The following is a 57671-nucleotide window of genomic DNA, read 5'->3' on the forward strand; positions in this document are numbered from 1 at the left end:
GGGTAGGGGGCGCATATGACCGAAAAACCTCCTGACCGGTTCGGCTTCAGTGACGAACAGGCGATCGAGTTCGAGGAGTGGACCGAGGATCTCGGTTTCTACCACGAGGTCAAGGAAGACGACCCCCAGCATCGGGACACCCTCGACGAACGCCTCCGCCGCGAGGCCAGGGACCGGCTCCACGAGCCCCGGCCCAAGCACCGGCTGACCCAGCCGGACGAAGGGCTGGCGCCCGACACGGAAGGCGAGGAGATCGCCCTCGAGTGGGGCGACGACGACGGGAACGACCTGTCGGCGGAAGAGCGTGCCATCCGCATCGACCCCGACGAGAACCTCACGTGATCCGTGCCCGCGCCGCCGTCACCGCCCGCGCGGCGTCCCGGCGCGGGCGCTCAGCCCAGGCGTCCCAGCACGGGCGGCGTTCAGCCGGGGCGTCCCAGCACCGGCAGCGTTCAGCCGAGGCGTTCCAGCACCGGCAGCAGGGCGTGCAGGTCGTCGACGATCGCGTCGGCGGCCTGCGCCTGCGGGCGCTCGGCGTGCAGGTACCCCCACGGGCCGCGGCGCAGCAGCGCCGTGCGCATGCCCGCCGCGGCGGCCGGGAGCACGTCGTTGTCGAGCCGGTCGCCGACGTAGAGGATCTCACCGGGCTCCCGCCCCGCGACCGCCGCCACCTTGGCGAAGAACCCGGATTCCGGCTTGGACACCCCCCACCCCTCGGAGGTGTGCACGGAGTCGGCGGGCAGGTCCATGGCGACCAGCGCCCCGTAGGCCCGCGCCGGCTGGTTGCCCGCGATGATCACCTGGTACCCGGCCGCCCTGATGGCCGCCAGGGCGTCGCGCACGTCGGGGTAGAGGTCGTCGGCGTCGAAGTGGTTGCGCAGGCCGTCGGGCTCGTCGCGCTCCCAGGCGGCCTCCTCCGCGCCCGCGTCGAAGCCGGGACGGATGAGCTCGAAGGCGTCGAGGTGGGGCCGGTCCAGCGCCGCCATCCCGCCGAGCGCGCCCATCAGCACGAACTCGCTCACGCCCAGCCGCGCCGCCCAGCGCGTCCAGATGCGCGCCTCGCTGATCAGCGTCTCCCCGACGTCGAACACCACGGCCTTGATCATCAATCCCCCCGTTTCAACCGATCCGCACGGGCACCTAGATAAAACGCCCGACAAATCCTATAAGGGGGATTTCTTCATGCAGCCAGAGCGCGACGCCAAGCAGCGGCAGCTCGACGCCGATCGCGTCCCACTCGACGATCGCACCATGACCACGGATCAGGGCGTCCCGGTCGATCACACGGACGACTCGCTGCGGGCGGGCACCCGCGGGCCGACGCTCATGGAGGACTTCCACTTCCGCGAGAAGCTCACCCGTTTCGACCACGAACGCATCCCCGAGCGCGTGGTCCACGCCAGGGGGGCGGGCGCGTACGGGGTCTTCCAGCTCTACGAGCCGCTCGGCGACCTGACCACGGCGGCCTTCCTGAACGACACCTCGACGCCGACGCCGACGTTCGTGCGCTTCTCGACCGTCGCGGGCTCGCGCGGCTCGGCCGACACCGTGCGCGACGTACGCGGGTTCGCCACGAAGTTCTACACCCCTGAGGGCAACTTCGACCTCGTGGGCAACAACTTCCCGGTCTTCTTCATCCAGGACGGCATCAAGTTCCCCGACTTCGTGCACGCGGTCAAGCCGGAGCCGCACAACGAGATCCCGCAGGCGCAGTCGGCGCACGACACGTTCTGGGACTTCATTCAGCTCCAGCCGGAGTCGCTGCACATGGTCATGTGGCTGATGTCCGACCGGGCGATCCCGCGCAGCTTCCGGATGATGCAGGGATTCGGGGTGCACACGTTCCGGCTGGTGAACGCCTCCGGGCAGGGGACGTTCGTCAAGTGGCACTGGCGGCCGGTGCTGGGGACGTACTCGCTGGTGTGGGAGGAGGTGCTGCGCATCCAGGGCAACGACCCCGACTACAACCGCCGGGACCTGTGGGAGGCCATCGAGCGCGGCGCCTACCCCGAGTACGAGCTGTGCGTGCAGCTCGTGCCCGAGTCGCGGGAGCACGACTTCGACTTCGACCTGCTCGATCCCACGAAGATCATCCCTGAGGAGCAGGTGCCGCTGCGGCCCGTCGGCAGGATGACGCTCAACCGCAATCCGCACAACTTCTTCGCCGAGACCGAGCAGGTCGCCTTCCACACCGCCAACGTCGTGCCCGGCATCGACTTCTCCAACGACCCGCTGCTGCAGGCCCGCAACTTCTCCTACCTCGACACCCAGCTCCTGCGCCTGGGCGGGCCGAACTTCCCGCAGATCCCGATCAACCGGCCGGTGAACGAGGTGCGCAACGACCAGCGTGACGGCTTCCACCAGCACCGGATCCACGAGTCGCGCACCAGCTACGCGCCCAACTCCATCAGCGGCAACCGCCCCGCGGCCACCGACGGCTACCGGCACTACCAGGAGCGGGTGGACGGCGTGAAGATCCGTCAGCGCAGCCCCAGCTTCGAGGACCACTACAGCCAGGCCACCCTGTTCTGGAACAGCATGGCGGACTGGGAGAAGCGGCACATCGTGGCCGCGTTCCTGTTCGAGCTCGGGCACGTGGAGCGCCCCCACATCAAGGAGGCCATGGTCCGGCACCTGGGCCGGATCCACCCCGACCTGGCCGCCCCGGTGGCCCAGGGGCTCGGCCTGCCCGAGCCGCCCAGGACCGAGGTCCACGCCAACGCCTCACCCGCGCTCAGCATGACCGGCCAGCCGCAGAGCGTCGCCACCCGCAAGATCGCCATCCTCATGGCGGACGGGACGGACGCCGCCGAGGTGACCGCCCTGCGCGAGTCCCTGGAGGGCAAGGGCGCCATCTGCGAGGTGCTGGCCCCGGCGGAGGGCGCCGTGGCCGGCATCCCGGTGGACCGGCAGCTCGGCGCGGCCAGCTCGGTCCTGTACGACGCGGTGGTGGCCGCCGACGGCGCGGCCCTGGCCTCGCTGGGGCGGGCCCGGTTCTTCGTCATGGAGGCGTTCAAGCACGGCAAGGCCATCGGGGCCGTGGGGTCGGGGCGGGAGCTCCTGGAGGCCGCCCGGCTGCCCAGTGACGTGGGGGTGGTTATGGGGGACGGGATCGCGGAGAAGTTCGCGACCGCGGTGGCCAGCCACCGCTTCTACGAGCGGGACGTGAGCGCCGTCCCGGCGTGACCGGTACGCGAATCGGCCGTCCTTCGGGGCGGCCGATTTTCGTGGCATCGACCCGTCAGAGGTGGAATACTTAGCGTGCCCGTTCGAATACGAAGGGAGAGAATCCATGGTCGCCATGGTGGAAGAAGAGCTCCACACGGACGCAGTGGAAGAGGAGGAGCACACCGACGCGGTGGAGCAAGAGCACGACTCCGGCTCCGCTGACGAGGAAGGCCACGCGGATGAGGCCAAGCAGGAGCCGACCCGGGTGCGTCTCCCCCGGACGCCAAGCACCGCCCGCGAATTGTTCGATGCCCTACCCCCCCTCCCCGGCTTCCGGGTCGAGGTCATCGAAGGGAAACTGATCGTGAGTCCTATGGGCACCCCAGAACACACCTGGATGGCCGTAGACCTGAACAACGCCCTCTCTCCATTGTGCAAGGAGCGCGGATGGCGAGGAGCACCCGGCGGCCTGAACGTCTGCATCGAAGGCCCCCGAGACTCGCTCATACCCGACTACGTCCTGACGCATCCCCTCTGCCCTCGCTGGGGCCCGGGAGAGCTGTTGTCGTCCGGGGTGATGATGGTCGCCGAGATCGTCTCGCCCAGCAGCGTCCACACCGACCGCGAGGAGAAGAGGCGTCTCTACGCACTGGGCCGGGTGCCGGTCTACCTGCTGATCGATCCGATCGCCGATGAGCCGAGTGTGACCGCGTTCAGCGATATCAAAGATGGCGTCTATCAGCGAATGACCAGAGTGATCATCGGCACCCCGATCGCGCTACCCTCCCCCGTCGACTTCAAGCTCGACACCTCGATCTTCATGGCGTGAGCTTCTCCATCGCCTTGGTGATGCGCTTCTCCGAGACCGGCGTCGGCGTGCCCAAGGTCTGAGCGAAGAAGCTCACCCGGAGCTCCTCGATCATCCACCGGATCTCCACCACGTCCGGATCCCCCCTCCGCGCCGGGGGAAGCTTCTGGAGCACGTCGTGGTAGTCGTCCTCGACCTTGTGCACCTTGTCCATCCACTCCTGGTCCCGCCAGGGCTCCTCCGGGAGCTTGGTGAGGCGGCGGTCGATCGCCCGGATATAGCGCAGGATGTCGGACAAACGTCGATAACCGGTCGCCGTGACGAAACCCCGATAGACGAGCTTGCCGAGCTGGTCGCGGATGTCGTCCGTCGACGCGCTCGCCCGCATGGCGTCCAACTGACCGCCCGCCGCGTGCCAGACGCTCAGGATCTGCTCCACCTTCGACAGCACGTCGGCCGCCGTGTCGTGCAGGTGAGCCCGTACGTGCTGGTAGAGGCGGTCGAAGGCCACCGGGTCCCACGCCGCGCCCCCGGCGTCGAGCATCAGCTTGTCGACGGCCGCGTTGACCACGTCCTCGAACAGCGCCACCGCCCCGCCGTGCGGGCTGCGTGACAGCGCCAGCTTGGCCTGGTTGGACAGGCCGCCCAGCAGGGATTTGGCCGGGTTGGTGACGTTGAGGAGGAGCAGGCGGCGCACGCCGGGCCAGTGGGAGCGGCGCTGCTCGGCCGCCGTGTCGAAGATCTTGATCGAGACGGAGTCGCCCGCGTCCACCAGCGCCGGATAGCCCTTCATCCGGCCCTGCTCGAACACCTTCGGCAGCGTCCCGAAGCTCCACGTGCGCAGGCCGGTCTGCTCCAGGTCGTCGCCGGCCTGCGAGAGCGTCTCCCGCAGGCGCGGCGCGAGGCGGCGCTTCAGCGCGTCGAGGTCCTTGTCCTCGGCCACCGTGCGCCTGCGCTCGTCGATCACCCGGTACGTGATGCGCAGATGGTCGGGCACCTGGTCGAGCTGCCAGGCCTCGCGCGGCACGCGTACGCCGGTCAGGCGCAGCAGCTCGCGCTCCACGGCCGCCAGCAGCGGCTCGCCGCCCTGCTTGACCCCCGCCAGCACCTGCTTGGCGTAGTTGGGGGCGGGCACGAAGTTGCGGCGCAGGGCCTTGGGCAGGGAGCGGATCAGCGCGGTGATCAGCTCCTCGCGCAGGCCGGGGATCTGCCAGTCGAAGCCGTCGGAGCTGACCTGGTTGAGCACCTGGAGCGGCACGTGGACGGTCACGCCGTCGGCGTCCGCGCCCGGCTCGAACTGGTAGGTCAGCTTCATCCGCTGGCCGAGCTGTTTCCAGGTGTCGGGGTAGTCGCGGGCGCTGACGTCGGCGCCCTCGTTGACCAGCATGTCCGGCGAGAACGTGAGCAGGTCGGGCGTCTGCTGCCTGGCCTGCTTCCACCAGGAGTCGAAGTGGCGGGCCGAGACCACGTCGGCCGGCACCCGCTGGTCGTAGAAGTCGAACAGCGCCTCGTCGTCCACCAGGATGTCGCGGCGGCGCGCCCGGTTCTCCAGCTCCTCGACCTCGCCGAGCAGCCTGCGGTTGTCCTTGAGGAAGCGGTGGTGGGTGTCCCAGTCGCCCTCGACCAGGGCGTGCCTGATGAACAGCTCGCGCGACAGGTCGGGGTCGATGCGGCCGTAGTTGACCTTGCGGCCCACCACGAGCGGCACCCCGTACAGGGTGACCTTCTCCAGGGCGATCACCGCGCCCTGGTTCTTCTCCCAGTGCGGCTCGGAGTAGGTCCGTTTGACCAGGTGCTGGGCGAGCGGCTCGACCCAGTCGGGCTCGATCTTGGCGTTGACCCGCGCCCAGAGCCGGGAGGTCTCGACCAGTTCGGCCGACATGACCCACTGCGGCTGCTTCTTGGCCAGCGCCGAGCCGGGGAAGATGGCGAAGCGGGCGTTGCGGGCGCCGAGGTATTCCTGGATCGGCCGGCGGCCGTCCTGGCCGCGCTGCTTGTCCATGACGTCCTTGACGCCGATGTGCGACAGCAGCCCGACCAGCAGCGAGGCGTGCACGTGGTACGGCTGCGCGGGCTGGCTGTTGGGCTGGGCGCCGAGCGACTGGCGCAGCTGGCTGTAGATGTCCTGCCACTCGCGTACGCGCAGGTAGTTGAGGAACTCGGCCTTGCACAGCCGCCGGAAGGCGCTGGAGGACAGCTCCTTCTGCTTGTCGCGCAGGTAGTTCCACAGGTTGAGGTAGGCCAGGAAGTCGGACTCGGGGTCGGCGAAGCGCCGGTGCTTCTCGTCGGCCTGCTGCTGCTTGTCGGACGGGCGCTCGCGCGGGTCCTGGATGGACAGCGCCGCGGCGATCACCATCACCTCGCGCAGGCAGCCGTTCTTCTCGGCCTCCAGCACCATGCGGCCCAGGCGCGGGTCGACGGGCAGGCCGGCCAGCTTGCGGCCGACGCCGGTGAGCTTGCCGTGGGCGTCGAACGCGCCCAGCTCGTGCAGCAGGTTGACGCCGTCCTTGACCTGGCGGCGGTCCGGCGGCTCCACGAACGGGAACGCCTCGATGTCGCCCAGCCCGATCGAGGTCATCTGGAGGATGACGGAGGCCAGGTTGGTACGCAGGATCTCGGGGTCGGTGAACTCGGGCCGGTTGAGGAAGTCCTCCTCCTCGTACAGCCGGATGCAGATGCCGTCGGAGGTGCGGCCCGAGCGGCCCTTGCGCTGGTTGGCGCTGGCCTGCGAGATGGCCTCGATCGGCAGCCGCTGCACCTTGGTGCGGTGGCTGTAGCGGGAGATGCGGGCGAAACCCGGGTCGACGACGTACTTGATGCCGGGGACCGTGAGCGAGGTCTCGGCGACGTTGGTGGCCAGCACGACGCGGCGGCCGGTATGGCGCTGGAAGACGCGGTGCTGCTCGGCGGCGCTCAGGCGGGCGTAGAGCGGCAGGATCTCGGTGTTGCGGAACTCGGCCTTGCCCAGGGCGTCGGCGGCGTCGCGGATCTCCCGCTCGCCCGACAGGAACACCAGGATGTCGCCGGGCCCCTCCGAGATCAGCTCCCGGCAGGCGTCCACGATGCCCTGGGTCTGGTCGTCGTCCTCGCTGAGCGGCCGGTAACGCACCTCCACCGGGTAGGTGCGGCCGGAGACCTCGATGATCGGCGCGTCGTCGAAGTGGCGGGAGAAGCGCTCGGGGTCGATCGTGGCGCTGGTGATGACGACCTTGAGGTCGGGGCGCTGGGGCAGGAGCTGCTTGAGGTAGCCGAGAATGAAGTCGATGTTGAGGCTGCGCTCGTGGGCCTCGTCGATGATCAGGGTGTCGTACTGGTCGAGCATGCGGTCGTTCTGCAGTTCGGCCAGCAGGATGCCGTCGGTCATCAGCTTGACGAGCGTGCGGTCGCTCGCCTGGTCGGTGAAGCGGACCTTGTAGCCGACGACCTGGCCCAGCTCGGTGTCGAGCTCCTCGGCGATGCGCTCGGCGACCGTGCGGGCGGCGATGCGGCGGGGCTGGGTGTGGCCGATCAGCCCGCGTACGCCGCGGCCCAGCTCCAGGCAGATCTTGGGGATCTGGGTCGTCTTGCCGGAGCCCGTCTCGCCCGCGATGATCACCACCTGGTGGTCGCGGATGGCCTCCAGGATGTCGTCTTTCCGCTGGGAGACCGGCAGGTTTTCCGGATATTTCACCACCGGTACGGCTTCGCGACGCCGGGCCAGCCGCTGCTCGGCGCGCTCGACGTCGGCGAGGATCTCCGCGACGATCTTGTCCCGGGCGTCACGCGACCGGACCCGGCGCATGCCGTCGAGCCTGCGCCGCAGTCGCCGCTGGTCGCGCGGCATGAGCTCGGGCAGGCGGGAGTGGAGCTCGGCGAGTGGAGAGGACAAGGAAGGCGTTCCCATACTGCTTTCAGGATATTTGAGCCCCGCGTCCCCGGAGCCAACCGACCATGCTGCCCGACACCGGCCGGGCGCGCATCCCAATATCTCGCAGGCCCGCGGGCACGGGCACGGCGGGCCCGCGCCGGAGGCGAGGCACGGGCACGGCGGGCACGCGCCACAGGAGGGGCGCCTGCCGGTCAGGCCAGTTCGGCGGCCAGGCGTTCGATCGTGTCGCGGCCCTCCAGGGGATGCAGCCAGGCGACGGGCAGGACACCGGTGCCGTGGAGCGCGCCGAGCAGGTTGCCGCACACCGAGCCGGTGGAGTCGCTGTCCCCCGAGTGGTTGACCGACAGCAGCAGGGCCCGCTCCACGGAGGGCTCGGCCAGGGCGCAGTACACGCCGATCGCCAGCGCCTCCTCGGCCACCCACGCGCCGCCCAGCGACTCGACCCGCTCCGGCGAGTGCGCGCCGCCGTCACCGGCGAGCGCCACGGCGGCGCGCAGGGCCGCGCTGGTCTCCTCGTGCGCCGGGTAGGCCGCCAGCAGGTCGAGGGCGTGGTGGACGGCGGGCTCCAGAGCCTCGCCCGCCACGAGGTGGGCGGTGATCGCGGCGAACGCCCCCGCGGCCAGGTAGCCGGTCGGGTGCCCGTGGGTGATCTGCGCGCACGCCGCCGCCACCTCGAACGCCTCCCGCGGGTCGGGCCGCGCACCCACGGGACCGGAGAGCGCCACCAGGCCGAAGGGGGCCGAGCGCATCACGGTGCCGCAGCCCTTGGAGTTGGGGTTCACCGGGCCCGGCGCACCGAGCGGGGCAGGGCCGGGGAACTGCTGGTGCAGGCCCGACAGGCAGGCGTTGCCCGGGGCCCGGCGCGAGTACAGCCAGGTCTCCTCGCGCAGCCGCCCCGTGCGGTGCGGCCGGTCCGCGGGCGGCGGGGACTGGTGGTTCTGGGTGTCGAACCAGCGCAGGTACGCCTGCCGCACCGGCTCCACCACCGCGGGGTACGGGTACGCCGCCCCCTCCGGCGCTCCTTCAGCGCGGGCCTGGAGCAGCCCTTCCACTGTGAAGAGCGTCATCTGGGTGTCGTCGGTGATGAGGCCGGATTTACCGCGCCACGTCGTGACATATCCGGTAATGCCCTCTGCCCCGTGCTCCCTGCGGATCTCCCGCAACGACTGGAACTCGATCGGCGACCCGAGCGCGTCACCGATCGCGCCACCGAGGAGGCAGCCTCGTACCCGATCCCGTACGTCCATGAGGGAATCTTGTCAGGCTCCGGGCGTTCTGAGAGATTGCGGGTGATTCGGCCCACGTCCCGGAGGTCACGCGTGCCACAATTACGCCCGGCCCTCTTCGCCGTCGTCCTCGTCCTCGCGATCGCGACTCCCGCCCAGGCGGCGGCAGCACCTGCCATCACCGTCCAGAACGGCCGCACCCAGCCGGTCTTCTCCTATGCGGACGCGGTCCGCGAGCACGTGTACGTCGAGTCGAGCGTCGACAGCGACCTCGACGGCAAACTCGACAGAGTACGCGTGGACATCATCAGGCCCAAGGAGTCCGGCCCGGGGCTCAAGGTGCCGGTGATCATCGATGAGAGCCCGTACTACGACAACTCGGGCCGCGGAAACGAGGCAGAGCGCAAAATTTACGACGCCGCCGGAAATGTCGCGAAATTCCCGCTCTTCTACGACAACTACTTCGTCCCCCGCGGCTACGCCGTCCTCAACGTCGACATGCTCGGCACCACCCGATCGGACGGCTGCCCGGACATCGGCGGCAAGGCGGACGTCCTGGGCGGCAAGGCCGTCATCGACTGGCTGAACGGCCGCGCCAGGGCGTTCCGGGCGGACGGCACCCCGGCCGTGGCCGACTGGACGACGGGCAAGGCCGCCATGATCGGCAAGTCGTACGACGGCACCCTGGCCAACGCCGTCGCCGCCACCGGCGTCGAGGGCCTGAAGACCATCGTGCCCATCTCGGCCATCAGCTCCTGGTACAAGTACCAGCGCTCCAACGGCGTCATCTACAACCACGACTACGCCTCCTGGCTGGCCAACTACGTCGACACCGACCCCGAGGCCAAGTGCCAGGCCGTGCGCGACAAGATGGACGCCGAGGACGGCGACGACACGGGCGACTTCAACCCGTTCTGGGCCGAGCGTGACTACATCAAGGGCCTGCTCGGCGACGCCTCCAAGGTCAGGGCCAGCGTGTTCGTCGTCCACACGGTCAACGACCTCAACGTCAAGCCTGACAACTTCTCGGCCTGGTGGAAGGCCCTGGCCGACCGGAACGTGCCGCGCAAGATCTGGGTCGGCCAGACCCAGCACGTGGACCCGTTCGACTTCGAGGGCCGGCGCGCGCTCTGGGTGGACACCCTGCACCGGTGGTTCGACCACTGGCTGCACGGCGTACGCAACGGGATCATGAACGAGCCCCGCGCCGACGTCGAGATCGGCCCGGCCCGCTGGATCACCCAGCGCGACTGGCCGGCGCCGTTCGCGCTCAAGGCATCCCTGCGCCCCGCGCCCGACGGCTCGCTCGGCCTCAAGCCCGCCGCCAGGAACAGCACCGCCTCCTTCACCGACGTCGCCATGACCGAGAGCGACATGGTGGCCGACGTGGGGACGGCGAACCCGGGACGGGTCGCGTTCACCACGGGCGCTCTCCCGCTCGACCTGCGCCTGTCCGGCACGCCCACCGCGGACCTGCGGGTCAAGCTGGACAAGCCCACCTCCAACCTGACCGCCCTGCTCGTCGACTTCGGCGACGGCACCCGCGTCGACTGGCGCCGCGGCCAGGGCATCACCACGCTCACCGAGGAGGACTGCCACGGCGAGAGCACCGCGGCCGACGACGCCTGCTACCGGAAGGTCGTCACGAACGTGGCCACCCGCCCGCTGGAGATCGTCGCCCGCGGCTGGATCGACGTCCAGAACCGCGACTCGCTCAGCCAGGCCGCGCCGCTGCCGCCCGGCACGTACGGGACGGTCAAGTGGCTGACGCTGCCGCAGGACTACACCTTCAGGAAGGGTCACCGGATCGGCCTCGTGGTGGCCGGCACCGACTCCACCTACAGCGACGAGACCGCCACCGGCGCGACCGTGACGCTCGACCTGGCCAGGTCGAGCGTCGTCGTCCCGTTCGTCCTGGGCACGCCGCTGGCGGACGTGCCGAGGGACACGACCACGTTCCGCGGTCCCGACCGGGTCGAGCTGCCCGAGCCGGAGCCAGGGTTCTCGTTCTTCTAAGGAGGCTTCCGAGAGGGTGAGGGGCCCCGCAGGCCCCTCACCCGCAGGAGGGGACGCCGCGCCGGTAGTCGAGCGTCCGTTTGCCCGTGTGCCGGACCGTCCAGGCGACGCTCATGGTCAGGGTGCCGCGCCCGGCGGTGGTGCCGCCGGTGGTCTTACCGTCACCGGTCGCCTTGCCCACCCACTGGACGGTGATCCTCCCCCGCTCCACGCTCGGCCGCCCAGAGCAGTCGGCCCGCGAGAGCGGCGCGGTCACCTTGAAGGTGTTTCCGGACACGGTGATGCCGTCGCTGCCCTTGGCGGAGACGATGTCGCAGCGTCCGTCGCATGACAGCGCGAACGTTCCGGCGCGCCCCGAGCCCAGCCACGCCGTCGCCGGCGACAGCCTGGCCACCGGGGGCGCGGGCTTGGGCAGCTCGGCCTTCCTGGCCATGCTCGTCAGCCCGGCTCCGGCGGCCATCGGGCCCACCCCGGCCACCCAGCGCGACGGCTCGTCCAGCAGGCCGCCCGTCTCTCCCGAGGCCCTGGTGAGCGTCGGAGGGTGCTGGCGGGCGTTCGCGACGGCCCAGACCAGCCCCGCCACCAGCAGGCCCACGCCCACGATCAGCCCGAGCCTGGCCACGGCCCTGATCGGCGGCCCCGCCTCGGGGTCGTCGTCGTCCAGCCGGTCCCGCCAGAACTCCTGGACCTGCCCGTCCCGCAGCTCGGCCAGATCGCCGCCCAGGGAGATCCCGCCGTACCGGATGATGGCGCCCTCGCTGTGGGAGCCGTTGCCCGAGCCCTTGACGGCGGTGCTGAAGACGAGCTTGTCCCCGTACGCGCCGCCGCGGAAGGCCCGCGTACGGCTCGGCGGCGTGAACGGGTGCCGCCCGCGCACAGCGGGCGCCACCGGGGGCGCCACCGGGGGCTCCTGGTCGGCGGCAGCCGCGCCCGCCGCCGACCAGGGCTTTCCCGAGGTCGCCGTCGTGGGGTCGGCGACCGGGACCTGCGGCGTGGCGTCGGCGACCGGAGGAGCCGGGGAAGGACCGGTCTCCACCAGTGTGCGTGCCTGCACGGGAAAGCCGTCCGCCCGCCAGAGAGGGCCCTCGCCGGGCAGCGGCTGCGCCAACGCCAGCCGGTTGGGAAGTGTGCCGGGCAGTGTGGTGATCGGCAGGCGGCGCAGCAGCGCCGCCGCCGACATGGTCCTGGGCGCGGCCCGGCAGGTCGCGCAGGACTGGATGTGACGGCCGATCCTGGCCCTGGCCCGCCGGCCGGGCGCCGCGACCCACGCCGACACGCGTGCCGTCAGGTCGGGGCATCCGTCGCGTCCCCGGGCGGCGATGATCGCGGCGAACCACTCCTCCAGGGACTCGGCCGCCCTGGTGACGATGGTCCGCACCTCGTCCTGGCGCAGCTCGAAGATCACGGCGATCTCCGGGTCGGCCAGGCCGTGCCGCATGGACAGGTCGAGCAGCTCCCGCTGCGGGCGCTCCAGGGAGAGCAGCGCCTCGGGCAGCAGCTCCGACATCCGGCCCGGCCGCGACCACGAGCCGATGCTCGCGGGCTTGGCGACGAACGCCCGGTGCGCGCGGGCCACCGCGTACAACCAGGGCCGCCGCAGGGCCGGATCGACCACGCGATCCGCGTACAGGTGCGCCGTCAGCGCCGCGCCGGCCACCGCCTGCTCGGCGTCGCCCGCGGCGAGCTCCGTGCGGCAGTAGTCGTAGAGGCGGGCTCCGTGCTTGTCGCACAGGTCGCGAATGGCCTGGCGAGCGTCGTCAGACAGGGTTCGCCACATCCGGCGTCACACCTCCTCCAGTCGGTACGCGGAACGGGGGGTCGTCACCTCTTCCCTGGCACGGTGTCCAGTAATGAGGCCTGTGCCAGGTAGGCGCGGGTCGCGTCAGGGTCCCCGGCGATGGCGCGCAGCCCGGCCATGGCGGCCGCCAGCCTGGCGCTGTCGCGTTCCCGCACGCCCGCGAGCCGGGTCTCGCGAGGCGGGATCACCCGCTGCAGCAGCACCGAGCGCCGCCGCCAGGCCCACGCCTCCAGCGCCGCCGGCGGGGCGAAGCCGCCGATCACGGCCGCGATCACCTGGCCCACCTCCGCCGCGTCGTGGATGCCGGCGTTCATGTTGAGCCCGCCGACCGTGGAGGTCAGATGCGCGGCGTCGCCCACGAACAGCACCCGGCCGCACCGGTACGACGTCAGCACGCCCCTGGACAGCCCGAACCGGTCGGCGCCCGTCACGTGGATCGGCCCGCTCGCCCCCGGCAGGGCCCGGCGGACCAGCAGGGACAGGTTCGGCGGCGACAACGGCTCGTGCGTGTCGCAGGGGATCTTGAAGATGATCCGCCAGTGGTCCGGCAGCCCGAGCAGCGTGCACGACTGCTGCACGTCGCGCACGTACGTCAGCGGCGCCAGGCTCGGCAGCAGCCGGTCCAGCGGCGAGTCGGTGAACACCCGCAGCGCCTGCGTCGGGTAGGTGGACCTGGGGAACGGCAGGCCCAGCGAGCCCCTGACCGTGCTGTGCGCGCCGTCGGCGGCGATCATGTACCGGGCCCGCGTCCAGGTGTGGCCGACGCGGACCCGGATCCCTGTGCCGCCTTCGGCCACGCCGTCCACGTGGGTGCCGAACCGCACGTCCACGTCCGGGTAGACGCTGAGGGCGGCCAGCAGCAGCGGGGTGAGCGCGGCCTGGTCGGCGTGGATCCTGAACGGGTGCCTGGTCAGGCCGTTGAGCCGGTTCATGCCCATCTCGGCCAGCACGATGCCGGACCGGTCGCGCCACTGCACCCGGTCGACGACGCGGCCCTTGGCCACGAGCTGGGAGGCCACGCCCAGGTCGTCGAGGAGGTCGAGCGTGGCCGGGTGGAACGTGCAGGCCCTGGTCTGCTTGCTGAGCTCGCTCTCGCGCTCCAGCACGGTGACCGGGATCCCGGCCTTGGCCAGCGAGAGCGCCGCGGTCAGCCCCGCGGGTCCCGCTCCCACCACGATGACGCCGTTCATGCCGCGCCTCCCATGTACCGCCGGTGCGGCACGCGGCCGAGCGTCACCTGCTGCCCGATGGTCTGGGACAGGGCCCACCAGGCCGTGCAGAGGTTGGAGGTCAGCAGGATCCGGTCGTTGCCGGCGCTGAGGGGGCCGAGCACGGGCAGGGTGGCCATGCCGGTGCCGGTGAACAGCAGCACCGCGTCCGCCGGCAGCTCGGCCAGTTCGACCTGGCTGATCAGCTCGGAGGGGGTGACCGCGTACGAGGAGTAGCCGTTCTTCGCGCGTACCTGGACGACCTGGGTGACGTTCAGGCCGGCCGTCTTCCAGAACCGCTCGGCCAGCTCGGTCAGCCACGGCTGGTACGGGGAGACCAGCACGATGTCGCTCACCTCGGCGTGTTCCATCGCCTCGCGCGTGGCCTGCGTGGCCGAGGCGAAGGGCACCCCGGTCGCGGCCGTCAGCTCGGCGCACTGGTCGCGGTCCTCATCGGGACCGAGGAGGTAGCGGGGCTCGCTGCAGGCCATGACCATCGCGCTCAGCGGCAGGGCGTCGAAGGCGTAGACCATGGAGGGCAGGGCCTCGTTGTAGCTTTCCAGCCGTTCGGCCAGGGACTGGCCGGGCCGTACCGGGAATCGCGTGACGTGCATGTCGGCGCGCGACCCGAGCAGGCGGGTGAGCTCCGGCTCCGCCGAAGGGTTGGCGGGCGCCACGATCACTCCCACCCTGCCGCGGCTCACTGAATGCTCCGGGCGAGGACGGTGCGCATATGGGTTCTCCTCCTGTGCGGGAAGGTGTGGGTGTCAGACAACCGGGTGGCGTAACGCGTGGTCGATCTCGGTGATCGGCCGCACGGGCACCGGGCGGATGCGGCGCAGCCGGTGCACGGTGCGCGGCGCTTCCACCGGCGCGTCGCCCTGGTCCTCGCCCCAGGACGGCGGCGGCGCGTGGCGCGCTCCGCGTGCGTGGACCTCGTGCGGCTGTGACCGGCGCTGTTCATCCGTGAGCATGATCGCTCCTGTTCATCGCGGGTTGACGACCTCGCGGTCGTAGGTGGCGAAGCGGGCCGGAACCTCGCTCCGTACTGGGTTGGCGTGGCCACGCGGCTCGGCGAGGAGCCGGCGGAACATCGCCGGCCCCTCTTCCGCCGCGCGTTGAGATCGAGGTTCGGTCTCATGGCCCGACGCCCCGGCGACCCGCACCAGCGCCGTGGCGGCGAGCAGAACGGCGGCCGGGAGAACGGCCACCAGGACGGAGACGAGCCCGGAATCGGGCCCCTCCGACAACGGCCGGTCGATCAGCACTGTGGCGCCCATCGCGCCGATCACCCCACCCAGCAGCGCCCACGTGCCGATGGTGCCGATCGCGGAGGCGTGCTGACCGGGTCCGGCGCTCGCGATGGTCCCCGCCAGAAGGCCGACCGCGAGCGCGCCGAATCCGGCGCCCATCAGCACCGCGCCGAGCAGGCTCCACCCGTCGGAAGACGAGTGGGCGAGCAGCGGCGCGCAACCTCCGCCCAGAGCGAAGCCTCCGCCGTAGACGACTCCGCCGGTCCCGACGCGGCGGACGGCCAGGACGGCCGCCGGAGTCACCGCGATCGTGGCCGACAGGAGCCCGGCCGTCTCCACAAAAGGCGGTCCCATGGCGAGCGCGGCGAAAGAGGCCGCGCCGGACAGGCAGAACGCGCCCGCCGCCGTCGGGAGTCCGCTACGTCGCCGCAGCCGCAGGTCGATCGCGTGCGCACGGCGCCACCACGAGGTCACGTACGATCCCGCGTACGACCTCGTGATCGGCTCCGCGGCCGCGGCCGCACGGCCCGGCGAACGCCGATAAAGCCGGCCCCAGGCGCTACCCCTCGTGTCGGCCAGCACGCCAGCCGCTAACGCGCTGGTCGACAGCACCGCGCCGACTAAGTCGGGCACGTGCCGCGCGATGCCGGAGGGATGGGGAAGCGCCGGGGCCAGCGGCACAAGCGCCACCGTCAGTCCCAGGCGGGGAAGTCGGCCGTGTTCGGCCGGCGGCCACCCGCCGTCTGACAGCAGCGCCAGCATTCCCGCTCCTGCGCACGCGCACCAGAACGCGACGCCCCAGGGCCGGTGGCCGGTGGGCGGCGCGCCGGGCGGCAGCGCGTACGCGGCGGGGAACCTCATGGTGACGCCGAGGTGGTGACCCGGCCGCCTCCTGACCCGGTGCCGTGGCCACGCCACGGCTGCCGGGACCGGTGCGGCCCGGTGCGCGGGGATGGGCGTCGGCGTCATCGCGCCGTCCCCGCTCTGGTGGTGGCCACGTTGGGCACGCTGACGCAGACCATGCGCTCGGTCAGCCCCACCCCCGGAGAGGAGTCCGGCGTGGCGGAGCACGATGCCGACGAACGGGCGCGCGACCTGGCCGGCACCGCACCACCGGCGACCGTGCGCGCGACCTTCGAGGCGAGCGCGAGATGTTCGCAGCAGCGGCAGCCGACCTTGGCTTCGAGCCCCGCCACCTGGGCGAGCCTGAGCCGCAGCGGCTCCAGCGACGACCGGCGTTCCAGGCCGTCGAGGTCCTCCAGCCGGGCGGGCCAGCGCAGCGCGTCGCGGCAGCGGGTCTCCACCTCGGCCGGGAGCTCCGCCACGGGGAACCCCTCGTGGCGCAGCCGCGTGGCGATCATGACGGCCATGAAGGCCGTCTTGTCGAAGTCGGCCAGCCGTCCCTTCAGGGCCGCACTCAGCATCCTGGCCCGGTGGCTCAGGCAGACCGCACTCCACCCGAGCAACAGCAGCCGATCAGGTCCCGTCTCCGTGTGCCAGCCGGCCAGCCGCAGCTCGCGGGCCATCCGGTGGTAGAAACGCCAACGGTGAGAAGGGCTTTCCAGCCAGACCTGGAGGCCGCCGAGAGGCAGGCTCGCGACCTGGACGCCGGCTCCCACTGCCGGCCCGGCCACGCGCGAGCAGATCCGCTGCACCACTCGCTCCTGCCCCGTGGAGGACAGATCTTCGAGGTGCGATGAATCCATGGTCACGTCCGGCCACCTCCTCCCCGACTGTTAAGCCACAGTTACCATGCCCTCCGATAGTCCGCTTACGAACGAGGCTATGTCAACTGACAGTTTGCGCATAAGTTGATACCTACTCGCGGGGCAGAGCTGCCCCGCATGGCAGGGGACAGTGCGGCTCGCGTCCCTTACGCTGGAAAAGTTCACGGGCGGTGGATGGAGGTGTGCCGTGGCGAACTTCGCCGAACGGCTCGATCTTGCGCTGACCAAGCGCGGCTTCACCGGCGCGCAGGTCGCCTCCGCCCTGACGGAGGCGGGCATCCCGATCACCCGCGCCTACGTCAGCCAGCTGCGCACCGGCAAGCAGACCAACCCGACGCTCCAGGTGCTCAGGGCGCTGGCCTCGTGCCTCCAGGTGAGCGTCGGCTGGCTGGTCGGTGACGACTACCTCGAGTCCGGCGCGGTCGAGGACCTCCAGCTGCGCGCGGCCTCCATCGGCCTGGGCGCCTCAGAGCTGTCCGAGAGCTCCCTGACGCTGCTGCGCGGCGTGGTCGAGCTGGCCCGCAGGGCCGAAGGGCTGCCCGACGAGCCGGAGCCCCCCTCCTCCCCCGACATCCCCGAGGCGGCCGCCCCGCTGAGCGGGCCGCAGCGCCGGGCGCTCGGCAAGCGGCTGCACGGCCTGCGCCTGGCCGCCGGCCTGTCGGTCGAGCAGGTGGAGACGGCGGTCGGCAAGGGAGCCGCCGCGATCCCGGCCATCGAGGAGGGCAGGATCGCGCCTGCCCCCATCACCGCCGAGCGCCTGCTCGCCCTCTACGGCGTCACCGTCCCGCCCATCCGCGAATACGTGCTGTCGCTGGCCAGGGGCGAGCGCGAGGCCGCCTGGTACGACGCGCAGTCGGTGCCGGTCTGGCTGGCCACCACGTACGCGCTGGAGCAGCGGGCCACGGTGATCCGCACCTACCACCCGCAGTTCGTCCCGCCGCTGCTGCAGACCGAGGAATACGCCAGGGCGGCCGTCACCGTGGCCGGGCCGGCGACGCTCGGGCAGCAGACGGTCGACGAGGCGCTCGCCCTCGTGCTGGCCCGCCAGGAGTCCGTGGCCCGCGACAGCGGCATCGTGGTGTGGGCGGTCATCGACGAGAGCGTGCTGACCCGCTCGATCGTGGGGCCGCACGTCCAGCTCCGCCAGATCGACCAGCTCATCGAGCACGCCAAGCGGCCCAACATCTCGCTCCACGTGGTGCCGGCGGAGGATCCCGTCTACGTGCCGCGCACCGGTCCGTTCACGCTCTGGCGCTTCGCCGAGGCGTTCGAGGCCGACATCGCGTGCGCCCACGGCATCGAGTCCGACGAGCTGATCACCGACACCACCGCGGTGGAGGCATACCATCAGGCGTTCACCAAGCTGTCGGTGACGACGACGACCCGCGAAGAGACTTTCGAGGTGTTGAATTTCCACCGCGAGCGGCTTTCGCGTTCCCTCGGAAAGTGATCTCCTTCCCTAATGGATGATCGTTATTCCCGGTAGCGGGTTAGGCAGATATACCGAAAACTAATGGCTTTTCCGGTTGTCATCCGCCGCGCAGCGAGGATCATAAGTTCTGGGTCATCGAGTGGGGTCCGAAAGGATCAATCTTTTCCCGAGATAGTGGGCGAGGGGAAAGGGGCAACACTCAATGCGTCAGCGTGCCATCCGAAACCTGGCGAAGCTGGAGATGACCCAAGCCAGGATCACCCGGGTTCTCGACGCCGCCACGGGTGGGAAGAACAACTTCGTGGCGGACAGAGACGCAGTGCGCCGCTACGACCAGGCCGCTCCCGTCGTGACGACGGCCGCACGGGCCGTGCTCCACTATTTGTGCCGTGTGGTGCGTCATCTGGCCGGCGAAGGGGTGGACCAGTTCGTCATTGTCGGGAGTGGAGTGCCCAGCGGCCTGCCGGCGGGCAGACAGTTGCACGACGTGGCCCGTGACGCCCTGTGCGGCGCGGTCCCCCGGGTGGTCTACGTGGAGAACGACCCGATGGTGCTGGCCGGAGCCCGGGCGACCATCGAGCCCGTCACCGACCTCGTACGCGTCGTAGAGGGCGACGTGCGCGAGATCGACGACCTCCTCGATGACCGGGTCCTGCAGACGTTCCTCGACTGGGACCGGCCCATGGCCGTGCTGCTGCTGTCGACCCACAGCCTGAACGACGACGAGTACTTCCACTACGTGATCAAGCGGATCCGGCAGGTGGTGCCCGAAGGGAGCTACCTGACGCTGCTGCAGACCACGTTCGACGCGATCCCGCCGGAGCTGCTGGGAGCGATTCACGACCTGCTGGCGATGACGCTGCCGGGTCACGCGATTCGCAACAGAGAGGAGGTCGCGGCGTTGCTCGAAGGTCTGGTGCTGGTCGATCCGGGGTTGGTGTGGATCCCGGAATGGCGGCCGGACGGCCTCGGCACCGCCTGCGCCGAACAACCGAGCTCTTCGGGGAGTTACGGGGCCGTGGCCCGCATCCCCTGACACCGGAGGGTCCGGCCGCGCCGCCATGTCGCGGCGCGGCCGAACTCAGTCCCACCAGAACGACCAGGCGTGCTCGCCGATGATCTGCTCGGCATAGCCCTGCAGGTCACCGGGGCCCTGGACGATGTTGTCCGGGCAGAACGTCCAGTGCTCGGCGGCCACGTGCAACGCGTGCTCGGGATCGACCGGCGGCGCGGCCACGCTCAGGTCCAGGGTGTTGAACCCGACGCTCACCACCCGCGCCCCGAACCGGTCCTCCCAGCTGCGCACCACCGCGGCCAGCGGGACCATCCACTCATTGTGGTGCAGCGCGCCCTGCCAGCCCATCACGGCCAGCGCGTCGGCGCCCCTGGAGGCGGCGACCAGGCCGAGCGGCATCCCCTTGACGGCCAGCTCGCCCGCGAGCCAGTCGGCGACCGCCTCGGGGGCGGCCTTGAGCACCCCGGGCGGGGCGGGACCGGGACAGATCGCCCCGAACGGGTCCAGCTCCTCCAGCGCGTCCGGCGGCATCTGGGCCACCCACTCCTCCCACACCTCGGCCATGAACCCCTCGGCGGTGAAGTGGTCGATCTGGCGAGGGTCGTCCGGGACGATCTGCCCGACCCCCCAGGGCTGCGCCGACTCGTCCAGCAGCACCGGCCACAGGCCGCTGTGCGGCTGCCACTCGCGCATGCGCCGCCAGTCCTCGCCGGACGCCGGCTCCTCGCTCATCCAGAACGCCGGCCTGATCGCATTACCCTGCCGGGTGTAGCCGGGATCGGGCCAGACCAGCTCGCCCGGCGGCAGCCCCGCGGGCAGCCTGTGCCCCCTGCCGCCGTCGGCGAACAGCCGCCCCAGCTCGCGTGCGCTCATGCCCTACCGTTCCGATACCGAATCCTGTCTCGGAGATGGTAGTCCGGCCGGTCGCCCTTGGACCTTTGACGACGCGGGAAATGCTGACGACTGTCACAATGAGGGGCTGTGATCCCCTTTGACGCGGTTCTGTCTGACCTTGATGGAGTGCTCCGGCTCTTCGACCATGCCGCCCAGGCCGACATCGAGGCCCGGTACGGCCTGCCGCTCATGAAGACGGCCCTCGACCCCGCGCTGATCCTGCCCGCCACGCTCGGCCAGGTCACCGAGGCGGAGTGGCTGGAGTCGGTCGTCGTCGCGCTCGGCGGCGGCGAGCGGGCCCGCCAGGCCGTGGCCGAGTTCGCGCAGGTGCGCTTCTGGGTGGACGAGGAGGTCAGGGCGCTGCTGGCCAAGGCGCAGCAGCACGTGCCCGTGGTGATCGTGACCAACGCCACGGACTCGCTGGAGCAGCACCTCGACCTGATGGGGCTCACGTACTTCGCGGACGACGTGGTCAGCAGCGCCAGGGTGGGCGTGGCCAAGCCCGACCGGCGGATCTACGAGATCGCCGCGGAGCGGGCCGGGGTCGCGCCGGAGCGCTGCCTGTTCGTGGACGACCGGCTGCAGAACGTGGAGGCGGCCAGGTCGCTCGGCATGACCGGGGTCCACTACCGCTCGTTCCAGGATCTGGCGGCCGTACTGGGGTGAGGGGCGGCGGCCTGGTCGAAGAAGGCCCGTTCCAGCTCGACCGCCAGGCGGAAGACGTCCAGCACCGCCGTCCGGCGCTCCTCGTCCAGGTCCGCGCCGAGGCGATCGAGCTCGCCCCGCAGGAAGTCCACCCAGGCCCGGAACTCCGGGCCCTCGTGCAGCTCGATCCACTCGCGGTGCACGAAGCTCTCCGGCAGCGGCCGGCCGGCCCGCGACGCCCAGCCCAGGTAGCACCATTCGGCCACGCAGAGCACGGCGACGATCAGCAGATAGTCCTGTGACGTGCGGACCTCGTCCATGAGCTGCCTGAACGCGGCCGTCACCGGCTCGGGCGGGGCGTCGGTCCGCCCGCCCAGCGCGGCCAGGGCCCGGTGGAAGTACGTCTTCTCCTCGGTGGTCGCCACCTGACCGAGGAACTTGCCGTAGGGCACCCGCGCCTCGAACGTGTCCGCGCTCGCCACGGCCGCCCCGAGCAGGGCCGTGAACGAGTCCACGAACTGGAAGTCCTGCTCCAGGTAGCGCCGCATGCCGTCGTCGGGCGCCGAGCCCGTCGTGATCGCCATCGCGAACGGGTGCGTCACCACCGCCGTCCACTCGGGCTCGCACTGCTCCCTGAGCCATTCACTGAAGGATCGCTCGCTCACGATCCGACCGTACCCAGGCCCTCGCGTCGCATAGCGCCAGGGGACCTCAACCCCTTCCTCCCGGAGGACACCAGGCCTCCGGGAGGAGCCAGCCCTCCCCCTATTCCCTCAAAGGGACCTCAGCCGGAGTGCGGCGAGGAATAAGGGTGCGGCGGGAAGCACCAACAAGGGGTTGTTTCCGGCGCGGCTCGCGCCAACCGCGCCGGAAACGTCCGCGTGACCGCCGCCCCCGGCCTTGCTCGGCGAGCTGCGCTTCTCGCCAGGCCGGGGGCGACGGCGAGAGAGCGCCGCTCAGTACCCGCCGTACGGGTTCTGGGAGGACGACCGGCTACTGGGGGCGCTCGTCTGGTGGCCCGACGGGTGGTTCGTCGGGGAGCTCGACGGCGTCGACGTGGGCGTCGCGGTGGACGTCGGCTTGGTGCCCTGCGGGGCGATGATGCCGATCAGGCCGTGCTTGGTGCCGTCGATGCCCGCGGAGAACCACATGGAGTCCTCGCCGCCGTTGGTGGCGGTGCCGGGCTCCAGGTCCCACAGGCCGGGCAGCACGATGGGCTTGCCGTCGGCCGTGGTCAGCGCGCCCAGGTGGCGGCTGTTCTTGTACGCGTGCACGGTGCCGTCGCCGAAGTTGCCGATGAGCAGCGCGCCCCTGTACTGTCCCCAGCCCCTCGGCGCGGCGGTGATCCCCCAGGGGGCGTTGAGCCCGACCCTGGAGATGCGGCCGGTGAGGCGCCCGCCGGCGTTGAAACGGCTCACGAAGCCCTTGCCCTCGCCGAATTCGGGCTTGCCGGTGGACGGGTCACGCAGGGCCCAGGTCACCCAGATGCTGCCGTTGGCGATCGCCACGTTGTAGGCCTTGTACGTCCTGGGCACGCCCGGGTCGCGGAACTGCCAGCTCTTCAGGCTGATGCGCCGGAAGTCCTCGTCGAAGGCGTGGACGCGGCCGCTCGCGAAGTCGGCGGCCAGCAAGAAGTCGCCGTCGTCGGTCTCGACGAGCTCCAGCCCCTTGTAGTCGGCGCCGCGGGTGAAGGCCGCGATGATCGCGTTCTTCGGGTCCACGTCCTTGTTCCAGCCCGTGATGGCTCCGCTCGGGCTGGAGAAGATGAACGTGGCGGGCTTGCCCTTGACGGTGAAGCCCTCGCCCGGGTTGAACACCTGGCCGGTGGGTGCTCCGCCGGGGATCCACACCTCGGTCTGCTCCTTCTTGCCCGTGCCGGAGTAGACGGTGGCGGTGCCGGTGCCGGTGTTGGAGACCCACAGAGTCTTGCCCATGGCCAGGCCCCACGGGTTGACGACCTTGGCGTCGGTGACCGGGGCTTTGCCCTGAACGTCCGACACAAGGTTGATCACGTCGAATCGGTTCCTGGTTGTGGTGGCGTGCGCGGGAGTGGTGAGAGTCGCTCCCAGCACAACCGCAACAGCGCAGAGTGTGATGATGCGTGGCCGCATCCGTTGCCTCCTAGTTAGCGCTTGTGACGCGAGATACGTGGAGGGCTGTGGGGCGGTTCAGCCGGTTCCGGAAATATCAGGACGGGAGTTTTTTCGTGTCCGAAGGGGAGAGGGATTGACATGAACGTGTTGGGCATTGACATCGGCGGATCGGGAATCAAGGGTGCCCCTGTCGACATCGAGGCCGGCGAACTGGTGCAGGAGCGCTTGCGCATTCCCACGCCCCAGCCGTCCAAGCCCGATGAGGTGGCGGAGGCGGTGGCGGAGATCGTCAAGCATTTCGGCTGGAGCGGTCCCGTCGGGGTGACCTTCCCCGGCGTGGTCAAGGACGGGGTCGTGCGGACGGCCGCCAACGTGGACCACTCGTGGATCGGCGTGGACGCGGCCAAGTTGTTCGGCGGGGCGACCGTGCTGAACGACGCCGACGCGGCCGGCGTGGCGGAGGTGACCTACGGGCACGGTCGCGGGCAGCGGGGGACCGTGCTCGTGCTGACGTTCGGCACGGGGATCGGCAGCGCGCTGTTCACCGACGGGACGCTCGTGCCCAACACCGAGCTCGGGCACCTGGAACTGCGGGGCAAGGACGCCGAACACCGGGCGTCGGCGCGGGCGCGGGAGGAGCACGAGCTCAGCTGGGAGAAGTGGGCCGAGCGGGTCGAGGAGTACCTGCGGCACGTGGAGATGCTGCTGTCGCCCACGCTGATCGTCATCGGCGGCGGCGCGAGCAGGAAGGCCGACAAGTTCCTGCCGCACGTCCACATCGACACGCCCGTGATGCCCGCCGCCCTCCAGAACGAGGCCGGCATCATCGGCGCCGCCCTGGCCGCCTCCCGTCGCTCATGAGCGGCTCCGGACCGAGGCCCCTGCCTCTGATCGTCCCCAGCGTGCCGTAGTCGCGGTCGCCCACGGCGTTGATCATCTGGGTTCACCGGGGAGGGCACCGCGGCCGGGGGCCGGCGTGGAGGCCGACGGCCTCGTCCGGGACATCCGGCTGGACGCGCGGGTGCTGCGCACGATGGGCAGCGACGAGCCGGCCGAGGCGATCGTGGCGGCGCTGCGCGCGGCCCAGCTCTCGGCCCGGGGCCAGGTGGAGGAACGCCTGGCGGCGGCCCAGGGCGGCGAGCGCCCGCCGTTCGACCTCGGCGACGTCGGCCGCCGCCTCGAGGCCGTCCAGTCCGCCTTCCTCTCGGCCCTCTCCCGGCGCTGACCGGCCGCGCGCCCCGATCACCGGCCGGACTACCCCGCCTTCCGCGATAGCTCTTATGGTGGGTGTTCTCCATTCGATGAGGAGAGGGTGCATGCGAAACGTCGCTCGGACCTCGCTCGTGGACGCCGCCATCGACGAGCTCCGCCGAGAGATCGCGCGTGGTGTGTGGCCGGTCGGCACCAAGATCCCGTCCGAGAGCCAGCTCGCGCAGAGCCTCGGCATGAGCAGGCTGTCCGTGCGCGAGGCGGTGCGGGTGCTGGCCCATGCCGGGCTGCTGCACACCCGCCAGGGCGACGGCACGTACGTGACCGCCACCGACGAGTCCAAGGTCGCCCTGCGCCGGCGGCTCGACACGGCGGCCGCCATGGACATCATCGACGTGCGCCGCGGCCTCGACCTCGTGGCCGCCCGGCTCGCGGCGGGCAGGCGCACGGAGGAGGACCTGACCGCGATGCGCCGGACGCTCGACCGCCGCGACGCGGCCGCCCGCGCCGGCGACCTCGACGGCTTCGCGGACGCGGACGTGGACTTCCACCTGCTGGTCGCGGACGCCGCGCACAACGCCCTGCTCGGCGACCTCTACCGCAGCATGAGCGACGCCCTGCGCGACAGCGTCAGGGACCAGGAGCAGGCGGCCCTGACCCCGGACAGCTCCCACGACGACCTGCTGCGCGCGATCGAGGACGGCGACGCGGCCCGCGCGGTCGCCGTCTCCGTCGCCATCCTCGACCAGCAGGAACGCGACCTCTGAACACCCCCCGCCACGTAGGCACGATCCGCCCCCGCGACATCGACCTGCCCGGCGTGGGACGCGGTGGGACCCGCACGGCACCGGGACGCGGTGGGGCTCGTGTGGCGGAACCGGGGTGAGCCTGCGACGCGGTGCCGCTCGGGAAAGCGGCGCCGCAGGCACACCCCGGCGCTCTCCCCCGCCGGGCCCGCCGATCACCTCCCGGAGATGACGATCGTCTCCCCCTCCCCGGACGGCTCCGCCGATTCCGGCTCGGTTCGCGGCCGGCGCGGCCAGCGGGCCAGCCACGCCACGCGGGCCGGCCGCCTCGGCGACGCCCCGTCCGGCGAGGGCGACCGAGGCGGCAGACCCGCCAGGCGGGACTGAGGCAGCAACCACAGGGCCACCACCGCGACCAGCGGACCACCGAGGGCGGCGATCACCAGCGTGTAGACAGGCACCCCGCGGGACTCCGGCCCCACACCGGCACCACCGGAGCTTTCCGGCCCCACACCGGCACCACCGGAGCTTTCCGGCCCCACACCGGCACCGAGCTTTCCCGCCCCACGTCGGTAGCACCGGCACTCCCCTGCCCCTGCGGCGTCCGGGTAATCACCGCCGATCCCCCATCCGGGAACCCGGGCGGCCGCACGGCCCCCCAGAACGACTTCCCGGCCGGCATCGGCGCCACCAGTTCAGCGGGCACCGGCTTGACCTTCAGCCCGCCGGGCACGGTCAGCGTCCCCACCTCGTACGGCTGGAACAGCCCCTGGACGCCCTCCACCTTCCACACCCCCTCAGGCACCACCACCGACGTGGCGTAATGCCCCGCCTCCGGCAGCGCCGTGCCGTCGAAGAGCAGGCTCTTCCCATCCGCCCTGGTGAACCGCAGCCCGACCGCCCCAAGCTCCCCCTCGAACGGATGGGAGCCGTGCTGGAGCACCCAGAACCCCAGCGCGTACGACGTCCCGCCCTCGAACCGGGACGGCACCGGATCCAGATAGGTCACCGCCCACCCCCCGGCCGCGGCGGCGGGCAGGCCGCCCAGGGCCAGCGCCGCCGCGGCGGCCAGCACGGCCAGAATCCTCTTCATGGGACCACCTCCGGTACAGATACACCGGAGGCGCCGCCCAGGTTCTGACGGGCGTGCGACATTTCCCGAGACGGCGCGCACAATGGAGGGAAGGCGAGAATTCGGCGGGGAGCGAGGAGGCTTGCGCCGTGTCCGCCACCGGACGCGCATATGTGACCGCAATGCTCGACGTCCTCGTTTACGAGAACGTATTGGTGGCGTGGCGACGCAGTACGCCCTGGGGCGGATACATGATCGTCTCGCACGAGGGCGAGGAGATCAGGATGACCGCCCGACAGGCGGAAACGTGGGCGCGGGGCGCCTTCGCCGTCTATCTGGCGCTGGTCGACCAGGGCCGCATCACCCCGCGCATCCCGCGCGGCACCGCGCAGCCCTAGCCCGCCCCCGGGACCGGCCGCCCATAACCGGCCCGGTAAATCCGTCCCGGAATTCCCGGCGGACGTCCCGCAAAGGGCGCCCCGCCCATTCCCGAGGCGATGGCGGTCAGGACGACTGGTTGTTCATGAACTCCGTGATCTTCCACTTCCCGCCCACCTTGCCGAGCAGGAACAGCTCCCGGAAGCGCGCTTCCCCCTGCTTGCTCCCCGAACGGACGACGGCGTTCTCGCCGCTGACCGTGCGCACGTCCACGATGCTGTGCACGGCCGACACCAGGTCGGTCGCGCCCTGCAGCTGCTGCTGGTAGAGGCTGCGGATCGCCTTGGCGCCCTCCGCCGTGGCCTCGCCGTCTATCTCGACCACCGCGTCGGCAGCGAACGCGCTGACGATCTGGTCCACGTTCCCCGCCTTGAGCGCGTTGAAGTAGGACTCGACCGCGCCGCGCGGCTGCCCGGCCGATGTCGCCGTCGCCGTCGCGGTCGGGGACGCGCTCCCGGTGTAGGGCCCGGTCGGGGTGGCGGCCGCTTTCATCGCTTGCGTACGGTCACCGCCCACGTCGCAACCGGCGACCAGGAGGACGGGGACGATCGCCGCCGGTAGAAGCGCCCAGCGCTGAAAAACCTTGCTCATGGCCGCTTTGATGCCCGCGCCCGTCATGCGCGAATGCGGCGTTTGGCCACTTCGCACGACGCCTTTAGCTCGTTGGGGTGTTACTCACGGTAACGGTTCACTGGATCTGGCTGAGACCGGTCAGAGCTGCGATCGTTGCCGCGCCGAGACCAGCGCACAGGGTGCCGCCGATAGCGTCCGTCCAGTGCTGCGAATCCAGGCGAACCCCGAACCCCTCCCCCAGCGCGAGGACGCCGAACGTTGCGACAGCATCGATTCAGGACGGCGTTGCGTGTTGCCACTGACACATCGAAGCCCGCACGTCTACCCCCCGGTGGAGACTGGAGCATAGCCGTCGGCCTGGCGTCGGCGCAGCTGATATGCCAGAACGGCATCACACCACGGCGTCGCGGACGCCGGTGGCGGCTCAGGCGGCCCTGGAACGGGCTGGAGACGGCCGGAGACGGCCGGAGGCTGAGCGGGGTCGCCGGGCCACCTGGCGGGCATCGCACGCGGCGCTCAGCACGAGCTGGGGTGGAGAACGAGACGGTCAAGAGGCACGTCGGCGACGTGCTGGACAAACCCGTAGCAAGCGACCGCGCCCAGGCCGTCGTGCGAGCCTACGACCTGGGCCCGGTCCTGGCAGGCGGTTAGGCGCCCACCTCCACGGCGCCGTCCGCCACCCGTACCGGGTAGACCGGCACGGACACCGCCTCCTCGTCCAGGCACCGCCCCGACACCAGCGAGAACACCTGCTTGTGCAGCGGCGAGGCCACGGTCGGCTCGCCCTTCCTGGTGCCGACGATGCCGCGCGAGAGCACGTACGCGCCGCTGAACGGGTCGCGGTTGCCCAGCGCGTGCAGCGTGCCGTCGTGGGTGCGGAAGACGGCCACCTGCTCGCCGCCCACCAGGGCGCAGACGCCGCGTTCCGGCAGCATGGCCTCGTAGTCGCAGATCCGCGTCCAGTTGCTCATCGGGCCATCACCGGCTTGATCTGGCCGCGCTCGCTGGCGAAGACGATCGACGGGTCGGGCACGCCGGGGGCGTTGACGAAGGTGACGAACCTGTTCAGCTTCTCCGGGTCGTCCAGCGTGGCCGCCCACTCGTCGGCGTACGTGGCGATGTGGTTCTCCATCTGCGCGTCCAGGTCCGCGCAGATACCGAGCGAATCTTCCATGATCACCTCGCGGAGATAGTCGAGCCCGCCGTCCAGCGACTCCAGCCAGGCGGCGGTGCGCTGCAGCCGGTCGGCCGTGCGGATGTAGAACATGAGGAAGCGGTCGATCGTCCTGATGAGCTCCTCCGAGCTCAGGTCCGTGGCCAGCAGGTCGGCATGGCGGGGCTTGAAGCCGCCGTTGCCGCCGACGTACAGGTTCCAGCCCTGCTCGGTGGCGATGATCCCGAAGTCCTTGGACCTGGCCTCGGCGCACTCGCGGGCGCAGCCGGAGACGGCGGACTTGAGCTTGTGCGGCGAGCGCAGGCCGCGGTAGCGCAGCTCCAGCGCGATGGCCATGCCCACCGAGTCCTGCACGCCGTAGCGGCACCAGGTCGAGCCCACGCACGACTTCACCGTGCGCAGCGCCTTGCCGTACGCGTGGCCGGACTCGAACCCGGCGTCCACCAGCCGCCGCCAGATCTCCGGCAGCTGCTCGACCCGGGCTCCGAACAGGTCGATGCGCTGACCGCCGGTGATCTTCGTGTAGAGGCCGAAGTCGCGGGCCACCTCGCCGATCACGATGAGCTTGTCGGGGGTGATCTCGCCGCCGGGGATGCGCGGGACGACCGAGTACGTGCCGTTCCTCTGCATGTTGGCGAGGAAGTGGTCGTTGGTGTCCTGCAGCGTGACCCGCTCGCCGTCGAGCACGTGGCCGTTGTAGAGCGAGGCCAGGATCGAGGCCACGGCCGGCTTGCAGATGTCGCAGCCCCTGCCCTGCCCGTGTTCGGTGATGAGCTGGGAGAACGTGGTGATCTTGCGGACCCGTACGATGTCGAACAGCTCGGCTCGCGAGTACGTGAAGTGCTCGCACAGCGCCTTGCTGACCTCGACGCCCGACTTCTCCAGCAGCTGCTTGAGCATCGGCACGCAGCTGCCGCAGGTCGTGCCGGCGCGGGTGCAGGCCTTGATGCCGGGCACGTCGGTGACGCCCTTGTCGGCGATGGCCGTGCGGACCTCGCCCGCGCACACGTTGTTGCAGGAGCACACCTGCGCCTCGTCGGGCAGGTCCAGGCTGGCCCCGGCGCCGCTGAAGAGCAGGTCGGACGGCGAGGCGGGCAGCGCCTTGCCGACGAAGGGCCGCAGGGACGTGTACGGGGAGGCGTCGCCCACGCAGATGCCGCCGAGCAGCGTCTTGGCGTCGTCGCTGATGAACAGCTTCTTGTAGACGCCGCTCACCGGGTCCATGTACGTGACGTCGAGCGCCCCCGACATGGCCCCGAACTGCGCCACCTCGACACCCAGCAGCTTGAGCTTGGTGGACATGTCGGCGCCCTCGAAGGACGAGGACCCGCCCATGATCCGGTCGGCCGCCACCTCGGCCATCGAGTTGCACGGCCCGACGAGGCCGTAGACCATGCCGCCGACGAGCGCGCACTCGCCGACCGCGTAGATCGAGGGGTCGGAGGTGAGCATCGAGGAGTCGACCACGATGCCGCCCCGCTCGCCGACCTCCAGCCCGGACGACCTGGCCAGCTCGTCACGCGGCCTGATGCCCGCCGAGAACACCACGACCTGCGCGTCCAGCACCGTGCCGTCCGGCTTGCGCAGCCCGGTGACCTGGCCGTCCACGGTGACGATCTCCTGGACGCCCGCCCCGGCGTGCACGCCGAGCCCGAGGCCCTCGATGTGGGACTTCAGCACCGCGCCGCCGCCCTCGTCCACCTGCCGCGGCATCAGCCAGGGGCTCATCTCGACGATGTGCGCCTTCAGCCCGAGCGCGCGCAGCGCGTCGGCGGCCTCCAGGCCGAGCAGCCCGCCGCCGACCACGACGCCCTCGGCCGCGTCCTTGGCGGCCACCCGGATGGCGTCCAGGTCGTCGATGGTGCGGTAGACGAAGGCGTGCTCGGCGCCCGGCACCGGCGGCACGAACGGCGCCGACCCGGTGGCCAGCACGAGCACGTCATAGGGCTCGGTCGTGCCGTCGGCCAGGGTGACCTCGCGGGCCTCCCGGTCGATCCCGGTGACCCGGCTGCTCAGCCTCGTCACGACGCCCGCGGGCACCGCGTAGGTGAGGTCCTCCACGGTGGTGCCGGAGAGGTAGGAGGTCAGGGCCACCCGGTCGTACGCCGGGCGCGGCTCCTCCCCGATCACGGTGATCCGGCCGTCGAAGCCCTTGTCCACGAGGGTTTCGACGAGCCTGTGGGCCGTCGGCCCGTATCCGACGACGACGATCCTGTTCATCGAACCTCCTTGCCTTCTACGGAAACGCGCCACGTCACCGCTGGCCGTTCTGTATCGTGGTCGGCGTCCGGCGGCGAGAACCAAGCCGCCGGACCTACCGCCGGGCTGGCGGGATGTGAAGCCTGTGGAGGCTGTGTAAGACCGTTGGGCGGATGTCCGTCCCTCGCCTTAACCGGAACGGCGACCGCCTGCGAAGCAGGAAGGTCCAACCCGCGAGGGCTGGAGTCCAGCGGCTTCGGCTGCATGGAGGAGGTCAAACTGAAATCCCTTCCTGCTCGCACAGCCAGCCGACGATGCCCTCCACGGCGTCGCGGCAGGTCCCGCATCCGGTTGTGGCCCTGGTCGCGGCCGCCACTCCGGCCACGTCGCGGGCCCCGGCCTCCCAGCACGCCCTGATCTGACCCTTGGTCACGTTGTTGCACTGACAGACCTTGGCCGCGTCCGGCATCAGCGTCGGGCTGTCGGCCACCGGGGCCGACGACAGCCCGGGGAACAGCAGCCCCGCCCGGTCTCCCGGCACCGGCGCGCCTCGGTCGAAGAGCTGGGTGAGCGTGCCCACGGCGTCGCTCTCGCCCAGCAGGATCGCGCCCACCAGCCGCCCGTCGCGGATGACGAGCTTGCGGTAGGTGCCGCGGGCCCGGTGGCTGAAGCGCACCACCTCGGCGTGCTCCTCGGTGAGCTGGGTCTCGCCCATGGCGGCCAGCTCGACGCTCCTGGCCTTGAGCCTGGTGACCAGCCGGGAGCCCCGGTAGAGGGCCTTGCCGCCGGTGATGACGTCGGCGGCCACGGCGGCCTGCTCCCAGGCGGGGGCGACCAGGCCGTACACGGTGCCGTCGTGCTCGGCGCACTCGCCGATGGCGAAGATCGACGGGTCGTCGGTGCGCAGCTCGTCGTCCACGACGATGCCGCGCCGCACCTCCAGCCCCGCCGCGGCGGCCGGCCCGGTGACCGGGCGGACGCCGCAGGCCAGCACGACGAGGTCGGCCTCGATGAGCTCGCCGCCGGCCAGCCGGACGCCGTCCTCCTGCACCGCCTCGGCGCTGACCCCGGTGCGGATCTCGACGCCGAGCCCGGCGAGCGTCTCGCCGAGCACCTCGCCCGCCTCGACGTCGAGCTGGCGCTCCATGAGGTGCCCGGCCAGGTGCAGCAGCGTCACGGGCAGGCCGCGCCCGGCCAGCCCGCGGGCTGCCTCGATGCCGAGCAGGCCGCCGCCGACGACCACGGCCTGGCGGGCCTGGTCCGCGGCCTCCATGATGCGCTCGCAGTCGTCGAGCGTGCGGAACGGGATGGCCCGCTCCACGCCGGGGATCGGCGGCACGATGGCCTCGCTGCCCATCGCCAGGACCAGCAGGTCGTACGGCTCGCACCGCCCGCCCTCGGTCACCACGTGCCTGGTCTCCCTGTCGATGTGGGCGACCGCGTCGCCGAAGGCGGCCTCGACGTTGTGGGCGTCGTACCAGGAGGATTCGAGCAGCCTCACCTGCTCGGGACGCGAGCTGCCGGCCAGCACGTTGGACAGCAGCACCCTGTTGTACGGCTGGCGCGACTCCGCGCCGAAGATCGTGATCCTGATGTGCGGGTCCCTGGTCCGTACCTCGCTGACCAGCCGCGACCCGGCCATCCCGTTGCCGACGACGACGAGCCTCATACGTCCCTCTCCACCCTGACGGCGCAGACCTTGAACTCCGGCATCCTCGATGCCGGATCAAGGGCCGGGTTGGTGAGCCGGTTGGCGCCCTCCCAGTGGAAGGGCATGAAAACGGTGTCGCGCCTGATGGTGTCGCTGATCCTCGCCACGGCCTTCCCCTCGCCTCTCCTGCTGCTGACGCGTACGACGTCCCCGGGGGTGATGTCGAGCTGCTCGGCGAGGTCCGGGTGCAGCTCGACGAACGGCTCGGGGGCCGCCTGGACGAGCGGCGCGATCCTGCGCGTCTGGGCGCCGCTCTGGTAGTGGGCGAGCACCCGTCCGGTGCTCAGGTAGATCGGGTAGTCCTCGTCGGTCTCCTCGGCGGCGGGCCGGTGCTGGACGGGCACGAACCTGGCGCGGCCGTCCGGGTGGGCGAAGGAGTCGAGGAACGGGCGCGGCGTGCCGGGGTGCCCCGGTTCGGGGCAGGGCCAGAAGACGCCCTTCTCGGCGGCGATGCGCTCGTAGGTGATGCCCGAGTAGTCGGCCGCCCCGCCCTTGCTCGCCCGGCGCAGCTCGTCGAAGATCTTGACCGGCTCGGTCTCCAGGTGGTGTCCGAGCCGCTCGGCGAGCCCGGCGAGCACGTCGAGGTCGCTCCTGACGCCCTCGGGCGGGGCCACGGCCCGGTTGCGGAGCAGGACGCGGCCTTCGAGGTTGGTCATGGTGCCGGTCTCCTCGGCCCACTGCGTGACCGGGAAGACCACGTCGGCCAGCGCCGCGGTCTCGGACATGACGAAGTCGCAGGTCACCAGCAGGTCGAGGGAGGCGATGCGCTCGGCCACGTGCTCGGAGGCGGGCGCGGAGATCACGGGGTTGGAGCCGAACAGCAGCAGCGCCCGCGGCCCGCCGGGGGTGCCGAGGGCGTCGAGCAGCTCGTACGCCGACCGCCCCGGCCCCGGGAGGCTGTCGGCCGGGACGCCCCACACCCCCGCCACGTGCTCGCGGGCCGCCGGGTCGTCGATCTTGCGGTAGCCGGGGAGCTGGTCGGCCTTCTGCCCGTGCTCCCTGCCGCCCTGGCCGTTGCCCTGCCCGGTCACGCACCCGTACCCGGAGCCGTGCCGGCCGGGCAGGCCCAGCGCCAGCGCGAGGTTGATGAACGCGCTGACCGTGTCGGTGCCCTTGGCGTGCTGCTCGGCGCCGCGCCCGGTCAGGATGTAGGCGTTGCCCGCGGCGGCCAGCGCCCGGACCGCCTGCCGCATCCGGTAGACCGGCACCCCGGTGATCCGCTCGACCCGCTCCGGCCACCAGGCGGCCAGCGAGGTGCGGACCTCCTCGAAGCCGGTGGTCCTGGCCGCCACGTACGCCTCGTCCACGAGCTCGTCGGCGATGGCCAGGTGCAGCATCCCGAGCGCCAGGGCCAGGTCGGTGCCGGGCGTGGGCTGCAGGTGCAGCCAGGCCAGCTTGGCCGTCTGGGTGCGCCGCGGGTCGATGACGATCACCCGGGGGCCCGACAGGTGGCGCACGAACGGGGGCATGGTCTCGGCGACGTTCCCGCCGGCCAGCAGCACGACGTCGGCCTCGGCCAGGTCGGTGATGGGGAACGGCATGCCGCGGTCCATGCCGAACGCCTTGATCGAGGCGGCGGCGGCCGACGACATGCAGAAGCGGCCGTTGTAGTCGATCTGGCTGGTGCCCAGCGTGACCCTGGCGAACTTGCCGAGCGTGTAGGCCTTCTCGTTGGTGAGCCCGCCACCGCCGAACACGGCCACGCCGTCGGGGCCGTGTTCGGCGCGGATCGCGGACAGCCGCTCGGCCACGTAGTCGAGCGCGACCTCCCACTCCACGGGCTCGCCGTGCAGGAGCGGGGTGGTCAGGCGCTCGCCGTTGGTGAGCAGCTCGCCCGCCGTCCAGCCCTTCTGGCACAGCGCGCCGGAGGCGTTGGCAGGGATGTCGGTCCTGGGGCTGATGGCCAACCCCGGGCCGATCTCCATGCCGCACTGGAGTGCGCAGTAGGGGCAGTGTGTCTTGGTCACGTTAAACCCGGGCATAGGCGAGGCTCGCCACGACGGAGGCGCCGACCTTGCGGGTGTAGCACCACCAGGTCAGGGCGAAACAGGACACGTAGAAGGCTCCGAAGGCGAGGAAGGCGGGCGCCGGGGTCCCGGCCGCGGCGAACGACATCCCGAACGCCCGGTTGATGAGGAACCCGCCCAGCGCTCCGACCGCCGAGATGATGCCGATGGCGGCCGACGCCTGGCGCTTGCCGTACAGCAGGGACTCCTCGCCCTCGCCGCGCTCGGCGATGGCCTTGGCCTGGAAGATGGCCGGGATCATGCGGTACGTGGAGCCGTTCCCGATGCCGGCGGTGATGAAGAGAAGCTGGAAGGCCAGGAAGAACATCCAGAAGTTGCCGGAGGTGCTGGCCAGCCAGACCAGCAGCACGCCGACGCCCATCCCGGCGAAGTTCCACAGCGTGACGGGGGCGCCGCCGAGCCTGTCGGCCAGCCAGCCGCCCACCGGCCTGATCAGCGAGCCCAGCAGCGGCCCGACGAACGCCACCACGGCGAAGGGCGCCTCGGGGAAGAGGCTCTTGCTGAGCAGCGGGAAGGCCGTGGAGTAGCCGATGAACGAGCCGAAGGTCCCGATGTACAGGAACGACATGATCCAGGTCTGGGCCTTGCCCGCCACCGCGAGCTGCTCGCGCGGGTTGGCCCTGGCGCTGGTGAGGTTGTCCATGAAGAAGAAGGCGCAGGCGCCGGCCACGACGATGAACGGGATCCAGAACCAGCCTGCCGCGGCCAGCCCGAACGCGCCGATCACCAGCGGCATGACGAGCTGGACCGAGCTGACGCCGATGTTGCCGCCCGCGGCGTTCAGCCCCAGGGCGACGCCCTGCTTGTGGCGGGGGTAGAAGTAGGTGATGTTGGCCATGCTGGAGGCGAAGTTCCCCCCGCCGACCCCGGCCAGCGCCGCGATCACCAGGAACAGCCAGTAGGGCGTGTCCGGGTTGCCGACCGCCACGCCGAGCAGCACCGCCGGGATGAGCAGCAGCGCCGCGCTCACCACGGTGAAGTTGCGCCCGCCGAACTTGGCCGGGCCGAACGTGTAGGGCACGCGCAGCGCCGAGCCGACCAGGTTGGGCAGCGCGACCAGCCAGAAGAGCTGGTCCGTGGAGAACTTGTAGACCCCCATCTTGGTGGCCACGATGCTCCACAGCGTCCACACGGTGAAGCCGAGATGCTCGGCGACGATCGAGAAGATCAGGTTGCGCCGTGCGACGCGCTTTCCTGAACTCTCCCAGAAAGCTGGGTCATCGGGGTGCCACTCGGCGATCCAGCGCGCCATCGACTTTCTCCTACGTTCGGCGTCCGGGGGGAACTCCAAAGTAGGAAGCGCGCGTTACGCACTTTGACAATCCGTGGCTGTGCGTTCGTTACGTGTGATTCACCGGCGTAACAAGCCCCGCACATGCGTCACGTAGGAAACATGCTCGTAATACGGCCTGCTGATCAGGCGTAATGTTCTGCGTAGCTTGTCACGATACGTGAGCGATCAGCCCTGGCGGCCGGCCAGGCGCCGCAGCGGCTCGCCGGTCAGCCGGTACTTCAGCCACTCGTCCTGGCGCACCGCGCCGAGCTTGTCGTAGAAGGCGATGCTGGGCTCGTTCCAGTCGAGCACCACCCATTCGAAGCGCTGGTAGCCGCGCTCGGCGCAGATCCCGGCCAGCTCCTTCATGAGCGCGATCCCGTGGCCGCCGCCCCGGTGCTGGGGGCGTACGTACAGGTCCTCCATGTAGATGCCGTGCACGCCCCGCCACGTCGAGAACGTCAGGAACCACAGCGTGAAGCCGGCCACCTCGCCGTCGTGCTCGGCGATGTGGACGAACGCGGCCGGGTGGTCGGCGAAGAGCGCGGTGTGCAGCTGCTCCTCGGTGACCGTCGCCTCGTGCGCGGCCTTCTCGTACTCGGCGAGCTCACGGATCATGTTGGCGATTTCGGGCACGTCGGCGGGTGTCGCGGGGCGAATCATGGCAACCAGGGTATGGCCCCTGCCCGATTGACCCGCCCAGTGTGTCGAACGGCGCAGTTCTCAGAACGGTATTCGGGGACCGTGGCAGACGCTCAGTCAAGGTATCGGACAGGGGAGCGGAACCGATGGGCGTTGCACGGCGACCGGGGGTACTCCTGCCCTCGTGCCCCGATCTCAAGCTGGCACTGGTGCTGGGCGAGCGGGCGCTGTTCGTCAACGGCGACCTGCAGACCGCACGGCGCTGGTTCGACTCGGCGTACCGGCTGGCCGAGCTCTGCGGCGACCCGCCGTCGCTCGCGCGGGCGGCCCTGGGCCTGGGCGGGATCTGGGTGCACGAGCACAGGACATGCGCGGAGTCGGAGATGGTACGCGCCCGCCAGCGGCACGCGCTGTCCCTGATCGACCCCCGCTCGTCGACGGCCCTGCGGCTGCGCGTGCGGTTGCGGGGCGAGGAGGACTACCGCGCGGGCCGGCACGCCACGATCATGGAGCTGCTGGCCGAGACCAGGGGCTCCGGCGACGGGCCGGCGCTGGCCGAGGCGCTGAGCCTGGCGCACCACTGCCTGCTCGGCCCCGGGCACGCGGCGCTGCGGCTGGAGCTGGCGAACGAGCTGATCGGCCGGGCCGCCGGCACCGAGCGCAGGGGCGACCTGCTGATGGGCCTGCTGTGGCGGACGGTCGACCTCTACCTGGCCGCCGACCCGCACGCCGAGCGCGGCCTGGAGGAGCTGCGCGGCCTGCTGGCCGGCCACGACCACCTCGCGGTCGGGTACGTGGTCGAGGCGATCGAGGTCATGCTGACCATCCGCGCGGGCCGTTTCGCCGAGGCCGAGAAGCGGGCCGGCGAGTGCTTCGAGCGCGGCGTGGCGGCCGGCGACATGGACGCGACCGGCTGGTACGGCGGCCAGCTCGGCGCCATCCGCTGGTTCCAGGGCCGGGCCGCCGAGCTGCTGCCCGTGCTGTCGGACCTGGTCAGCTCGCCCACGCTGAGCCCGATCGACAACTCCTACCTGGCGGGCCTGGCGCTGGCCGCGGCCGTCGCCGGCGACCGGCGCGCGGCGGCCGGGCACCTGGCCAGGCTGCGCGTGGAGGAGATGCCGGCGTCGAGCACCTGGCTGGTCTCGATGTACTGCGTCGTGGAGACCGCCCACCTGCTGCGGGACCCGGACACGGCCGCCCGCGCGTACGCGCTGCTGCGCCCGTTCGCGGACCTGCCGGTGGTCGCCAGCCTGGGCGTGGCCTGCTTCGGCTCCGTGCACCACTCGCTGGGCATGGCCGCGCTCACCACCGGGGACCTGTCCACGGCGGTGGAGCACCTGCGGGCGGCCGTGCGGGGGAACTTCGCTCTGGGGCACTGGCCGGCCGCCGCGCTGTCGAGGTGGCGGCTGGGGCAGGCGCTGGCGCTGCGCGACGGGACGCGGGACCAGGCGGCCGACCGGGAGCAGGCCGCCGCCGCGCGGGAGGCCAGGGAGCTGGGCATGGTGCTGCCGTCCGTGGCCGGGCGCTCGTCCGCGGGGCAGGACGGCTGCCGCCTGCGCAGGCACGGGCGGCACTGGCAGGTCGAGCTGGGCGGGCGGCTCGCGCTCGTCGACCACAGCGTCGGGATGGGGCACCTGGCCACGCTGGTCGCCAATCCGGGCCGGGAGATCCTCGCCGCCGACCTGGCCGCGGGGTCGTGGACGCGCGAGCCCGAGGGCGGGTCGGCCCAGCCGGTGCTGGACGAGCAGGCCAGGGACACCTACCGGCAGCGGCTGGGCCAGCTGGAGGCGGAGATCGACGAGCTGGAGTCGATGAACGACCTGGAGCGGGCGGCGGGGCTGCGGCTCGAGCGCGAGTGGCTGGTGGCGGAGCTGGCGGCGGCGACGGGCATCGGCGGGCGGGCGCGGCCGTTCACGGGGAGCGAGGAGCGGGCCAGGATCGCCGTCGGCAAGGCGATCAGGCGGGCGCTGGCGCGCATCTCGGCGGTGGACCCGGCGATCGGGGAGGAACTGCGCGCCACGGTGCAGACGGGGCTGCGCTGCTGCTACCGGCCCCGGTAGGGGCCGGGGTGTGGTTTCCATCCGGGAGACTGTTCCCATGGAACAACGCACGTTGGGACGGACAGGACGTCAGGTGGGCACGGTCGGCCTCGGCGCATGGCAGCTCGGCGCCGACTGGGGCCAGGTGACGGAGGACGAGGCGTTCGCCACCCTGGGGGCCGCCGTGGACGCCGGCGTCACCTTCATCGACACGGCCGACGTCTACGGCGACGGCCGGAGCGAGCAGATCGTCGGCCGCTTCGCCAAGGGGCGGCCGGAGCTGACCGTGGCCACCAAGATGGGCCGCCGGCTGGAGCAGATCCCCGCCAACTACGTGATGCCCAACTTCCGGGCCTGGAACGAGCGCTCGCGCCAGAACCTCGGCGTGGACACCCTCGACCTGGTCCAGCTCCACTGCCCGCCGACCCCGGTGTACTCGACGGACGCCGTGTTCGACGCCCTGGACACGCTGGTGGCCGAGCAGAAGATCGCCGCGTACGGGGTCAGCGTGGAGACGTGCGAGGAGGCGCTGACGGCGATCGCGCGGCCGGGGGTGGCGTCCGTGCAGATCATCCTCAACGCGTTCCGGCTCAAGCCGCTGGAGCGGGTGCTGCCCGCCGCCCGGGCCGCCGGGGTGGGCATCATCGCCCGGGTCCCGCTGGCCAGCGGCCTGCTGTCCGGCCGGTACGACGAGCACACGACCTTCGGCGCGGACGACCACCGCACCTACAACCGGCAGGGGGAGGCGTTCGACGTCGGCGAGACCTTCTCGGGCGTGGACTTCCGCACGGGCCTGGAGGCGGTCCGCCGCCTGGCTCCCGTGGTGCCGGAGGGCCTGACGATGGCCCAGTTCGCGCTCCGCTGGATCCTCGACCAGCCCGGCGTCTCGGTGGTGATCCCCGGCGCCCGCAACGCGTCCCAGGCCACCGCGAACGCGGCCGCCGCGTCGGCCGCGCCGCTCCCGCCGGCCACGCTGGAAGCGGTCGAGGCCGTCTACGACGACCTGATCCGGCCGCAGGTCCACGACCGCTGGTAGCCGCCCCCTCGTCCCCGCCGGTGGGTCGAGACCCGAGGATGGCCTGCCCGGGGCGGTGACAGCCCTGTGGCGGCGGGGTGAGGCACGCGTGGCGGGGACGGCCGGCGGACCATGATTGTCGGTGGCGGCGCGTAGCGTCGCGGCTGTGAATCGTACCGACCGGCTCTACGCGCTCGTCGAAGACCTGCGCGCCATCGCGCCCCGCTGCCGCTCCGCCCGCGAGCTGGCCAAGCGGTTCGAGGTGAGCGTGCGCACGATCGAGCGCGACATCACCGCCCTGCAGGAGTCAGGGGTGCCGATCTACGCCGAGCCGGGCCGCAAGGGCGGTTACGCGATCGACAAGAAGATGTCCCTGCCCCCGCTCAACTTCACCCCGGCCGAGGCGGTGGCCATCGCGGTGGCGCTCAGCCAGGCCGGCGACCAGCCGTTCGGCCGGCAGGCCCGCAGCGCGTTACGCAAGGTCGTGTCCGCGATGCCGGGCTCCGAGGGCGACCTGGCCAGGGAGCTGGCGCGGCGCGTGCAGCTCGTCCACCACCGGCCGGAGCCCGGCTCCCCCGAGATCCAGCCGCTCGGGGCCGAGGGCATCTCCCGGGCCATCGAGGAGGCGCTGCTGCGGCGGCGCGTGCTCCGGCTCGAGTACGCCGACGCCAAGGGCGCGCTGACCTCGCGGGACGTCGAGCCGGGGGTGTTCCTGGGCGGGCGGGGCGGGTTCTGGTATCTCGTGGCCTGGTGCCGGTTACGCGATGACGTGCGGGTCTTCCGGCTCGATCGCATCGCCGCCGCCACCGTGACCGCCGAGCGCAGCCCCGACCGGCCGCTCGAAGGCTTCGCCGCCGACGTGCCCAACATGATCGTGGACGCCGCCGTGCTCGATTAGTCAATCGAAAACACCGACATAGGGTTGTCGCTCCAGCGTTAGATCGTTGATTTGTTCGAGAAAGGTTCAGTGACGAGGAGACGACGATGGACAACACCGTGACCTGGTTCGAGATCGCGACCGACGATCCCGAAGGCGCCCAGGCGTTCTACGGGGGGTTGTTCGGCTGGACGTTCAGCGCCGGCGAGGGGCCGATCGACTACCGGATGATCGGCTACCCGGGTGGCGAGCAGCCCGGGGGCGGGCTGTTCAACACCAAGGGCGAGTTCCCGGCGCACGCGATCTTCCATGTGCAGGTGGCCGACGTGGAGGCGGCCTGCGCCAAGAGCGAGTCGCTGGGCGGCAAGGTGATCATGAAGGTGATCGACGACGGCGCCGGCACCGACTTCGCCTACCTGCGTGACACGTCCGGGAGCGTCTTCGGGATCTTCCACCGCAGGTGACGCCATGAAAGCTTCCCCTCACAGGTGAATCACCCGTTCGAGGGCCGGGGAGAACGCCTTCCCCGCTGTCCCCCGGGATCCGGACGGGCCGCTTCCGAGGAGCGGTTCACCCCGTGCCCTGGGCACGCCGCCGATCGCCGAGCGGCGGCGCGTCCAGGGCCCATTCCCCCGCGTCAGAAGGCGGCCTTGGACAGCCAGCGCTTGAGGAGGTCCGCGTCGCCGTACACGGTCAGCGCCTCGGGCGAGCGCCGGCCGTAGAGCATGAGCAGCAGGTCCTGGGCCGTCCCCTGGACGGCGCAGTCGCCCTTGGTGTGTCCGCGCGCCCACTCGACCGTCCCGGCCGGGCCCTGGGTGATGGTCCACTCGCCGTCGGCGTCGGTGGCGTGGAGGTGGATCGTGGCCCCCTCCGCCTCGAGCTCCGCCAGCGACCGGGTCACCCAGGCCGCGTACGGCAGGTTGTGCAGAAACTCCTCGATGCCGTCGATCGCGACCTCGGCCGGGACGACCGGGTCGATGCCGAGCGCGAGCTCCGCGTCGACCCGGTGGATCACCAGCTCGAAGAGCATCCGGCGGGGCCACCACGACGCCCGCCGGTCCGGGCCCCACGTCCACACCGCCAGCGAGGGGTCGGTGTGGCGGAGCGTGTCGAGCAGTTCGGCCGCCCCGGCGCTCAGCCAGGCCGCGTCGCCGCTCTGGCCCTCGGCCAGCCCGCTGGGCACCTGGCGCGACCAGATCCGCTCCTGGACCCGGTCGCGCAGCACGTGCGCGGCCCACCGGTGCGTCTGGCCGACGTGCGTGATCAGCTCGGCCAGCGTCCATCCCGGGCACGTGGGCACCGGGACGGACAGATCCGTGGCCAGGGCCGCCAGGCGGGCGGCCTCGGCTTCGATGAGCGATTCGTATGTCACAGGCCCCACCCTAGGCCGCCGGGCAGGTCGCGCCCTTCTGCGGGAGCTTGCCCTCGATCAGGTACGAGTCCACCAGCTGCAGCACGCACTTGCTGCCCGACAGGTAGGCGCCGTGCCCCTCGCCCTCGTACGTGACCAGCCTGGCGGTCTTGAGCTGGGCGGTCAGCTTGGGCGCCCACTCGTACGGCGTGGCCGGGTCGCCCTTGCCGCCGATCACGACGATCGGCGCCGAGCCGGTGGCGTTCACGTGCCGCGCCTGATCGCTGCCCTTGGCCGGCCAGACCCGGCACAGCCCGCCGGACCCCTCGCTGCCGAACAGCGGCGAGATCTTCATGGCGGCCGCCTCGGTGCGGCGCAGCTCGGCCTCGCTGGGCCGCTCGGAGGTGTCCACGCAGGTGATGGCCGGGAAGCTGGTCATCTGCGTGGAGTATTTGCCGTCCTGGGAGCGGCCGGTGTAGGAGTCGGCCAGGTAGAGCAGCGCGTCGCCGCGCCCCTTGATCGCCTCCGAGAGCGCCTGCTCCAGGAAGGGCCAGGTCAGCTCCGAGTACAGCGCCGCCGCCACGCCCGTGGCGGCCAGCCCCTGCGTCAGCTCGCGGGTGCCGACCTTCAGCGGCTGGGTGGTGAGCTGGTTCAGGAGCTTGTCGACGTTGGCGTTGGCGGTCTCCTGGTCCTTGCCGAAGTCGCACTTGTTCTTGACGCACGCGCGCAGGAAGCTCTCGTACGCCTTCTGGAACCCGCGCGTCTGCACCAGCGTGCGCTGCTCGAACGTCACCGTCGGGTCGAGCGGCGCGTCGAGCACCATGCGGCCGACCTTCTTGGGGAACTCGGTGGCGTAGACGGCGCCGAGCTGCGTGCCGTACGACATGCCGACGTAGTTGAGCTTGGCGTCGCCCACGGCGGCGCGGATCCGGTCCATGTCGCGGGCGGCGTTCACGGTGCCGACGTACGGGAGGATCTTGCCCGAGTGCTGCTGGCAGAGGGCGGCGAACTGCTTGTTGGCCGCCGCGGTCTCCTGGTGGGTCTGGTTGTCGGACGGCAGCGTGTCCAGCGCGGTGAACCTGTCCATCTCCACGGTGTCGCCGCAGCGCACGCCTGAGCTGCGCTCCACGCCGCGCGGGTCGAAGCTGATCAGGTCATATCGGGCGCGCAGCCCGGTGAGCGCCTTGGCGGCCTGGTCGAGCGTGTCGACGCCGGAGGCGCCCGGACCGCCGAAGTTGAACACCACCGAGCCCAGCCGGTTCTTGCCCGTGGTGGACAGCTTGATGAGCGCCAGGTCCAGCTTCTCCCCGTCCGGCTTGTTGTAGTCGAGCGGGACGGACAGCTTTCCGCACCGTACCGAACTGTCCTGGCTGGCCGGTGGCTCGCCGCCGGGACGCTTGATGTCGGTGCACGGCCCCCAGCTGATCGCGCCGGGGTCCGCCGTCGACTGCGAGGCGGGCTCGGCCGGCACGGTTGAGCAACCGGCGACGACCGGGATGAGCAGGGCTGCTAGGACGCGTCGCATGAACAGACTTCTCCCTCGTCTCTCAGGGGGAAGTAGTGCCCACAATACGTGACGCCGCACCATACCTGGGTGAGGCGGCACGTACCCCTCCTGAACGTGCCGCCTCACAGGCCGAACGCCGCGGACGGCGGAAATGACGGCGCCCCCGCGAGAGGTTCTTCGCGGGGGCGCCGCTTCTGGATGACTCAGACGCCCATCGACTGGGTGTCGTTGCTCTCCGCGCCGCCCGCCTCGGTGACGCCGTTCTTGAGGTGGTAGCGGGCGATCGCCTCGCGCAGCACCTCGCCGTCGAGCTCGCCCCGCTTGACCAGGCTGGTCAGCACGGCCAGCGTGATCGAGGCGGCGTCGACGTGGAAGTGGCGGCGCAGCGCCGAGCGGGTGTCGGACAGGCCGAACCCATCGGTGCCCAGCGAGGACCAGTCACCCGGCACCCACTGCGCGATCTGGTCCTGCACGGCCTTCATGTAGTCGCTGACGCCCACGAACGGGCCCTGCGCCTGGGAGAGCGCCTGGGTCACGTACGGGACGCGCTGCTCGGCGTCGGGGTTGAGCAGGTTGTGCTCCTCGCAGGCCAGCGCGTCGCGGCGCAGCTCGGACCACGACGTCGCCGACCACACGTCGGCCGATACGCCCCAGTCCTCGGCCAGCAGCCGCTGCGCCTCCATCGCCCATGGGCCCGCCACGCCGGAGGACAGGATGTTGGCCTTCGGACCCTGGGTCTGCGGCCCGTCGGCGAACTTGTACAGGCCCTTGAGCAGGCCCTGCACGTCGAGGTTGGCCGGCTGGGCGGGCTGCAGGTAGGGCTCGTTGTAGACGGTCAGGTAGTAGAAGACGTCCTCCGGCTGGTCGCCGTACATCCTCCGCAGGCCGTCCTTGACGATGTGGGCCACCTCGAACGCCCACGACGGGTCGTAGGAGATCGCGGCCGGGTTGGTGGAGGCGATGAGCGGCGTGTGGCCGTCCTCGTGCTGCAGGCCCTCACCGTTGAGCGTGGTGCGGCCCGCGGTGGCGCCGAGCAGGAAGCCGCGGCCCATCTGGTCGCCCATCTGCCACATCTGGTCGCCGGTGCGCTGCCACCCGAACATCGAGTAGAAGATGTAGATCGGGATCATGTGCTCGCCGTGCGTGGCGTAGGCGGTGCCGGCCGCGATGGCCGAGGCCATCGAGCCCGACTCGCTGATGCCCTCGTGCAGGATCTGGCCCTGCGTGGCCTCCTTGTACGACAGCAGCAGCTCCCTGTCGACGGCCTCGTACGTCTGGCCGTGCGGGGAGTAGATCTTGGCCGTCGGGAACATGGCGTCCAGACCGAACGTACGCGCCTCGTCCGGGATGATCGGCACGAACCGGTGGCCGATCTCCTTGTCGCGCATGAGGTCCTTCAGCAGCCGCACGAACGCCATCGTGGTGGCGACCTGCTGCTTGCCCGAGCCCTTGGCGAAGCCGCCGTAGACCTCGTCGCCGGGCAGCTTGACCGGCTTGGCGCGCATGACCCGCTTGGGCAGCACACCGCCGAGCGCCGCGCGGCGCTCCTTCATGTACTGGATCTCGGGGTCGTTCTCGCCCGGGTGGAAGTACGGGGGCAGCTCGCCCTCCAGCGCGGAGTCCGGGATCGGCAGGTAGAGCCGGTCGCGGAACTCCTTCAGCTCGGCCTTGGTGAGCTTCTTCATCTGGTGGGTGGCGTTGCGCGCCTCGAAGTCCTTGCCCAGCGTCCAGCCCTTGATGGTCTGGGCGAGGATCACGGTCGGCTGGCCGACGTGCTCGCGGGCCGCCTTGAACGCCGCGTAGACCTTGCGGTAGTCGTGGCCGCCGCGCGACAGCTTGCGGATGTCGTCGTCGGTCAGGTGCTCGACCATCTTGCGCAGGCGCGGGTCACCGGAGAAGAAGTGCTCGCGGATGTACTCGCCGGACTCGACCGAGTAGGTCTGGAACTGGCCGTCGGGCGTGGTGTTCATCTGGTTGACCAGCACGCCGTCGACGTCGGCGGCCAGCAGCGGGTCCCAGTCGCGGCCCCACACGACCTTGATGACGTTCCAGCCGGCGCCGCGGAAGTACGACTCCAGCTCCTGGATGATCTTGCCGTTGCCGCGTACGGGACCGTCGAGCCGCTGCAGATTGCAGTTGATCACGAACGTGAGGTTGTCGAGCTCCTCGCGGGCCGCCAGGCCGATCGCGCCGAGCGACTCCGGCTCGTCCATCTCGCCGTCGCCCAGGAACGCCCACACGTGGCTGCGGCTGGTGTCCTTGATCTGCCGGTTGAGCAGATAGCGGTTGAACCGCGCCTGGTAGATCGCGCCGATCGGGCCGAGGCCCATGGAGACCGTCGGGAACTCCCAGAAGTCGGGCATGAGGCGCGGGTGGGGGTAGGAGGGCAGGCCGTGGAAGCCGTGCGACAGCTCCTGGCGGAACGCGTCGAGCTGGGCCTCGTTGAGGCGGCCCTCGAGGAAGGCGCGGGCGTAGATGCCCGGCGCGGCGTGCCCCTGGAAGAAGACCTGGTCGCCCGACTCGCCGTGGTCCTTGCCGCGGAAGAAGTGGTTGAAGCCCACTTCGTAGAGGGAGGCGGCGGAGGCGTAGGTGGCGATGTGGCCACCGACGTTGGTGCGGGCGTTGGCCCTGGACACCATGATGGCCGCGTTCCAGCGGATGTAGGCGCGGATGCGGCGCTCGACGTGCTCGTCACCGGGGAACCAGGGCTCGCGCTCCGGCGGGATCGTGTTGATGTAGTCGGTGCTCCGCAAACCCGGCACGCCGACCTGGTGCTCGCGTGCCCGCTCCAGCATGCGCAGCATGAGGTAGCGGGCTCTGGTGCGGCCTTCGGTCTTGACGACGTTGTCGAGAGACTCGAGCCACTCGTTGGTCTCGCTGGGGTCGACATCAGGCAGCTGGCTGGGTAGGCCGTCGCTGATGATCGAGAATCGCTGGCGTCCGGAAGCCACTGGGTCTCGCCTTCCGAGGATGACTGATGTCTGGTCTGGGTCGCCTTCCATCCTGGTCGCTAGCCGTAGAAAACGCATCTCTACTGACCGGTAACCAGTGGTGTCCCTGCTGGCAGAGACTGATCAGAGTGGCCTAGACCACCGATGGTAGGACGAATCGCCACCAAAGGTTACATCCCGGGAGCAATTTAACAAGACAGGAAAACGAACGAAATTTCGCTCGAATGTCTCTGGACTCCTGGCTCCCGTACCCTCCACTGTGCCCCGGAGGGAGGGGGTTCTCACCCCCTGGACGGCGCGGCGTGACGGGCGAGTCTAGCGGCCATCCTCCTGGCGGGGCTCCGAGGGGGCGAGCGTTGCCGCCGCTCACGGCCCCTCGCCACTTCTGCCCCCTATCGCCTCTCCGGCCCTGCGACGCCCCTCACCACCCCTAGGGCCCCCCGCCCCCTACTGATCCAGTTCGTCCCTCAGACCCAGCAGACCCCTCCTGCACCTCCTACCCGCTCTCTCCCTCCTACCGCTACCCCCTCCCCTTCCCCGTCGGCTCGCCACGCCGCCGGGGCCTGCCACCTCAGCGCCGCGTAACATTTCGGTCATTTTTTGCCGTCCTCCTGGAGGTGGGGCAAAACTTCCGAATCACTCTTTTCGTCCGGCCTCCCGCGTACCAATGTGGGTTATATGGATGCTGCGGTAGGAGACCGGCTCCTGGTGCACGGACATGCCGTTGGCGAAGGGGACCGGAGTGGTGTGATTGTGGAGGTCAAGGGCCTCGACGGCGGGCCTCCCTACATGGTGCGCTTCGACGACGGGCACACCGGCCTGGTGTTTCCCGGCCCGGACGCCGTCGTGGTGCATAAGTAAGATTTCCCTGTGAGATCTGAAATCATCTCCGTGGCCACAGGGTCGCGAGAGACAGTGCACGACATCACTGCTGAATGCGCTGATTTCGTGCGCACGCAGGGCGATGACGGGCTGTTGCATATCTTCGTGCCCCATGCGACGGCCGGTGTCGCCCTGCTCGAGTTGGGCTCGCGCAGCGACGACGATCTGCTCGCCGCGCTGCGTGACCTGCTGCCGCCCGATGATCGCTGGCGTCACGCCCACGGGTCGCCCGGTCACGGACGGTCACACGTCATGCCCGCGCTGATCCCGCCGTACGCCACGGTCCCCGTGCTGGGCGGGCGTCTGGCGCTCGGCACGTGGCAGTCGATCGCACTCGTCGACCTGAACGTCGACAACCGGCAACGCCAGGTTCGCCTGTCGTTTTTGTCTGATTGATTCTGGCCGACTACGGCCGTACCCGTGGCGACCGTTGACGACTGAGGGTCACAGCGTGTGGACTGTGCCGAAGCGATAAACCGCATAAGCGGGGCCACTCAAGCAGGAGGGATAAACGTGAGCGCGACCGCGGGTCAGGCGCAGGGCGAGCGCGGCCTGGCCGAACGGCTCGGCCTCAAGCCGGGTCAGGTGGTGCAGGAGATCGGTTGGGACGAGGACGTCGACGACGAGCTTCGCGACTCCATCGAGGACCTGACCGGCAACGAGCTGTTGGACGAAGAGAGCGACGACGTCGTGGACGTGGTGCTGATGTGGTGGCGCGACGGCGACGGAGACCTCTTCGACGCCCTCAGCGACGCCATGCGAGCACTCGCCGACGGCGGCCAGATCTGGCTGCTGACTCCCAAGGCCGGGCGCGATGGCCACGTGGAGCCGAGCGACATCGGGGAGGATGCCGCTACCGCGGGTCTCTCGCAGACCAGCAGCATCTCCGCCGCACCGGACTGGTCCGGGACCAGGCTCGTCACGCCCAAGGGCAAACGGTAGGGGGTCCGGGCGCGCCTTCCGTACGGCAGGATGAAGCCGTGAACGCACATCCTGCCGAGGTCGGCGCCCTGGCTCCGGATTTCGAGCTGCAGGACCAGCACGGCACCCCGGTGAGCCTGGCTCAGTTCCGGGGTACGAAGGTCGTGCTGGTCTTCTACCCGCTTGCCTTCAGCGGGATCTGTCACGGCGAGCTGTCCGCGCTGCGCGACCAGCCGCTCGACGGCGCACAACTGCTGACCGTGTCCGTCGACTCCGTGTTCACGCACCGTGCGTGGGCCGATCGCGAGGGTTACACGTTTCCGCTGCTCTCCGATTTCTGGCCACACGGACAGGTCGCGCGGGCGTACGGTGTGTTCGATGAGGCGAAGGGGTTCGCTCTTCGGGGGACCTTCATCATCGACGGCGAGGGCGTGATCCGGTGGTCGGTGGTCAATCCGGCCTCCGCCGCACGCGACGTCGCCGACTACACCAAGGCACTCGCCGACATTTCTTGACCTCGGAGGGAACGATGCCCTGCTACCGATGCGGGGCCCGGCAGACCGACCCGGTGCGCGGCGCCAGCCCGTGGCAGCGCGGGGTGCGCCACGAGACGCAGGTGTTGATCTGCCCGGACTGTCAGCGGCTGCACGACCTCGACCTCGACGCGTGCGCGGCCTGCGGCTCGGTCGCGCTGATCTGCCGGCTGGGCGAGGTGGAGTGCCGGTCCTGCGGCGACGTACGGCTGGCGCGCTCCGACGCGCTCGCGGGCTCTCCTGTCTCCCCACCGCCCTCACCCCCCGGCCTCTCGGCGGAGGTGGAAGCGGCCCTCAACCGCGTACTGGGCCGCACCTGAGCCCCCAGGACCGGACACGGAGGCACCGGGGCCTGAGACCGACCACAGAGCCACGCACGCCCGAATAGGGAAACACGAGGCCGCCACAGCACCGCGAGCCGCTCTGAGCCCGCAGCACTGAACCCTGGGCTCCGATCCCCGGCGGCGCTGCTCTGGACTCCCAGCCCTCAACAGGGCTGCCCGAGGCCCGCAGACTGAAGAGCTGAGAACAGGGACGCTCCGGGGACTGCACTGGAGCGGTGAGACAGGGACGCTCGGGGGGCAGGACTGGAGAGCTGAGCAACAAGGACAAGCGATCTCAACTCAGACACCGGGAATCCCTGCAGCGAAGGGACTCTTTCCAGACATTTGCTGAGCTGCGCTATCGTCTCCTCCGTGTCCGACATGACTCCGAGCGTGAGCGAGAGCCCGAACCCGAGTGTGACCGTGAGCCCCAGCCCGGCTCCGAGCTCGTTCGTCGTCGCGCTCGACGTCGGCGGCACGTCCATGAAGGGCGGCCTGGTCAGCGACTCCGGCGTGGTGCTGCTGAGCGAGCGGCGCCCGACCCCCCGGGCGGAGGGCCCTGAGGCGGTCGTGTCCGCCATCTCCGACTTCATCAGCCACCTGGCCGCCTCGGGTGACGGCACCCCGGCAGGCGTGGGCCTGGCGGTCCCCGGCCTGGTCTCCGACAACGCCGCCGTCTACGCCGCGAACCTGGGCTGGCGCGACGTCCCCGCCACGAGCTTCACCACCCTGGACATCCCCGTCCTGCTCGGACACGACGTACGCACCGGCGGCCTCGCCGAGAGCATCCTCGGCGCGGGCCGGGGCCTGTCCGACTTCCTCTTCCTCCCCATCGGCACGGGGATCGCGGGCGCCTCGATCATCCGGGGCGAACCGTACGGCGGCTCCTCCGGCTGGGCCGGCGAGATCGGCCACACCCCGGTCTTCCCGGACGGGGAACAGTGCGCGTGCGGTCAGTTCGGCTGCCTGGAGACGTACGCCTCGGCCGCCTCGGTGGGCCGCCGCTACAGCCAGCGCGCCGGCGTGGAGGACGTCAAGGCGGAGCAGGTGGTCTCCTCCGACGACCCGATCGCCGTAGAGGTCTGGGACGAGGCCGTGGAGGCCCTGTCGCTGGCCCTGGCCACGTACACGCTCCTGCTGGACCCCACGGTGATCGTCCTCGGCGGCGGCCTCGCCGAAGCGGGCCCCGCCCTCTTCGACCCGGTACGCACCCGCCTCGTCAAACGCCTCGCCTTCCGCGACGCACCCCCACTGGTACCGGCCGCACTCGGGGTCGACGCCGGCATGCTCGGAGCCTCCCTCCTGGGCTGGCGCGCCGCCGGCCGCCCCGAACTGGGCCCCGGCTGGACAGTGGATGTGCGATCGGGCCCTGTGGTGTCGTAAGGTGTAGTGCCGATCAGGGGCGGTTAGCTCAGCGGTAGAGCACTCGCCTTACAAGCGAGGGGTCACTGGTTCGAACCCAGTACCGCCCACCTGCAGAAAAGCCCCGTCTCCGATCATGGAAACGGGGCTTCGTGCCAGACGGGATGATCCGGCCGGGGTCAGGCCGTGTTGCTAAAGGAAGCCGGTGAGCCGGGTTCACCCCAGACTTCGCCGTCGAGCAGCGCCATTCCCAGTACGGGCCACGCCTCCCGCCTGCGACGGTGCAGCCGCATGGTGTCCATCTCGCTGCGTAAACTGTTGGCTTGTGTCCTGTCTGTGATGTCAACGTGCACACTGACGGTTTCGCATTCGACCGAAGGACTGAGCCGTGCCCGACCGACCTGAGATTGTCTGCATCTGCGGCTCTACCCGGTTCGTGGACGAGATGCGTGCGGCGAACCGTGATCTGACCTTCGCCGGTGTCATCGTCGTCGCGCCAGGCGAAGCAGACGAGTTGATCACCAACGAGCAGAAGACCGCGATGGACGCCCTCCACCTGCGCAAGATCGACCTGGCTGACCGGGTTCTGGTCGTCAACCCCGGCGGGTATATCGGCGAGTCCACGAGCAGGGAGATCGCATATGCCCATGCCACCGGCAAGCCGATCTCGTTCACCGATCCCGTCTGACCAGTAGAACGCTTCGTGGTGCGCGGGCAACGAGTCTCGGTCAGCCTCGGAGCGTGTTGCTAGGGGGTCTTCGAAGTCGTCGGGCGCAGCCTTGTGCTTGTGTCGCGTGACGTGATCTCTGATGAGGCGTGCCCGTTCACAGAGCGATCAACGGGGATTCACGGTTACTCGACCGGCATCCACCCAGGTCAGCGTTTCCCAGCTCAGCCCAGTGATCTTGAAAGAGTTCCCAAGCTGACAGCGCGGGTTCGATTCCCGTCACCCGCTCCACGCGCGAAGGCCCAGGTCAGGACGCTGATCCAGACTCGCCACCTTAGTCATTTTAGGGCTATGTCCATGTCGCGTCGCGAGCGTTCTAACAGGCGGCGCATACTGGTGGGGATGAAGTCAACCAGCGGCGCGCCCCGTCGCCACCTGTCCACAAGTCCCTTCAAGCCCCCGCCCCCCACCCCGCCTGCCGAGCGGTTCAGCGTGAACGACCGAGTGACCCATGATCGGTATGGTCTCGGCGTCGTCATCGCTGTAGAAGACGAGATCGCCGTGTTCGTCGATTTCGGATCGCGGCAGGAACGGATCACTACACCGTTCAACAAGCTGTACAAACTCTGAGACCGCTGTCACACGGGAAAGCACACAGCGCAAGCACATCCACGCCAGCGTCTAGTGTTCTTCGCCTTTAATTCGCGTCCTAAGTTGCTGTGTTGCTCTGATGGCGGGTTCTGGTCCTAAGGCGGTTCAGATCGTCCTGTCCGACGGCGAGCGTGATCAGCTCACGCAGCTGGCGGCGAGCTCCTCGAAGCTGGCTTGGCGGGCGCGGTTGGTGCTGGCCTGCGCGGAGCCGGGCAGCACCAATGCGGGGGTAGCCGCCACGATGGGCGCCACGCCGGATACGGTGCGCAAGTGGCGGAGCCGGTTCGCGGCCTCGCGGCTGGCGGGGCTTGCCGACGAGGCGAGGCCGGGCAGGCCCAAAGCCGCATTGACCCTCAGTGATGATGAGCGTGCCACATTGACACGCTGGGTGCGGCGGGCCAGCAGTGCCCAGGCGTTGGCTCAGCGCTCCAAGATCGTGCCGGCCTGCGCGGACGGTGCGAGCAACGCCGACGTGGCCGCCCGGTTGGGAGTGGGCGCGCACATGTGGCCAAATGGCGGCAGCGCTTCATCGAGGCCCGGTTGGAAGGACTGATCGATGAGCCGCGACCGGGCCGTCCCCCGACGATCAGGGATGACCAGGTCGAACAGGTCGTCATCGACACCTTGGAGTCGACACCGAAGGGCGCGACGCACTGGTCACGCGCCTCGATGGCAAAGCGGTCGGGGCTCTCGCCTTCGACGGTGGGGCGGATCTGGAAGGCGTTCCGGCTCAAGCCGCATCGGGCCGAGACGTTCAAGCTGTCAAAGGACCCGCTGTTCATCGAAAAGGTTCATGATGTCGTCGGGCTGTATCTGAATCCGCCCGAGCACGCCGTGGTGCTGTGCGCGGATGAGAAATCCCAGGTCCAAGCCCTGGACCGGTCGCAGCCAGTGCTGCCGATGATGCCCGGGATGCCTGAGCGGCGTACCCATGACTACATCCGGCACGGTACCAGCAGCCTGCTCGACATCGCCGACGGGAAAGTGATCGCCTCGATGCACCGGCGGCACCGGTCGGTGGAATGGCTGAAATTCCTCAAGAAGATCGACCGTGAGGTGCCGGCCCACCTGCACGTGCACATCGTGTGTGACAACTACGGCACGCACAAAACCCCAACTCGTTCACGCTCCGGCGCATAGGTAAAAGTAACCTTGCGCTGGTTACATTTCATTCTGTTCCGATTTGGCGCCTCCAGACGCGCCGTCACCGAGGGAGCCCGACCCCCCGGACCGACTGTCCGAACATCGCGCAGCCTGACGAGTTCCCGATCGAAGTGATGCCGAGGCGCTCCCAGGTCCGGAATTGTCGAAGGATCCATGCGTGCGCGCCAACGTTGACGTTCGGCCACCGCTCGAAGGAGCCGAACCGCAAGAGGGGGCACGTTGGCATCTCCAGCCGGGACGGGCTTCCAGACGTAGTGGTGTCTGGTTTCTCGTCGGTCCGGCCGGGTGCTCCTGTTCGGCCAGGGTCTTGCTGGACCACTCGCGGGAGACCAGGATCCGCCGACCGGAGTAGCCGAGCTGATCGGGCTTATGCGCCTTGACGTGTCGTCATATCAGCTGGATCCGCACAGCCTATTGAGCTCCGCGATGTCTGTATTGATATCCGCGATCACCTGGTTGGGATCGCCGCCGGCCATGCCGGTCAAGCGGAAGTTCAGTTCCTGGAATTCTGCGGCCAGCCGGCTGATCTTCGCCCCTACCACTCCTTGCGCGTCAAGGACCGCCCCCATCAGGTCGCGGTACGTCTGCTGAGCCGCTGCCGCCTGGCTGCTGCGGACGGTCCCGGCGTTCCGGCGGTATGCGGTCAGCGCCGCCGCCGCCTCGTCGCAGCCGCCGGGACGGACCGCTGACAGCAGTGCGGAGGGAACCGGAACCGGTCGCGTGGAGCTTGGCCTTGGTGGCTGGGGCGTGCTGGACTCAGGCGATGGACTCGGGGTTGGAGGTGCGGGCCGGGTGGTGACCGGATCTGATGACGATGACTGCGCGGCCGGGGTGGGGGCCACGGCGTCGGACTTCGGCTGCGGAGGCGGGGCCGGCGGCATCAGGTAGGCGATCAGCGCGACCACGGCGGCAACCGCACCCGCCAGAGCGCTCACAGCCGGCCAGTTCAGGCGCAACCCTGCTCCCCCGCCCGCCCCCGACGGCTGCGCTGATCCGTTCTTCGCCATGCCCTCATCGTGGCCGAGCCACCGAACTCGGTCCAGAACGCCTCCTATTGATCTTCTCGAATTGAACTCCCCTATAAAGGTGGGGGGTGGAGCGGCTTCGGCGGCCGGAAGGGGTAGGTGGAAAACGGCGACGCCTGTATGAACCACCCCATCGGCAGGTCAGCACGCGAGTGGTACTGCCGTCATCGTCGGCTATGTCCCGGACGTGCTCGAAGCCAGGCTCGACACTCCCCCCGGCCCGCTGCCGCTATGCGGTGGGGTGGACGGCGTACGAGGTGAGTACGAACGGCCCTCCCCAACATTGCTCTCTCGGCAGGAACGCGGTTGAGCGGCTACCGTAACGGGGGAATAGGGGACGCGGAACGCACCACCTCCTCTTCTGCGGGCCGTTCGGCGAGATGGACGCAGGCCCGGCAAGCGCGCGTAGCCGTGGGCAGGAAAGGCAAGCACCAACCCAAGGTCGGCCGCGGGCTCACTACCTCGCCGCACAGGCTGACCTTTTGGTTCGCCCGTACGGCATGCTGTACGGCGTTCCTTTCGTGGTTGGACAGGCCGAGCCGATATTCGCATGCCGGCTTCTCCGGTCCTGCCGGATCGGCGTGTACGAGTAGGTCATCCCAGTGGACTGGCCAGCGCTGCGCCCCTCCGGGCAGCTCGTGCGGCTGTCCGTCGAGTTTGAGCAAGCCCAGGGTGCCGTTACGCAGCGCTGCTACCACGGTCCCGCGACGACCGAGCAGCGCTGAGGCCCACGCTCGCGTCTGTGCTGGGCTGTGGAGCAGGTCCACGATCTCGGCATGACAGCCGACTCGGGGCGAAGGGGCGCTCACAGTGCCTGCTCCGCCGCTTCCTGCTCCTTCAACGGCTCGGCCAGTTGAGCGACGTCATCCGCGTCGATCGTCTGGCAGAGACCGTGGTCTACCTCGTACTGGGATAGACGTCGGCCGTTTCGAGTTGCCCAGAGACGCCCCGCAGAACTACGCCAAATACACCAACCGGGAAAAGCCGCTTGGAGGTCTCCGAGAATTACCGGGGTTGACATGGGATCAGCGTTGCTTACTTTTGCGTGACGAACCCACCGCGTTATAGAGACGTCCAGGACGTTATGGCGTTACGCTCGCCCTACGCAGCGCCATGCTGAACGCCAAGGTCACGAACCAGAACCTGGCCAACCGGTGTGGCGTGGACGTCAAGACGGTGGAACGCCGGCTGCAGGACGAGGCTCGTGTCCCGCACCTGCGGCACCAGTGGGCCGTCGCAGAGGCACTAGGAGTTGAGACAGCCGTGCTACGGCCAGACGCAATTCGCAATACAGTAAAAACGGGGCCGGACAAGGAAGTATTGACCGTTTATCCGTATCGCTCCGCGTGCCCGAAATCAATCTGGCGCAACCTCATCAACGCGGCGCGCAACGAGATCGTGTTCGCCGGTTATACGAACTACTTCCTATGGCTGGAACACCCGAACCTGGCGAAAGTTCTCAGGCGGAAAGCACAGCAGGGCTGCAAGATCCGGTTTCTCGTCGGCGACCCCGAGAGCGAGGTCACCCGTCGCCGCGAGGAGGTGGAGAACGTCCCCGCTGACCGTGTCCACCCGCGTAAGGATCACGCTGTCGGAGATCGAGCAGCTACGCGACGTCCCCGGAGTCGAGGCCCGGTACGGCGACGAGCACATCGCCATGAGCGTGTTCCGCTTCGACTCGGAGATGCTGGTCACCCCTCATCTGGCCAATTTGGTGGGACACGACTCGCCGATGCTGCACCTGCGGCGGTACCAGGACGACGGCTTGTTCGACCGGTTCGCGTACCACGCTTCCGAGCTGTGGAGCAACGGCCGTGACGTATGGCAGCAGCCGCAGCCCACGGGCCAGATGCTGGGTGACTAGCTGAGTGGCAATCGCCCCGGACGGCCCTGGACTCCAGAGGACCGCATTGAACCATAACCCCAGGTGGGGACGGGAATCGACCAAGATCCCGCCCCTTCTCCTGATGCGCCTTACAAGCGAGGGGTCACTGGTTCGAACCGAGTACCGCTCGCGTTCATCGCGTCGGCGATCCGTGCTGTACCGGTAGATCAGTGCTGCCCGGACCGAATCATGTCCTATGCGCTGCATGAGAACTTTGGGCTCACGTCGGAGCTCGCGGCGATCGTGCTGCCCGCGTGCCGGAGATCATGGAGTGCAGACCCGGGAAGCCGACCCTCTCGTGCTCTCATCCCCCTTGGCCGCGCCGGAAGTCGCTGCTGTGAAGGATGCTCGTGAGCCGGCGAAGATCAGCACGTCGGCCTCTGGGGCGACGAACTCGTCGGGGTGGTTGCGGAGCACCGGGATGGTCACTTCCGGGATGGCGACCGTACGAACTCCCGCACGGCCCACGAGGAACTCGCCCCGTGTCGAGCACGACATGCTGTTGCCGAACGCGGACGGCCCGGGCCGCGAGGTCAAGCGGCGGCGCGGCGCGCCGCCGTACGCCCCGCGCTGCGCGTGCGGCCTGGGGGTCGTTCTCGCACGAGCGCCGCGCGGGACACCGCCGTACGCCCGCCCCGCCCGTACGCCCCTGACCCGCCGACCAAGCGCCGCACCGCCGCAGAGCGGACTGTCCCGTGCTGCCCACCACCCAGCGGACCAAGGCCTGGGGCGACGGCGACGGAGTGATCGGTCGAGAGGTCTGCGTCTGTCGACGCTTACGCGACTCAACCGCGTTCGCGCATCGCGAGGAAGCAAACGACAGCCGCCACCGTCAAGACCGGAACTCCAACGAGGATCGGCGCTCTCAACCCCCACGCAGTCGCAACCAGGCCACCGAGGAGGGCTCCCAGCGGAGACGCGCTCATCACCGCGGTCATCGCCGCGCTGCTCACTCGACCGAGCATCTCGGCTGGAGTAAGCCGCTGGCGAGTAGTACGGGCCACGACGGCCCACACGCCGAACGCAGCACTTGTGATGGCCAGACCCGCGGCCACCACGACGGCAGAAGCGGTAATGCCGATCATCAGTTGCCCGATCGCGGCGCAACCGAGGCACCCAGCCAGAGCTCCCGCGGGTCCGATCATTCGCGTGACCCGTGTCGCGAAGAACCCTCCGGCGAGTCCCCCAACGGCGCCGACGCCCAGCAGCACGCCATAGCCCCAAGCCGGTAGACCGAGGACCTGAGGCACGTAGAGCACGAGCACGGCGAACCAGGCACTGTCCATCGCCGCGAACACGGCACCCAAGCCCACGATCGTTCGCAAGCGAGGATGTTTGATCAGCCACCGCAGACCGGCGCGCGTGTCACTCCAGATCCGACCCTTGGTGCCGTACGAACCGGCTTTCGGCGCGAACACGTCAGGCAGGCTGAAGATCAGAGCGGCCGCCAAAGCCAGGGCTCCGCCATTGACTGCGAACGGGAGCACCAGCGCCACGCCGAATAGATATCCACCGATCGGCGGCCCCACTAATTCGTTCCCCGCGACCTCCGCGTTGACCAACCCACCGTTGGCCCGATCGAGATCGGCATCTTTCACCAGAGGCGGAAGGAGCGTGGCCGTTGCGGTGTCGCGCAGCGTCTCACCTACACCACAGACGAACGCCACCAGATAAAGCAACGCGATCCCGGCAACATCCAGAGAAACCGAAACGACCAGGACGGCCAGCATCGATACCCGAACCACATCGACGGCCGCAGCAAGGCGACGCTGGTCAAATCGATCAATGATCGCCCCGGCGAACAGCCCGAACAACAACCACGGGCTCTGCCCGGCGATGGCGACACCAGCCACCGCAACCGGATCAGAGGTGATGGCGGCTGCCAACAACGGCAAGGCGGCCATCCGAATCCCATCGCCCAGATTGGACAGCACCGTCGCCAGCCATAACCGGTGGTACGCCGGTCCCAATGACGCCGAAACCATCGGCTCCCTCTCCCGTAAATCTGATCATCTATGTGCAGGTAACCTGAGGCAGGCTTGGAAGATCAGATCACAATGCCGTTCGAGAGGTCTATCTTGATCCCCTCTCGGCGAACAAGCTGAAGTAGCCGCATAAGGGATCACGCAGCCTTGGGCGTGCGTCTGTCGGCTCGGCTTCTCGGTCGAGAGCAAGCCATGGTTTCTCCCGGTGCGACGAGGCAGGCGAACGGTTCCACATGCCCCTTGGACACCGGAACCAAGGCCGAGACTCAAGATCCGGGATATGCGCGGGATGAATTGCGGACTGTGGCGCCGCGGTCA

At 70.0% G+C, this 57671-nt stretch carries 50 protein-coding genes, 1 tRNA gene and 2 pseudogenes; 28 read left to right on the forward strand and 25 right to left on the reverse strand.

Annotated elements, in window-relative coordinates; all coding sequences use genetic code 11:
• Positions 1-15: 15 nt before the first annotated feature.
• Positions 16-342, forward strand: a complete 327-nt coding sequence (locus tag HD596_RS58465) for a DUF5709 domain-containing protein (protein ID WP_185077918.1) — start codon at positions 16-18, stop codon at positions 340-342.
• A 110-nt stretch (positions 343-452) separates the two neighbouring features.
• Here the strand turns inward: HD596_RS58465 and HD596_RS58470 are convergent, their stop codons facing one another.
• Entirely contained in the window at positions 453-1106 is a 654-nt protein-coding gene (locus HD596_RS58470) for an HAD family hydrolase (RefSeq protein ID WP_185077919.1), read from the reverse strand.
• A 76-nt stretch (positions 1107-1182) separates the two neighbouring features.
• On the opposite strand from HD596_RS58470, the gene HD596_RS58475 reads away from it, so the two are divergent.
• Together HD596_RS58475 and HD596_RS58480 are read left to right on the forward strand one after the other, a co-directional pair.
• On the forward strand, positions 1183-3186 hold the full coding sequence (locus HD596_RS58475; RefSeq protein ID WP_185077920.1) for a catalase: 2004 nt from the start codon (positions 1183-1185) through the stop codon (positions 3184-3186).
• Positions 3187-3292: 106 nt separating this feature from the next.
• Complete coding sequence (locus HD596_RS58480; RefSeq protein WP_246555524.1) at positions 3293-3997, forward strand: Uma2 family endonuclease; 705 nt, start codon at positions 3293-3295, stop codon at positions 3995-3997.
• On the opposite strand, the gene hrpA is transcribed toward HD596_RS58480, so the two are convergent.
• Together hrpA and HD596_RS58490 are read right to left on the reverse strand one after the other, a co-directional pair.
• Positions 3987-7859 (reverse strand): ATP-dependent RNA helicase HrpA, encoded by a 3873-nt coding sequence (gene hrpA, locus HD596_RS58485; RefSeq protein ID WP_185077921.1) that lies wholly within the window; start codon positions 7857-7859, stop codon positions 3987-3989. The two genes, HD596_RS58480 and hrpA, sit on opposite strands and share 11 nt — an antisense overlap.
• 176 nt (positions 7860-8035) lie before the next feature.
• A complete protein-coding gene (locus HD596_RS58490; RefSeq protein ID WP_185077922.1) occupies positions 8036-9091 on the reverse strand; it encodes an ADP-ribosylglycohydrolase family protein in 1056 nt (351 codons plus the stop codon).
• A 72-nt stretch (positions 9092-9163) separates the two neighbouring features.
• Between HD596_RS58490 and HD596_RS58495 the strand changes: the two genes are divergently transcribed.
• A complete protein-coding gene (locus HD596_RS58495) occupies positions 9164-11086 on the forward strand; it encodes a Xaa-Pro dipeptidyl-peptidase (RefSeq protein WP_185077923.1) in 1923 nt (640 codons plus the stop codon).
• 37 nt (positions 11087-11123) lie between these two features.
• Here the strand turns inward: HD596_RS58495 and HD596_RS58500 are convergent, their stop codons facing one another.
• From HD596_RS58500 to HD596_RS58525, 6 genes are all read right to left on the reverse strand, one after another.
• Positions 11124-12863, reverse strand: a complete 1740-nt coding sequence (locus HD596_RS58500) for an RNA polymerase sigma factor (RefSeq protein WP_185077924.1) — start codon at positions 12861-12863, stop codon at positions 11124-11126.
• Between the two features lie 44 nt (positions 12864-12907).
• Entirely contained in the window at positions 12908-14074 is a 1167-nt protein-coding gene (locus HD596_RS58505; protein WP_185077925.1) for an FAD-dependent oxidoreductase, read from the reverse strand.
• The gene (locus tag HD596_RS58510) at positions 14071-14796 is read right to left on the reverse strand and encodes a maleate cis-trans isomerase family protein (RefSeq protein ID WP_185077926.1); all 726 of its coding nucleotides are present in this window, start codon (positions 14794-14796) and stop codon (positions 14071-14073) included. The genes HD596_RS58505 and HD596_RS58510 overlap by 4 nt, the downstream gene beginning before the upstream one ends.
• Positions 14797-14859: 63 nt before the next feature.
• Complete coding sequence (locus HD596_RS58515) at positions 14860-15066, reverse strand: hypothetical protein (RefSeq protein ID WP_185077927.1); 207 nt, start codon at positions 15064-15066, stop codon at positions 14860-14862.
• Between the two features lie 12 nt (positions 15067-15078).
• Positions 15079-16314 (reverse strand): hypothetical protein, encoded by a 1236-nt coding sequence (locus tag HD596_RS58520; RefSeq protein ID WP_185077928.1) that lies wholly within the window; start codon positions 16312-16314, stop codon positions 15079-15081.
• On the reverse strand, positions 16311-17057 hold the full coding sequence (locus HD596_RS58525; protein ID WP_185077929.1) for a hypothetical protein: 747 nt from the start codon (positions 17055-17057) through the stop codon (positions 16311-16313). Before HD596_RS58525 ends, HD596_RS58520 begins: the two co-directional genes overlap by 4 nt.
• 202 nt (positions 17058-17259) lie before the next feature.
• Here HD596_RS58525 and HD596_RS58530 point away from each other — a divergent pair, with 202 nt between their 5' ends.
• On the forward strand, positions 17260-18522 hold the full coding sequence (locus tag HD596_RS58530) for a helix-turn-helix domain-containing protein (protein ID WP_185077930.1): 1263 nt from the start codon (positions 17260-17262) through the stop codon (positions 18520-18522).
• Between the two features lie 184 nt (positions 18523-18706).
• A complete protein-coding gene (locus tag HD596_RS58535) occupies positions 18707-19540 on the forward strand; it encodes an SAM-dependent methyltransferase (RefSeq protein ID WP_246555525.1) in 834 nt (277 codons plus the stop codon).
• Positions 19541-19585: 45 nt separating this feature from the next.
• On the opposite strand, the gene HD596_RS58540 is transcribed toward HD596_RS58535, so the two are convergent.
• Entirely contained in the window at positions 19586-20392 is an 807-nt protein-coding gene (locus HD596_RS58540) for a DUF4253 domain-containing protein (RefSeq protein ID WP_185077931.1), read from the reverse strand.
• 108 nt (positions 20393-20500) lie between these two features.
• Here HD596_RS58540 and HD596_RS58545 point away from each other — a divergent pair, with 108 nt between their 5' ends.
• On the forward strand, positions 20501-21079 hold the full coding sequence (locus HD596_RS58545) for an HAD family hydrolase (protein WP_185077932.1): 579 nt from the start codon (positions 20501-20503) through the stop codon (positions 21077-21079).
• Here HD596_RS58545 and HD596_RS58550 read toward each other — a convergent pair.
• Entirely contained in the window at positions 21040-21723 is a 684-nt protein-coding gene (locus HD596_RS58550; protein ID WP_185077933.1) for a TenA family protein, read from the reverse strand. The genes HD596_RS58545 and HD596_RS58550 overlap by 40 nt on opposite strands.
• A 291-nt stretch (positions 21724-22014) precedes the next feature.
• Positions 22015-23070 (reverse strand): TIGR03118 family protein, encoded by a 1056-nt coding sequence (locus HD596_RS58555; RefSeq protein ID WP_185077934.1) that lies wholly within the window; start codon positions 23068-23070, stop codon positions 22015-22017.
• A 219-nt stretch (positions 23071-23289) separates the two neighbouring features.
• On the opposite strand from HD596_RS58555, the gene ppgK reads away from it, so the two are divergent.
• The 4 genes from ppgK to HD596_RS58575 all read left to right on the forward strand — a co-directional run bounded on the left by ppgK (position 23290) and on the right by HD596_RS58575 (position 25493).
• Positions 23290-24012 (forward strand): polyphosphate--glucose phosphotransferase, encoded by a 723-nt coding sequence (gene ppgK / locus HD596_RS58560; RefSeq protein WP_185077935.1) that lies wholly within the window; start codon positions 23290-23292, stop codon positions 24010-24012.
• A gap of 115 nt (positions 24013-24127) precedes the next feature.
• Positions 24128-24376, forward strand: a complete 249-nt coding sequence (locus HD596_RS58565; protein WP_185077936.1) for a hypothetical protein — start codon at positions 24128-24130, stop codon at positions 24374-24376.
• 91 nt (positions 24377-24467) lie between these two features.
• Positions 24468-25127 carry a FadR/GntR family transcriptional regulator gene (locus HD596_RS58570; RefSeq protein ID WP_185077937.1) on the forward strand — a complete coding sequence of 220 codons (660 nt, stop codon included), beginning with the start codon at positions 24468-24470 and terminating at the stop codon, positions 25125-25127.
• Between the two features lie 207 nt (positions 25128-25334).
• Positions 25335-25493: a hypothetical protein gene (locus HD596_RS58575; RefSeq protein ID WP_185077938.1), complete on the forward strand. Its 159-nt coding sequence runs from the start codon at positions 25335-25337 to the stop codon at positions 25491-25493.
• Positions 25494-25545: 52 nt separating this feature from the next.
• On the opposite strand, the gene HD596_RS58580 is transcribed toward HD596_RS58575, so the two are convergent.
• Positions 25546-26199 (reverse strand): hypothetical protein, encoded by a 654-nt coding sequence (locus HD596_RS58580; RefSeq protein ID WP_185077939.1) that lies wholly within the window; start codon positions 26197-26199, stop codon positions 25546-25548.
• Between the two features lie 161 nt (positions 26200-26360).
• Between HD596_RS58580 and HD596_RS58585 the strand changes: the two genes are divergently transcribed.
• Positions 26361-26576: a hypothetical protein gene (locus HD596_RS58585; RefSeq protein ID WP_185077940.1), complete on the forward strand. Its 216-nt coding sequence runs from the start codon at positions 26361-26363 to the stop codon at positions 26574-26576.
• Positions 26577-26682: 106 nt separating this feature from the next.
• Here HD596_RS58585 and HD596_RS58590 read toward each other — a convergent pair whose 3' ends face one another.
• The 7 genes from HD596_RS58590 to HD596_RS58620 all read right to left on the reverse strand — a co-directional run bounded on the left by HD596_RS58590 (position 26683) and on the right by HD596_RS58620 (position 36293).
• Positions 26683-27207 (reverse strand): YybH family protein, encoded by a 525-nt coding sequence (locus HD596_RS58590; RefSeq protein WP_185077941.1) that lies wholly within the window; start codon positions 27205-27207, stop codon positions 26683-26685.
• 629 nt (positions 27208-27836) lie between these two features.
• Positions 27837-28160 carry a nitrite reductase small subunit NirD gene (gene nirD / locus HD596_RS58595; protein ID WP_185077942.1) on the reverse strand — a complete coding sequence of 108 codons (324 nt, stop codon included), beginning with the start codon at positions 28158-28160 and terminating at the stop codon, positions 27837-27839.
• Positions 28157-30583: a nitrite reductase large subunit NirB gene (nirB, locus tag HD596_RS58600; protein WP_185077943.1), complete on the reverse strand. Its 2427-nt coding sequence runs from the start codon at positions 30581-30583 to the stop codon at positions 28157-28159. Before nirB ends, nirD begins: the two co-directional genes overlap by 4 nt.
• A gap of 253 nt (positions 30584-30836) precedes the next feature.
• Entirely contained in the window at positions 30837-32231 is a 1395-nt protein-coding gene (locus tag HD596_RS58605) for an FAD-dependent oxidoreductase (RefSeq protein WP_185077944.1), read from the reverse strand.
• Positions 32228-34240, reverse strand: a complete 2013-nt coding sequence (locus tag HD596_RS58610; RefSeq protein WP_313047487.1) for a molybdopterin oxidoreductase family protein — start codon at positions 34238-34240, stop codon at positions 32228-32230. Before HD596_RS58610 ends, HD596_RS58605 begins: the two co-directional genes overlap by 4 nt.
• Before the next feature lies 1 nt (position 34241).
• Positions 34242-35552, reverse strand: a complete 1311-nt coding sequence (locus tag HD596_RS58615; RefSeq protein ID WP_185077946.1) for an MFS transporter — start codon at positions 35550-35552, stop codon at positions 34242-34244.
• Positions 35553-35759: 207 nt separating this feature from the next.
• A complete protein-coding gene (locus HD596_RS58620) occupies positions 35760-36293 on the reverse strand; it encodes a GNAT family N-acetyltransferase (RefSeq protein ID WP_376776177.1) in 534 nt (177 codons plus the stop codon).
• Positions 36294-36361: 68 nt separating this feature from the next.
• Between HD596_RS58620 and HD596_RS58625 the strand changes: the two genes are divergently transcribed.
• The 4 genes from HD596_RS58625 (at position 36362) to HD596_RS58640 (ending at position 40610) form a co-directional block, all read left to right on the forward strand.
• A complete protein-coding gene (locus HD596_RS58625; RefSeq protein ID WP_185077948.1) occupies positions 36362-38275 on the forward strand; it encodes an ATP-binding protein in 1914 nt (637 codons plus the stop codon).
• A gap of 37 nt (positions 38276-38312) precedes the next feature.
• Entirely contained in the window at positions 38313-39290 is a 978-nt protein-coding gene (locus tag HD596_RS58630; RefSeq protein ID WP_185077949.1) for an aldo/keto reductase, read from the forward strand.
• 145 nt (positions 39291-39435) lie between these two features.
• Complete coding sequence (locus HD596_RS58635; RefSeq protein ID WP_185077950.1) at positions 39436-40167, forward strand: helix-turn-helix transcriptional regulator; 732 nt, start codon at positions 39436-39438, stop codon at positions 40165-40167.
• 86 nt (positions 40168-40253) lie between these two features.
• Complete coding sequence (locus HD596_RS58640) at positions 40254-40610, forward strand: VOC family protein (RefSeq protein ID WP_185077951.1); 357 nt, start codon at positions 40254-40256, stop codon at positions 40608-40610.
• 173 nt (positions 40611-40783) lie between these two features.
• Here HD596_RS58640 and HD596_RS58645 read toward each other — a convergent pair whose 3' ends face one another.
• The 3 genes from HD596_RS58645 to aceE all read right to left on the reverse strand — a co-directional run bounded on the left by HD596_RS58645 (position 40784) and on the right by aceE (position 45955).
• Entirely contained in the window at positions 40784-41518 is a 735-nt protein-coding gene (locus HD596_RS58645; protein WP_185077952.1) for a maleylpyruvate isomerase family mycothiol-dependent enzyme, read from the reverse strand.
• 10 nt (positions 41519-41528) lie between these two features.
• Complete coding sequence (locus HD596_RS58650; protein WP_185077953.1) at positions 41529-43022, reverse strand: alpha/beta hydrolase; 1494 nt, start codon at positions 43020-43022, stop codon at positions 41529-41531.
• Between the two features lie 185 nt (positions 43023-43207).
• Complete coding sequence (gene aceE / locus HD596_RS58655; RefSeq protein ID WP_185077954.1) at positions 43208-45955, reverse strand: pyruvate dehydrogenase (acetyl-transferring), homodimeric type; 2748 nt, start codon at positions 45953-45955, stop codon at positions 43208-43210.
• 678 nt (positions 45956-46633) lie between these two features.
• Here aceE and HD596_RS58660 point away from each other — a divergent pair.
• The 11 genes and pseudogenes from HD596_RS58660 to HD596_RS58705 form a co-directional block, all read left to right on the forward strand.
• Positions 46634-46816, forward strand: a complete 183-nt coding sequence (locus tag HD596_RS58660) for a DUF1918 domain-containing protein (protein WP_185077955.1) — start codon at positions 46634-46636, stop codon at positions 46814-46816.
• Positions 46817-46825: 9 nt separating this feature from the next.
• A complete protein-coding gene (locus tag HD596_RS58665; RefSeq protein WP_185077956.1) occupies positions 46826-47233 on the forward strand; it encodes a secondary thiamine-phosphate synthase enzyme YjbQ in 408 nt (135 codons plus the stop codon).
• A gap of 117 nt (positions 47234-47350) precedes the next feature.
• Positions 47351-47779: a DUF3052 domain-containing protein gene (locus HD596_RS58670; RefSeq protein ID WP_185077957.1), complete on the forward strand. Its 429-nt coding sequence runs from the start codon at positions 47351-47353 to the stop codon at positions 47777-47779.
• Positions 47780-47817: 38 nt separating this feature from the next.
• Positions 47818-48273, forward strand: coding sequence for a peroxiredoxin (locus HD596_RS58675; RefSeq protein WP_185077958.1), 456 nt, complete (start codon positions 47818-47820; stop codon positions 48271-48273).
• Between the two features lie 14 nt (positions 48274-48287).
• Complete coding sequence (locus tag HD596_RS58680; protein ID WP_185077959.1) at positions 48288-48611, forward strand: hypothetical protein; 324 nt, start codon at positions 48288-48290, stop codon at positions 48609-48611.
• 384 nt (positions 48612-48995) lie between these two features.
• On the forward strand, positions 48996-49997 hold the full coding sequence (locus tag HD596_RS58685) for an ROK family protein (RefSeq protein ID WP_185079427.1): 1002 nt from the start codon (positions 48996-48998) through the stop codon (positions 49995-49997).
• Positions 49998-50014: 17 nt separating this feature from the next.
• Positions 50015-50086, forward strand: a tRNA-Val gene (locus tag HD596_RS58690).
• A gap of 278 nt (positions 50087-50364) precedes the next feature.
• A complete protein-coding gene (locus HD596_RS58695; RefSeq protein ID WP_185077960.1) occupies positions 50365-50664 on the forward strand; it encodes a hypothetical protein in 300 nt (99 codons plus the stop codon).
• A gap of 381 nt (positions 50665-51045) precedes the next feature.
• Complete coding sequence (locus HD596_RS58700) at positions 51046-51273, forward strand: hypothetical protein (RefSeq protein WP_185077961.1); 228 nt, start codon at positions 51046-51048, stop codon at positions 51271-51273.
• A 100-nt stretch (positions 51274-51373) separates the two neighbouring features.
• Positions 51374-51592 (forward strand): annotated as a pseudogene (locus tag HD596_RS66110) (helix-turn-helix domain-containing protein); the annotation flags it as partial.
• Positions 51593-52422, forward strand: a pseudogene (locus HD596_RS58705) (IS630 family transposase); the annotation flags it as partial.
• 428 nt (positions 52423-52850) lie between these two features.
• Here the strand turns inward: HD596_RS58705 and HD596_RS58710 are convergent.
• Positions 52851-53363, reverse strand: a complete 513-nt coding sequence (locus HD596_RS58710; protein ID WP_185077962.1) for a hypothetical protein — start codon at positions 53361-53363, stop codon at positions 52851-52853.
• Positions 53364-55047: 1684 nt separating this feature from the next.
• Here HD596_RS58710 and HD596_RS63410 point away from each other — a divergent pair.
• Positions 55048-55347, forward strand: coding sequence for a hypothetical protein (locus HD596_RS63410; RefSeq protein WP_246555527.1), 300 nt, complete (start codon positions 55048-55050; stop codon positions 55345-55347).
• Positions 55348-56153: 806 nt separating this feature from the next.
• On the opposite strand, the gene HD596_RS58720 is transcribed toward HD596_RS63410, so the two are convergent.
• Complete coding sequence (locus HD596_RS58720; RefSeq protein WP_281398375.1) at positions 56154-57353, reverse strand: MFS transporter; 1200 nt, start codon at positions 57351-57353, stop codon at positions 56154-56156.
• Between the last annotated feature and the right edge of the window lie 318 nt (positions 57354-57671).

The sequence above is a fragment of the Nonomuraea jabiensis genome (assembly GCF_014204795.1).
GTDB lineage: Bacteria > Actinomycetota > Actinomycetes > Streptosporangiales > Streptosporangiaceae > Nonomuraea > Nonomuraea jabiensis.

What these genes read in the sequence shown, in the direction of transcription:
- HD596_RS58480 (WP_246555524.1), top strand. Translation starts at nt 3,293, where the DNA reads ATGGTCGCCATGGTGGAAGAAGAGCTCCACACGGACGCAGTGGAAGAG.
- hrpA (WP_185077921.1), bottom strand. Translation starts at nt 7,859, where the DNA reads ATGGGAACGCCTTCCTTGTCCTCTCCACTCGCCGAGCTCCACTCCCGC.
- HD596_RS58625 (WP_185077948.1), top strand. Translation starts at nt 36,362, where the DNA reads ATGGGCGTTGCACGGCGACCGGGGGTACTCCTGCCCTCGTGCCCCGAT.
- HD596_RS58505 (WP_185077925.1), bottom strand. Translation starts at nt 14,074, where the DNA reads ATGAACGGCGTCATCGTGGTGGGAGCGGGACCCGCGGGGCTGACCGCG.
- HD596_RS58680 (WP_185077959.1), top strand. Translation starts at nt 48,288, where the DNA reads ATGCCCTGCTACCGATGCGGGGCCCGGCAGACCGACCCGGTGCGCGGC.
- HD596_RS58630 (WP_185077949.1), top strand. Translation starts at nt 38,313, where the DNA reads ATGGAACAACGCACGTTGGGACGGACAGGACGTCAGGTGGGCACGGTC.
- HD596_RS58615 (WP_185077946.1), bottom strand. Translation starts at nt 35,552, where the DNA reads ATGGCGCGCTGGATCGCCGAGTGGCACCCCGATGACCCAGCTTTCTGG.
- HD596_RS58465 (WP_185077918.1), top strand. Translation starts at nt 16, where the DNA reads ATGACCGAAAAACCTCCTGACCGGTTCGGCTTCAGTGACGAACAGGCG.
- HD596_RS58640 (WP_185077951.1), top strand. Translation starts at nt 40,254, where the DNA reads ATGGACAACACCGTGACCTGGTTCGAGATCGCGACCGACGATCCCGAA.
- HD596_RS58535 (WP_246555525.1), top strand. Translation starts at nt 18,707, where the DNA reads ATGCGTCAGCGTGCCATCCGAAACCTGGCGAAGCTGGAGATGACCCAA.
- HD596_RS58590 (WP_185077941.1), bottom strand. Translation starts at nt 27,207, where the DNA reads ATGAGCAAGGTTTTTCAGCGCTGGGCGCTTCTACCGGCGGCGATCGTC.
- HD596_RS58570 (WP_185077937.1), top strand. Translation starts at nt 24,468, where the DNA reads ATGCGAAACGTCGCTCGGACCTCGCTCGTGGACGCCGCCATCGACGAG.
- HD596_RS58475 (WP_185077920.1), top strand. Translation starts at nt 1,183, where the DNA reads ATGCAGCCAGAGCGCGACGCCAAGCAGCGGCAGCTCGACGCCGATCGC.
- HD596_RS58520 (WP_185077928.1), bottom strand. Translation starts at nt 16,314, where the DNA reads ATGACGCCGACGCCCATCCCCGCGCACCGGGCCGCACCGGTCCCGGCA.
- HD596_RS58470 (WP_185077919.1), bottom strand. Translation starts at nt 1,106, where the DNA reads ATGATCAAGGCCGTGGTGTTCGACGTCGGGGAGACGCTGATCAGCGAG.
- HD596_RS58585 (WP_185077940.1), top strand. Translation starts at nt 26,361, where the DNA reads ATGCTCGACGTCCTCGTTTACGAGAACGTATTGGTGGCGTGGCGACGC.
- ppgK (WP_185077935.1), top strand. Translation starts at nt 23,290, where the DNA reads ATGAACGTGTTGGGCATTGACATCGGCGGATCGGGAATCAAGGGTGCC.
- HD596_RS58605 (WP_185077944.1), bottom strand. Translation starts at nt 32,231, where the DNA reads ATGAGGCTCGTCGTCGTCGGCAACGGGATGGCCGGGTCGCGGCTGGTC.
- nirB (WP_185077943.1), bottom strand. Translation starts at nt 30,583, where the DNA reads ATGAACAGGATCGTCGTCGTCGGATACGGGCCGACGGCCCACAGGCTC.
- HD596_RS58700 (WP_185077961.1), top strand. Translation starts at nt 51,046, where the DNA reads ATGAAGTCAACCAGCGGCGCGCCCCGTCGCCACCTGTCCACAAGTCCC.
- HD596_RS58540 (WP_185077931.1), bottom strand. Translation starts at nt 20,392, where the DNA reads ATGAGCGCACGCGAGCTGGGGCGGCTGTTCGCCGACGGCGGCAGGGGG.
- HD596_RS58500 (WP_185077924.1), bottom strand. Translation starts at nt 12,863, where the DNA reads ATGTGGCGAACCCTGTCTGACGACGCTCGCCAGGCCATTCGCGACCTG.
- HD596_RS58650 (WP_185077953.1), bottom strand. Translation starts at nt 43,022, where the DNA reads ATGCGACGCGTCCTAGCAGCCCTGCTCATCCCGGTCGTCGCCGGTTGC.
- HD596_RS58515 (WP_185077927.1), bottom strand. Translation starts at nt 15,066, where the DNA reads ATGCTCACGGATGAACAGCGCCGGTCACAGCCGCACGAGGTCCACGCA.
- HD596_RS58490 (WP_185077922.1), bottom strand. Translation starts at nt 9,091, where the DNA reads ATGGACGTACGGGATCGGGTACGAGGCTGCCTCCTCGGTGGCGCGATC.
- HD596_RS58575 (WP_185077938.1), top strand. Translation starts at nt 25,335, where the DNA reads ATGACGATCGTCTCCCCCTCCCCGGACGGCTCCGCCGATTCCGGCTCG.
- HD596_RS58685 (WP_185079427.1), top strand. Translation starts at nt 48,996, where the DNA reads ATGACTCCGAGCGTGAGCGAGAGCCCGAACCCGAGTGTGACCGTGAGC.
- HD596_RS58660 (WP_185077955.1), top strand. Translation starts at nt 46,634, where the DNA reads ATGGATGCTGCGGTAGGAGACCGGCTCCTGGTGCACGGACATGCCGTT.
- HD596_RS58720 (WP_281398375.1), bottom strand. Translation starts at nt 57,353, where the DNA reads ATGGTTTCGGCGTCATTGGGACCGGCGTACCACCGGTTATGGCTGGCG.
- HD596_RS58580 (WP_185077939.1), bottom strand. Translation starts at nt 26,199, where the DNA reads ATGAAGAGGATTCTGGCCGTGCTGGCCGCCGCGGCGGCGCTGGCCCTG.
- nirD (WP_185077942.1), bottom strand. Translation starts at nt 28,160, where the DNA reads ATGAGCAACTGGACGCGGATCTGCGACTACGAGGCCATGCTGCCGGAA.